The 42,240-nt window shown below is 43.9% G+C and carries 37 protein-coding genes and 2 pseudogenes; 13 read left to right on the plus strand and 26 right to left on the minus strand.

Annotated features, from left to right (window positions below):
- Nucleotides 1-30 precede the first annotated feature (30 nt).
- A complete protein-coding gene (locus AC5YBZ_RS17625; RefSeq protein WP_494520457.1) occupies nt 31-933 on the plus strand; it encodes a 1,4-dihydroxy-2-naphthoyl-CoA synthase in 903 nt (300 codons plus the stop codon).
- 172 nt (nt 934-1,105) lie between these two features.
- On the plus strand, nt 1,106-1,318 hold the full coding sequence (locus tag AC5YBZ_RS17630; protein ID WP_494520456.1) for a DUF2061 domain-containing protein: 213 nt from the start codon (nt 1,106-1,108) through the stop codon (nt 1,316-1,318).
- 121 nt (nt 1,319-1,439) lie between these two features.
- On the opposite strand, the gene glmS is transcribed toward AC5YBZ_RS17630, so the two are convergent.
- From glmS to AC5YBZ_RS17735, 21 genes and pseudogenes are all read right to left on the minus strand, one after another.
- Nucleotides 1,440-3,269: a glutamine--fructose-6-phosphate transaminase (isomerizing) gene (glmS, locus tag AC5YBZ_RS17635; RefSeq protein WP_475515374.1), complete on the minus strand. Its 1,830-nt coding sequence runs from the start codon at nt 3,267-3,269 to the stop codon at nt 1,440-1,442.
- 42 nt (nt 3,270-3,311) lie between these two features.
- The gene (locus AC5YBZ_RS17640) at nt 3,312-4,082 is read right to left on the minus strand and encodes a DeoR/GlpR family DNA-binding transcription regulator (RefSeq protein WP_494520455.1); all 771 of its coding nucleotides are present in this window, start codon (nt 4,080-4,082) and stop codon (nt 3,312-3,314) included.
- A gap of 154 nt (nt 4,083-4,236) precedes the next feature.
- Nucleotides 4,237-6,375: a TonB-dependent siderophore receptor gene (locus AC5YBZ_RS17645; RefSeq protein ID WP_494543279.1), complete on the minus strand. Its 2,139-nt coding sequence runs from the start codon at nt 6,373-6,375 to the stop codon at nt 4,237-4,239.
- Between the two features lie 225 nt (nt 6,376-6,600).
- Entirely contained in the window at nt 6,601-7,965 is a 1,365-nt protein-coding gene (gene glmU, locus AC5YBZ_RS17650; protein WP_494520453.1) for a bifunctional UDP-N-acetylglucosamine diphosphorylase/glucosamine-1-phosphate N-acetyltransferase GlmU, read from the minus strand.
- Between the two features lie 123 nt (nt 7,966-8,088).
- A complete protein-coding gene (locus AC5YBZ_RS17655; RefSeq protein ID WP_494520452.1) occupies nt 8,089-8,445 on the minus strand; it encodes a DsrE/DsrF/TusD sulfur relay family protein in 357 nt (118 codons plus the stop codon).
- Between the two features lie 152 nt (nt 8,446-8,597).
- The gene (locus AC5YBZ_RS17660; protein WP_494520451.1) at nt 8,598-9,026 is read right to left on the minus strand and encodes a F0F1 ATP synthase subunit epsilon; all 429 of its coding nucleotides are present in this window, start codon (nt 9,024-9,026) and stop codon (nt 8,598-8,600) included.
- 34 nt (nt 9,027-9,060) lie between these two features.
- Nucleotides 9,061-10,437 carry a F0F1 ATP synthase subunit beta gene (gene atpD, locus AC5YBZ_RS17665; protein WP_494520450.1) on the minus strand — a complete coding sequence of 459 codons (1,377 nt, stop codon included), beginning with the start codon at nt 10,435-10,437 and terminating at the stop codon, nt 9,061-9,063.
- A 35-nt stretch (nt 10,438-10,472) separates the two neighbouring features.
- Nucleotides 10,473-11,333, minus strand: a complete 861-nt coding sequence (gene atpG / locus AC5YBZ_RS17670; RefSeq protein WP_494520449.1) for a F0F1 ATP synthase subunit gamma — start codon at nt 11,331-11,333, stop codon at nt 10,473-10,475.
- A 49-nt stretch (nt 11,334-11,382) separates the two neighbouring features.
- Nucleotides 11,383-12,924, minus strand: a complete 1,542-nt coding sequence (gene atpA / locus AC5YBZ_RS17675) for a F0F1 ATP synthase subunit alpha (RefSeq protein WP_494520448.1) — start codon at nt 12,922-12,924, stop codon at nt 11,383-11,385.
- 14 nt (nt 12,925-12,938) lie between these two features.
- Nucleotides 12,939-13,472 carry a F0F1 ATP synthase subunit delta gene (atpH, locus tag AC5YBZ_RS17680; protein WP_494520447.1) on the minus strand — a complete coding sequence of 178 codons (534 nt, stop codon included), beginning with the start codon at nt 13,470-13,472 and terminating at the stop codon, nt 12,939-12,941.
- Nucleotides 13,473-13,487: 15 nt separating this feature from the next.
- Nucleotides 13,488-13,958: a F0F1 ATP synthase subunit B gene (gene atpF, locus AC5YBZ_RS17685; protein ID WP_494520446.1), complete on the minus strand. Its 471-nt coding sequence runs from the start codon at nt 13,956-13,958 to the stop codon at nt 13,488-13,490.
- 37 nt (nt 13,959-13,995) lie between these two features.
- Nucleotides 13,996-14,249 (minus strand): annotated as a pseudogene (gene atpE, locus AC5YBZ_RS17690) (F0F1 ATP synthase subunit C).
- A 70-nt stretch (nt 14,250-14,319) separates the two neighbouring features.
- Nucleotides 14,320-15,114 (minus strand): F0F1 ATP synthase subunit A, encoded by a 795-nt coding sequence (gene atpB, locus AC5YBZ_RS17695; RefSeq protein ID WP_494520445.1) that lies wholly within the window; start codon nt 15,112-15,114, stop codon nt 14,320-14,322.
- 12 nt (nt 15,115-15,126) lie between these two features.
- Nucleotides 15,127-15,510, minus strand: coding sequence for an ATP synthase subunit I (locus AC5YBZ_RS17700; RefSeq protein WP_494520444.1), 384 nt, complete (start codon nt 15,508-15,510; stop codon nt 15,127-15,129).
- Between the two features lie 223 nt (nt 15,511-15,733).
- On the minus strand, nt 15,734-16,612 hold the full coding sequence (locus tag AC5YBZ_RS17705; protein WP_494520443.1) for a ParB/RepB/Spo0J family partition protein: 879 nt from the start codon (nt 16,610-16,612) through the stop codon (nt 15,734-15,736).
- 10 nt (nt 16,613-16,622) lie between these two features.
- Nucleotides 16,623-17,411, minus strand: a complete 789-nt coding sequence (locus tag AC5YBZ_RS17710) for a ParA family protein (RefSeq protein ID WP_110458817.1) — start codon at nt 17,409-17,411, stop codon at nt 16,623-16,625.
- Nucleotides 17,412-17,512: 101 nt separating this feature from the next.
- Complete coding sequence (gene rsmG / locus AC5YBZ_RS17715; RefSeq protein ID WP_494524189.1) at nt 17,513-18,136, minus strand: 16S rRNA (guanine(527)-N(7))-methyltransferase RsmG; 624 nt, start codon at nt 18,134-18,136, stop codon at nt 17,513-17,515.
- A 102-nt stretch (nt 18,137-18,238) separates the two neighbouring features.
- Entirely contained in the window at nt 18,239-20,128 is a 1,890-nt protein-coding gene (gene mnmG, locus AC5YBZ_RS17720; protein WP_494520441.1) for a tRNA uridine-5-carboxymethylaminomethyl(34) synthesis enzyme MnmG, read from the minus strand.
- A 483-nt stretch (nt 20,129-20,611) separates the two neighbouring features.
- Nucleotides 20,612-21,052 carry an FMN-binding protein MioC gene (gene mioC / locus AC5YBZ_RS17725; protein ID WP_494543280.1) on the minus strand — a complete coding sequence of 147 codons (441 nt, stop codon included), beginning with the start codon at nt 21,050-21,052 and terminating at the stop codon, nt 20,612-20,614.
- 192 nt (nt 21,053-21,244) lie between these two features.
- Complete coding sequence (gene ubiG, locus AC5YBZ_RS17730) at nt 21,245-22,009, minus strand: bifunctional 2-polyprenyl-6-hydroxyphenol methylase/3-demethylubiquinol 3-O-methyltransferase UbiG (protein WP_494520439.1); 765 nt, start codon at nt 22,007-22,009, stop codon at nt 21,245-21,247.
- 491 nt (nt 22,010-22,500) lie between these two features.
- Nucleotides 22,501-23,142, minus strand: coding sequence for a LysE family translocator (locus tag AC5YBZ_RS17735; RefSeq protein WP_494543742.1), 642 nt, complete (start codon nt 23,140-23,142; stop codon nt 22,501-22,503).
- A 417-nt stretch (nt 23,143-23,559) separates the two neighbouring features.
- On the opposite strand from AC5YBZ_RS17735, the gene AC5YBZ_RS17740 reads away from it, so the two are divergent.
- The 11 genes from AC5YBZ_RS17740 (at nt 23,560) to AC5YBZ_RS17790 (ending at nt 37,842) form a co-directional block, all read left to right on the plus strand.
- Nucleotides 23,560-26,727 carry a DUF3427 domain-containing protein gene (locus AC5YBZ_RS17740; RefSeq protein WP_494543281.1) on the plus strand — a complete coding sequence of 1,056 codons (3,168 nt, stop codon included), beginning with the start codon at nt 23,560-23,562 and terminating at the stop codon, nt 26,725-26,727.
- 226 nt (nt 26,728-26,953) lie between these two features.
- Entirely contained in the window at nt 26,954-27,661 is a 708-nt protein-coding gene (locus tag AC5YBZ_RS17745; RefSeq protein WP_494520437.1) for a sulfotransferase, read from the plus strand.
- 1,340 nt (nt 27,662-29,001) lie between these two features.
- A complete protein-coding gene (locus AC5YBZ_RS17750; protein WP_475515391.1) occupies nt 29,002-29,706 on the plus strand; it encodes a hypothetical protein in 705 nt (234 codons plus the stop codon).
- Between the two features lie 54 nt (nt 29,707-29,760).
- Nucleotides 29,761-30,609, plus strand: a complete 849-nt coding sequence (locus AC5YBZ_RS17755) for an LPP20 family lipoprotein (protein ID WP_494543282.1) — start codon at nt 29,761-29,763, stop codon at nt 30,607-30,609.
- Between the two features lie 8 nt (nt 30,610-30,617).
- Nucleotides 30,618-31,592, plus strand: a complete 975-nt coding sequence (locus tag AC5YBZ_RS17760) for a hypothetical protein (RefSeq protein ID WP_494543283.1) — start codon at nt 30,618-30,620, stop codon at nt 31,590-31,592.
- 150 nt (nt 31,593-31,742) lie between these two features.
- Nucleotides 31,743-33,110, plus strand: coding sequence for a hypothetical protein (locus AC5YBZ_RS17765; protein ID WP_494543284.1), 1,368 nt, complete (start codon nt 31,743-31,745; stop codon nt 33,108-33,110).
- A 10-nt stretch (nt 33,111-33,120) separates the two neighbouring features.
- Nucleotides 33,121-34,413 (plus strand): hypothetical protein, encoded by a 1,293-nt coding sequence (locus AC5YBZ_RS17770; protein WP_494543285.1) that lies wholly within the window; start codon nt 33,121-33,123, stop codon nt 34,411-34,413.
- Complete coding sequence (locus tag AC5YBZ_RS17775) at nt 34,413-35,138, plus strand: hypothetical protein (RefSeq protein ID WP_475515396.1); 726 nt, start codon at nt 34,413-34,415, stop codon at nt 35,136-35,138. Before AC5YBZ_RS17770 ends, AC5YBZ_RS17775 begins: the two co-directional genes overlap by 1 nt.
- A 58-nt stretch (nt 35,139-35,196) precedes the next feature.
- Nucleotides 35,197-35,991 (plus strand): ETEC_3214 domain-containing protein, encoded by a 795-nt coding sequence (locus tag AC5YBZ_RS17780; protein WP_475515397.1) that lies wholly within the window; start codon nt 35,197-35,199, stop codon nt 35,989-35,991.
- Nucleotides 35,992-36,001: 10 nt separating this feature from the next.
- Nucleotides 36,002-37,270, plus strand: a complete 1,269-nt coding sequence (locus AC5YBZ_RS17785; RefSeq protein WP_475515398.1) for a transglycosylase SLT domain-containing protein — start codon at nt 36,002-36,004, stop codon at nt 37,268-37,270.
- Complete coding sequence (locus tag AC5YBZ_RS17790; RefSeq protein ID WP_475515399.1) at nt 37,267-37,842, plus strand: hypothetical protein; 576 nt, start codon at nt 37,267-37,269, stop codon at nt 37,840-37,842. Before AC5YBZ_RS17785 ends, AC5YBZ_RS17790 begins: the two co-directional genes overlap by 4 nt.
- 117 nt (nt 37,843-37,959) lie before the next feature.
- Here AC5YBZ_RS17790 and mnmE read toward each other — a convergent pair whose 3' ends face one another.
- The 5 genes and pseudogenes from mnmE to rpmH form a co-directional block, all read right to left on the minus strand.
- Nucleotides 37,960-39,321 (minus strand): tRNA uridine-5-carboxymethylaminomethyl(34) synthesis GTPase MnmE, encoded by a 1,362-nt coding sequence (gene mnmE, locus AC5YBZ_RS17795; RefSeq protein ID WP_494543286.1) that lies wholly within the window; start codon nt 39,319-39,321, stop codon nt 37,960-37,962.
- A gap of 109 nt (nt 39,322-39,430) precedes the next feature.
- Complete coding sequence (gene yidC / locus AC5YBZ_RS17800) at nt 39,431-41,062, minus strand: membrane protein insertase YidC (protein WP_494543287.1); 1,632 nt, start codon at nt 41,060-41,062, stop codon at nt 39,431-39,433.
- A 3-nt stretch (nt 41,063-41,065) separates the two neighbouring features.
- Nucleotides 41,066-41,321 (minus strand): annotated as a pseudogene (yidD, locus tag AC5YBZ_RS17805) (membrane protein insertion efficiency factor YidD).
- Nucleotides 41,288-41,644: a ribonuclease P protein component gene (rnpA, locus tag AC5YBZ_RS17810; RefSeq protein WP_494520433.1), complete on the minus strand. Its 357-nt coding sequence runs from the start codon at nt 41,642-41,644 to the stop codon at nt 41,288-41,290. Before rnpA ends, yidD begins: the two are co-directional and overlap by 34 nt.
- A gap of 15 nt (nt 41,645-41,659) precedes the next feature.
- On the minus strand, nt 41,660-41,797 hold the full coding sequence (gene rpmH, locus AC5YBZ_RS17815; RefSeq protein ID WP_011867659.1) for a 50S ribosomal protein L34: 138 nt from the start codon (nt 41,795-41,797) through the stop codon (nt 41,660-41,662).
- Nucleotides 41,798-42,240: the final 443 nt, after the last annotated feature.

Here is a 42,240-nt window from a genome sequence, read left to right on the forward strand (position 1 = left end):
AATTGACAATACAGACACAAGGTAATCCATATGACAGACCAAGTTTCCGATATTTTTGACTCAAGCCTTTGGGAGCAAGTCAGCGGATTTGCATTTGAAGATATCACGTATCACAGGGCTAAAGAGCAAGGCACGGTACGTATTGCTATCAATCGCCCTGATTGCCTTAACTCATTTCGCCCTAAAACCGTTGATGAACTCTATACCGCCTTAGATCATGCGCGCCAATGGTCTGATGTTGGCTGCGTACTATTAACCGGTAACGGCCCATCGGCTAAAGGGCAGTACTCTTTTTGTGCTGGCGGCGATCAACGCATTCGTGGCAAAGATGGCTACAAATACGAAGGTGCAGAAGAGGGTAAGCCCGATATCGCTCGCATGGGACGGTTGCATATATTAGAAGTGCAACGGCTTATCCGCTTTATGCCCAAAGTGGTGATTGCGGTCGTCCCAGGTTGGGCGGTGGGCGGTGGTCATAGCCTACACGTGGTATGTGACCTCACTCTCGCCTCGAAGGAACACGCCATATTCAAGCAAACGGATCCCGATGTGGGCAGTTTCGATTCAGGTTACGGTAGCGCCTATCTTGCTAAAATGATTGGTCAAAAACGTGCCCGTGAAATTTTCTTCTTAGGTTTTAATTACAGTGCCGATGAAGCGTTCGATATGGGCATGGTCAATCGCTCAGTGCCCCATGCAGAGCTGGAAATCGAAGCATTAAATTGGGGCAAAGAGATCAACTCGAAATCACCCACCGCCATGCGCATGCTTAAATACGGCTTTAACTTGCCCGATGATGGACTCGTCGGCCAACAACTGTTTGCCGGTGAAGCGACTCGCTTAGCCTACGGCACCGATGAAGCCATAGAAGGCAGAGATGCCTTTTTAGAGAAGCGTGAGCAAGATTTTTCTAAATTCCCTTGGCACTATTAACCACGAATAGGCTCACCTACTAAGCAAGCCGCATCACTGCGGCTTGCTTATATTGATAACTCGCATATACCTGCGGTCAATCTAAAAACTCTTTTAGCCCTATCGACATTAACCTCTTTAGAACTCAAATGATAACGAATATCATTTATCTTAATTAAAGAGGAGTTTCATCATGGCTAAGACATTCACTTTTGCAATACTGCACTTTAGCGTTGCCTTTACGATTACTTACCTATTAACGGGTAGCTTAGTTATTGGTGGCGCGGTAGCCCTTATTGAGCCAGCGGTTAACACTGTGGTGTTTTATTTTCATGATAAGGTATGGAGACGAATAGAAAATCGTCGTGCAATGCCATTAGGCCTAAGTAGTTACTGTCCTTCCTAGCATATACTGTACCAAATCACAGTCATGAACCAACCCGCCTCATTGTATGAATAAAAGCAAAAGCCTCCCAAAAGGAGGCTTTTGCTATCGGTTAACCAATCACTATCGTGAATCGATTTTATTACTCAACCGTGACCGACTTTGCCAGGTTACGTGGCTGATCCACATCGGTGCCTTTAATCAGTGCCACATGATATGACAGCAACTGCAACGGAATGGTGTAGATCAGTGGCGCCATAAACTCATCACAATGAGGAATAGGGATCACCTTCATGGTGTCGTCTGACTCAAATTCAGCATCTTTGTCGGCGAACACATACATTAAGCCACCACGAGCACGCACTTCTTCCACGTTTGACTTAAGCTTTTCCAGTAACTCGTTATTAGGTGCCACCACTATCACAGGCATATCGGCATCGATAAGCGCTAGCGGGCCATGCTTAAGCTCACCCGAGGCATAAGCTTCGGCATGAATATAAGAGATCTCTTTTAGCTTTAGCGCCCCTTCCATCGCGATGGGATACTGATCGCCACGACCTAAAAAGAGTGCGTGATGCTTGTCGGCAAAGTCTTCCGCCAGTTCGGCAATGGCATCATCTAAGCCCAGTGCTTGCTCCACTTTGGCAGGCATAGATTGTAGGCTCTGGGTGATTTTTGCCTGCATCTCGTCAGACATCCCATTATGACGACCAATCACGGCCGTTAACATCAGCAATCCGGCTAACTGCACGGTAAAGGCTTTGGTTGACGCAACGCCAATTTCGGCGCCCGCTTTCATCATGTAAGCCATATCTGATTCACGCACCAAAGATGAACCCGGCGCGTTACAGATGGTCATGGTGGCTTTATAACCCATCTCTTTAGCCAAGCGCAGTGCAGCAAGCGTATCGGCCGTTTCACCCGATTGAGAGATAGTCACTAACAAGCTATTGGGGAACAGGTGAGACTTACGGTAACGGAACTCAGAGGCGATTTCGACGTTGCATGACACCCCCGCCCAATCTTCAAGCCAATAACGCGCCGCCATGCCGGCGTGATAACTGGTACCACAGGCGATGATCTGCACGTGTTTAATGTCTTTTAAAAACTCTGCAGCATTGTCGCCAAACGCCGAGTCCAATACCTGACCACCAGCAATACGGCCTTCTAAGGTATGGGCAATCGCACGTGGCTGCTCATAGATCTCTTTGAGCATGTAGTGACGGTATTCGCCTTTATCACCCGCATCATGAGTCACTTCAGACTCTTTCACTTCGCGCTCAACAGGATTACCGTCAATATCGAAAATTGAGACTTGGCGTCGAGTCACTTCGGCCACATCGCCTTCTTCTAAGAAAGCAAAAGAGCGGGTCACAGGTAACAGTGCTAGCTGATCGGAGGCAACAAAGTTTTCGCCTAAGCCATAGCCTATCACCAACGGACTACCAGAACGCGCCACGATCATGCGCTCAGAATCACGACGGTCAATCACCACAGTGCCGTAAGCACCTTCTAGCTGTTTTACCGTTGCCTGTACCGCTGCCAATAAGGTGTCGTGCGACTTAAGCTCGTGATGCACCAAGTGACAAATCACTTCGGTATCGGTATCAGAGGTAAATACGTAGCCTAAGCCTTTTAGCATTTCACGCAGTTTATTGTGGTTTTCGATAATGCCGTTATGCACCACGGCAATGTCGCCAGATGATTGATGTGGATGGGCATTACGCTCACTTGGCTCACCATGGGTTGCCCAGCGAGTGTGGGCGATACCTGTGCCGCCCGCTAATGGCGTTTGCTCTAACGCACTAGAGAGCTCCTGTACTTTACCCACGCGGCGCGTACTCTTGAGCTCGCCATTGTGGATAACCGCCACACCGGCTGAGTCATAACCGCGGTATTCGAGACGACGTAATCCCTCGACCAAAATTTCTGCAACATCCCGTTGCGCTACTGCGCCAACAATTCCACACATAATGTTTTCCTACACGCTAATCTTAAGGTTTAAAAATAAAAGCTAGTTTGAGTAAGGGGCTAAGATCACTTCAACGCCTTGCTCGGTAATTTTTTTAACCACCGCGGTATCAATGCGGTCGTCTGTCACCAGCACGCTTATCTGTTGCCATGCCAGCTCTAAATTCGGTATTCGTTTGCCAATTTTATCTGAATCAACCATCACGATAACGTCGCGCGAGACTTCGGCCATCACTTTGCTCAGGCCCGTCAATTCATTAAAAGTGGTGGTACCACGCTCGAGATCGATGCCGTCAGCGCCGATAAACAGTTGGTCAAAGTTATATGAACGTAATACCTGTTCGGCAACTTGTCCTTGAAAGGATTCAGAGTGCGGGTCCCAGGTGCCACCGGTCATCAATAATGTCGGTTCGTTTTCCAACTCATGTATGGCATTGGCCAATTGCAGCGCATTGGTCATCACCACTAAGCCACGCTTATCATTAAGCTGCTGCACTAAACCAGAGGTCGTACTGCCACTGTCAATAATGATGCGGTTATGATCTTTAATTAATTTAGCCGCTGCCGCGGCAATGGCTAATTTATTGGGTGCAACCTTGGCACTAAAATGCAAAGTAACTTCATCGGGAATGGCAACCGCGCCACCGTAACGGCGCAGTAAAAGACCAGTTTTTTCTAAAGCGGCTAAATCTTTACGAATGGTAACTTCAGAGGTATCGAAACGTAACGATAACTCATCAACGCTCACTTCACCTTGCTCATTGAGGATGGCGATAATGCTATGTCGACGCTGTTGAGTGTTGCGTTTATTCATAAAAGTGGCTGCTAAGTTTCGTTTCGAAAGCCGATTATAATGAAACGAAACTTTTTTGCCAGACTTGAAGCTTAAAAAATGGCAAATGCCTTAAATAGCAAAAAGCCTCTATCCGATAAGACAGAGGCTTTTATATCATCACTATGAGCTTATGTTAAAATTTAGCTTCTAATGCTAGGCTGAAATGACGCCCTTCACCAACCGTGACATCGGTATTAGTACCGCCAGCTAGGTAGTCGGTATCGAATAGGTTTTTCACATTGAGTCGCACATTCATGTCGCTGCCAAAGATATCCATACTATAAGCCGCGCCCATATCAAAGCGTACGTAGCTATCTTTGCTGATGCTATTGCTGGTATTGGCAAAACGCTCACCCACATAGATAGCACCGAAGTTAAACGCTAGATCATCAGTCATTTCATAACGAGTCCAGACGTTTGCCGACCACTCAGGAGCATCAACAGGAGTCTTACCATTCAAGCTGTCAGCAGCTGGACGAACATACTCGGCATCCAGATACATCATTGAACTGGTTACAAACCACTGTTCACTGACTTGACCCTGCGCTCCCATCTCAAAGCCTCTATGGCGCTGCTCGCCGCTTTGGGTGGTAATGGTTTGCTTATCGACACTAGCGATAACATCAAGCTCTTCGGTTACCGTGACGTTAGAGACTGTGATATCAAATACGGCTCCCGTCAGTAGTAAGCTGCCATCAAATAGCTCCCACTTAGTACCGATTTCGTATTGCTCACCATACTCAGGATTAAGGTTCATCTTATCGTTAACATCTTCGGCATCGTTAACCTGGCCTTGCGGTGTGAAGCTCTTAGAGTAGTTAACATAGATACTGCCATTATCCATTGGCGAGTAGATCACGCCAAATTTTGGCAACACAGCATAACTATTATTACCCGCACCCTCTTTTTTCTGCTCGTCATAACGCACACCCGCCAATACTTGCCAGCTATCGTTAATGCTGATCAAGTCTTGGATATAGAAACCATAGTGTTTGTAATCACTTTCATATTTAGTGTCATCTCTATGGTAATCAAGATCGGGTCTGGCAAGCGGCTGACCCGGCATCACCACCTGGCCTTTAGGTCCAGAGTCTTTCAACTGACCGTAATAGTAATCCAGCATATTGGCGCCGATTAAGAACTGATGCTCAAAACTGCCCGTACTGAATTTACTCGTGATATCAACAAAGCCAGTTTTGTGCTGCCAATCGTCGTATCTATCAAATGGACTGACTGTGTAGCCGTCTTGGAATGGGTTTTCAGAGCCCTTTACTAAGCTAGGTGACGAGTCTAGGCGCTGACGATTAAACTGCTGGTCGTTATAACCGGCTTTAACTTTCCAATCATCATTGATGTGGTAAGTCAGTTCGGCGCCCAAGTTAGTAATAGTATTGTCGGTAAACGCCCACGGCATATCCCAGATAATGTCACGGCCACCAATCAACTCACCGTCACGGTTTAACCAACCACCACGGTCAATACCGGTTTTATCTTGGGTATGATCATATTTGAGTGACAACAGAAGGTCGTCGGTAATATCAAATTCTAGATTTAGATAACCTAACCAACGGTCACGCTCTTGATTAGTGTCATCCTGATAGTCACGCCAGTATTGTGTATCTTGCTTAACCAACACAGTGCGATAGCGCATAGTTTGAGCTTCGTTTAAGCTACCGCCAGCATCGAGTTGTACGCGGGTAGAGCCGTATTCATCAGTATCGAAACCGACCTCAAACATGGTGTCATAGGTTGGCTTTTTGGTCACCATGTTGATCAATCCACCAGGACCAGACTGACCATATAGCATACTAGATGGACCTTTGAGCACTTCAACCTGCTGCAATGTCTCGATAGGCTGCACATAGTGAGACCACTGTTGCTGGCCATTGATCAAATAACCTGAACCTGAAGACAACTCAAAACCACGAATATTAAACACTTGGCGGTTCCATTTCTCACTACCACCAGTGACACTTGAGTCATTCACCAATACTTCAGAAAGGTTAGTTGCTAACTGCTCATCAGTGACAAAATCAGGGATGACGGCAACAGACTGAGGAGTATCCATTAAATCAATATCGCCACGCATGGCGCCAGAAGCAACACCCACTTTATAATCGTTAAAGGTACGGCCGGTAACCGTAATACGTTCTATGTTAGCATCGGCAGTAGTATTATCCGCTTCATCAGCTGAAACTGACACACTGGCTAATGCAGCTATAACCGCTAAACCTACACTCGAGTATTTAAACGCAGCGCCCTTGATTGACATAACAACCCCATAACTAAAAACGACAACAGAAAAAGTTGCGCTAAATATAAATGAGAATCGTTTTTATTTAAGTTTCTTTACATCTATTTACATTGCAAGGTGAGCCAGTTCAATTTATTGCGCCTTAGCGGTTAAATTTCATGCACTTCAATGAGCTAGCAATAAAAAAGCGACCCAGTAAGGTCGCTTAATTGTGGTATTCAACTCCAAACTTAATACCGTGTTTTACTTCTTTAGCTTAACGGGACGAGTCCAGCCGCTTAAGTGGCGCTGCTTAACACGAGTAATAACGAGCTCATCGGCCGCTACATCACGGGTTATGGTCGAACCCGCGCCCAATGTTGCGCCCTTACCTATGGTAACAGGCGCTACAAGCTGAGTATCACTGCCGACAAACACATTATCTTCAATCACAGTAAGATGTTTATTGGCGCCATCATAGTTACAGGTGATGGTGCCGGCACCGATGTTCACTCCCGCGCCAATCTGCGCATCGCCAATATAAGCTAAATGACCCGCTTTAGAGCCTTCACCTAACACGGCTTTTTTCATCTCAACGAAATTACCAATATGAGCATCACGTTTAAGTTCGGCGCCGGGGCGCAAACGCGCAAAAGGTCCTGCACTGGCTTTTTCGCCAACAATGGCATTTTCAACAATCGAATAAGGTTTGATTTCCGCGTTATCGGCAATGTCGCAATCAATTAAAATCGCGCCTGCGCCAATGGTCACATTATTACCTATGGTCACTTTACCTTGGAATATCACATTCACATCGACCATCACATCCATACCCACGCTAACATCACCGCGAATATCGATACGAGCTGGATCTCTAAGATTTGCCCCTGCTAGCATCAGTTTTTCAGCGGCGCGCGCCTGATAAGCACGTTCAAGTTGGGCTAACTGTACGCGGTTATTAGCGCCTTCCACTTCAATAGCCGACTGCGGTTGGGCTGTGGTAATCGCAACCCCATCGCGATGAGCCATAGCCACGATATCGGTAAGGTAGTATTCACCTTGCGCGTTATTCGATGATAATTGACCCAGCCATTCTTTTAACTGTTTACCTGGCGCTGCCATAATACCGGTATTCACTTCATTAATGGCTAACTGCTCGGCATTAGCATCTTTTTGCTCGACAATGCCGACGACTTTACCCGCCTCACGCACGATACGACCATAGCCCGTTGGATTGGGCAGATTAACAGTCAAAATAGCCAAACCATTAGCTTCGCGGGCTGCAAGCAACGCCTGAAGAGTCGATGGCTGAATCAAGGGCACATCACCGTATAAAATCAGCACGGTATCGTCATCATTAATATTGTCGTTGGCTTGCGCCACAGCATGACCGGTACCCAGTTGCTCGGCTTGCAGCACCCAGTTAAGTTGCTGCTCACCTAAACTGGCTTGCAGCTTATCGGCACCATAGCCATACACCAGCTGAATGGTATCGCTACCCACATTATGCGCGGTATCTATCACATGTTGCACCATGCTTTTGTGGGCAATCGGGTGAAGAACTTTAGGAAGATCTGAGCGCATGCGGGTTCCCTTGCCTGCGGCCAAAATCACTACATTCAGTGCCATGGGTTATCCTTGAGCTAATGCTGGTTTAAATAATGAGATCAATTTTTTGTGGGGGTGATTTTAATGGATTGAGCATGTAAAAGCGAATGACGGGCTCATTAAAACGTCGCTCATTGTTAACAGTTAAAAAGTCACGCTTTTATCCGTGGTTAATATCCATTGGGCTAAATCATCCATAGTGGCAACCTGGCAACCTTCAATCACCGCTAATTCACCAAAGCCACGAGCCTGCATACAGGAGCCACAGAACTTCACCTCACTACCTTGGGCGATAATAATTTCTAGCATCTGCTGAATATTGTAACCCTCATTGGGGTTTTGTTTAGGCAGTACTGCGGTGATGGCATCTGACAATAAGAAGAGCTTTACCTTTGCTGGTGGTGATTCTTGCTCATTGAGCTGTATTGCCAAGCGTAAAGCATTAAATAAGCGTTCTGAACCATAGGGGGCGTCATTAACAATTATAAGCACGTGCAGCATTGGAGCTCTCTTCAACCAGAGATAAATAGCCAAATAGTAACAGTATCAGTGTAATGAAAGATCTGTATCTGTCACGTTATAGCGGTTCCCATCAACTGATTTTAGATACAAAAAAGGCGCCCAGAGGCGCCTTTTATAATCAAACAATAACCTTATCTGGCAATGTTCTTTTTGATGGTTTCTACAACGCGCAATTGAGCGATAGCCTGAGCTAATTCAATCGCTGCAGCGGCATAGTTTAAGTCTGCACCAGCATCAGCCATATGGGCTTCTGCACGACGCTTGGCTTCTACAGCTGCCTGCTCATCAATCTCTTCGGCACGCAATACCACGTCAGCCAATACGGATACCGAAAAAGGTTGTACTTCCAGGATACCACCTGAAAGATAGAACACTTCTTCTTTACCATCTTGCTTGACGATGCGCGCCATGCCAGGTTTGATAGGTGTAAGCAAAGGAGCGTGACCTGGCATAACACCTAAATCACCTTCACTACCAGTTACCTGTAGGTGTGCTACAAGACCTGAAAAGATGCTACTTTCTGCACTTACAATATCAAGTTGTACTGTCATGGCTGCCATCCGTTCTCCTTAAAATACCAAGCCTAGGGCCCGATTATTTTTTGTTAGCTCGCTCGATAACTTCGTCGATAGAACCAGCCATGTAGAACGCTTGCTCTGGAATGTGATCAAACTCACCTTCCAATAGTCCCTTAAAGCCACGGATAGTGTCTTTTAGAGAAACGTACTTACCTGGAGAACCGGTGAATACTTCTGCTACGAAGAATGGCTGAGAAAGATATTTTTCAATCTTACGCGCACGAGATACAGTGGTCTTATCTTCATCAGATAATTCGTCCATACCTAGGATCGCGATGATATCTTTAAGCTCTTTATAGCGTTGTAGTACAGTCTGTACACCACTAGCTACGTCGTAATGCTCTTGGCCAACAACCAATGGATCTAGCTGACGTGAAGTCGAGTCCAATGGGTCAACCGCTGGGTAAATACCTAGCGAAGCAATGTTACGTGACAATACAACAGTCGCATCTAAGTGAGCGAAGGTTGTTGCTGGTGACGGATCCGTCAAGTCATCCGCAGGTACGTATACCGCTTGAACTGAAGTAATAGAACCAGTTCGAGTTGAAGTAATACGCTCCTGAAGAACACCCATCTCTTCAGCCAATGTTGGCTGGTAGCCTACTGCTGATGGCATACGGCCTAGCAGTGCAGATACTTCAGTACCCGCCAAGGTGTAACGATAGATGTTATCGACGAACAATAGTACGTCTTTACCTTCATCACGGAACTTTTCAGCCATAGTCAGACCAGTCAGTGCCACACGTAGACGGTTTCCTGGAGGCTCGTTCATTTGACCATAAACCATGGCCACTTTATCGAGAACACCAGATTCTTCCATCTCGTAGTAGAAGTCGTTACCCTCACGAGTACGCTCACCTACACCAGCGAATACTGACAAACCAGAGTGTGCTTTAGCGATGTTGTTAATCAGTTCCATCATGTTAACTGTTTTACCAACACCCGCACCACCAAACAGACCGACTTTACCACCCTTAGCAAACGGACATACAAGGTCAATAACCTTGATACCTGTTTCTAACAGTTCAGTCGTGCTTGATTGATCTTCGTATGAAGGAGCTTCACGGTGAATTTCATAACGCTCTTCTTCACCAATAGGACCCGCTTCATCAATAGGTTGACCTAGTACGTTCATGATACGGCCAAGAGTTTTCACCCCAACCGGAACAGAAATAGGTGAACCTGTATTTACTACCTCAAGACCACGACGCAGACCATCTGAAGTACCCATAGCGATGGTACGAACTACACCACCACCAAGTTGCTGCTGAACTTCCAGCACCAAGCCTTCACTTTTGATCTCTAGAGCGTCATAAACCTGAGGTACGGCATCATGTGGAAACTCAACGTCCACAACCGCGCCAATTACTTGGACAACAGTACCTGTGCTCATGATTAATCCTCTAAAACTTGTATTCGTTACCCAGCCTAAACTGCAGCGGCACCAGAAACAATTTCCGACAGTTCTTGCGTAATCGCAGCCTGACGGGCTTTGTTATAGACCAACTGCAAGTCATCGATAAGCTCACCAGCATTGTCTGTCGCAGCTTTCATAGCAACCATACGGGCTGCTTGCTCAGATGCGATATTTTCGACAACACCTTGATAAACTTGAGATTCAACATAGCGAACCAATAGTTTTTCCAAAATTTCTTTTGGATCTGGCTCGTATAGATAATCCCAATGATGAGAAATCTCATCGCTATCCGACTTAGGCAAAGGTAGCAGCTGTTCGATCACAGGCGTCTGGCTCATGGTATTAACGAACTTGTTAAATACCACATACAGACGATCTAGCTTGCCTTCGTTGTAAGCTTGTAGCATTACGCGTACTGTTCCGATCAGGTCAGCGAGCTTTGGAGCATCGCCTAAACCCGAAGCAGAAGCAGACACTTTACCGCCAAAGCTATTGAAGAATTGTACGCTGCGTGCGCCAATAGGGCAGAATTCAACTTCTGCACCGGCTTCACGTTGCTTCTTCACGTCTGCGATAACCTTTTTGAAAAGGTTAACGTTCAGACCACCACAAAGACCACGGTCGGTTGACACTACAATGTAACCAACACGCTTAGCCTCTCTCACTTCCAAATAAGGATGCTTATATTCGAGAGAACCTTGCGCCACGTGACCGATCACCTTACGCATATTTTCTGCATATGGACGGCTCGCTGCCATGCGTTCCTGCGCTCTGCGCATTTTGCTGGCTGCAACCATTTCCATCGCAGATGTGATCTTCTGAGTGTTTTGAACACTCGCGATCTTGGTTTTAATCTCTTTAGCGCCGGCCATCTTTACTCTCCAATCTGGACCTGAGGTGCCTTAAGACACCTCTGGGTCTTTACCAGGTTTGGGTTTCTACGAACTTGTCGAGGCCAGCCTTCAGACCAGCTTCGATGTCGGCGTTATAATCGCCAGTCTCGTTGATAGTCTTCATTAGGTCAGCATGCTCGCTGTTCATGTAAGAGAGCAAAGAAGCTTCGAAATCACCGATCTTTTTAAGCTCAACAGCCTTTAGGTAACCTTTTTCAGCTGCGAAAATAGACACAGACTGAGCAGCTACGCTCATTGGCGCGTATTGCTTTTGCTTCATTAGTTCGGTAACACGCTCACCATGCTCAAGCTGAGCACGAGTTGCATCGTCAAGATCAGATGCAAACTGAGAGAACGCCGCAAGCTCTCGATACTGTGCAAGTGCAGTACGGATACCGCCAGACAGTTTCTTGATGATCTTAGTCTGCGCCGCACCACCAACACGAGAAACAGAGATACCTGGGTTAACTGCTGGACGTAAGCCCGAGTTAAATAGGTCAGTTTCAAGGAAGATCTGACCATCGGTAATCGAAATTACGTTGGTCGGTACGAATGCAGATACGTCACCCGCTTGAGTTTCAATAATCGGCAGTGCTGTTAAAGAGCCTGTTTTGCCCTTAACTTCGCCTTTAGTGAACTTCTCAACATACTCAACGTTTACACGTGAAGCACGTTCTAGTAGACGTGAGTGAAGATAGAAAACGTCGCCTGGGTATGCTTCACGTCCAGGAGGACGCTTAAGTAGCAATGAGATCTGACGGTAAGCAACTGCTTGCTTAGACAGGTCATCATAGACGATTAGTGAGTCTTCACCGCGATCACGGAAGTATTCACCCATTGAACAGCCAGAATATGGCGCCAAGTATTGTAGTGCAGCAGCTTCAGAAGCGGTTGCAACCACAACAATGGTGTTAGCCAATGCGCCGTGCTCTTCAAGTTTGCGAACTACGTTAGCAATGGTAGAAGCCTTTTGGCCTACTGCTACGTATACACACTTAATGCCAGAGTCTTTTTGATTGATAATGGCATCGATCGCTAGCGCTGTTTTACCAGTCTGACGGTCACCAATTACCAATTCACGTTGTCCACGACCGATAGGGATCATAGAGTCAACGGCTTTATAACCAGTTTGCACTGGCTGATCTACTGACTTACGTTCAATAACACCTGGTGCGATAACTTCAACAGGAGAGAAACCATCGTTGTCGATAGGTCCTTTACCGTCGATTGGTTGACCCAATGTGTTGACTACGCGGCCTAATAGACCACGGCCAACTGGAACTTCCAAGATACGACCAGTTGTTTTAACTTTTTGACCTTCAGCCAAATTGGCATAAGGACCCATAACTACGGCACCGACAGAATCACGTTCTAAGTTCAACGCGATTGCGAAACGGTTACCAGGCAGTTCGATCATTTCACCTTGCATCACATCGGCTAGGCCGTGGATGCGGATGATGCCGTCACTTACTGCAACGATAGTACCTTCGTTGCGAGCTTCACTAACGACTTCGAACTGCTCGATCCGCTGTTTAATCAGATCGCTGATTTCAGTGGAATTCAGTTGCATGCTCAAACTCCCAATTACGACTGCAGCGTATCAGACAGACGGTTTAGTTTACCGCTGACCGAGCCATCAATGACTAGGTCGCCTGCCGTGATAATTACACCAGCGACTAGGCTGGCATCTACGCTACAATTCAGCTTAACTTTGCGTGTGAGACGTTTCTCTAGAGAAGCACCGATTTGCTGTTGTTGCTCTGCGCTAAGCTCAGTGGCAGAAACAACATGTGCTTCAACCTCTTTCGCCCACTCATTGCGGAACCCTTGGAAGAGTTCACATACGGCAGGAAGTACTTCCAAACGACCGTTTTCAGCCATTACCTTTAACAGGTTTTGACCTTGCTCATTGACCTGCTCACCGCACACTTTAATAAAAAGTTCTGCAAGCTGGTTACTGGCTAATGCGCCAGACAGTAGCGGCTTCATCGTCTCGTTTTCACTGACTTGAGCTGCAAAACTAAGCATTTCTGCCCAGCTTTCTACTGCGTCTTTTTCAAGAGCAAAGTCAAACGCTGCCTTTGCGTAAGGACGAGCGATGGTGGTTATTTCAGCCATAACTCAACTCCCTTATCAAATTTCAGCAACTAGTTTATTAACTATGTCACTGTGGGCGGCTTCATCAATCGAACGCTCAAGGATTTTCTCTGCGCCAGCGATGGCTAGAGAGGCGACTTGCTTACGCAGGTCTTCTTTCACGCGATTACGTTCAGCTTCAATTTCTGCTTTACCCTGAGCGATAATTTTTTCACGCTCAGCGTCTGCTTCGGCTTTGGCCTCTTCGACAATCTGAGCTTTGCGCTTATTAGCTTGCTCAATGATTTCGTTAGCAGTTGCCTTAGCTTCTTTTAGTTGGTCGGTGGCTTTCGCCTGTGCCAACTCAAGGTCTTTTACAGCACGATCAGCATCAGCTAGACCGTCGGCTATCCTTTTTTGGCGCTCTTCGATGGCATTCATCAAAGGGGGCCAAACAAACTTCATGCAGAACCACACGAAGATAATAAAGGCAACCGTCTGACCGATTAGGGTAGCGTTGATATTCACAACAGCCTCCTAGTTAGATTAAAGACAGAAGCGTTGATTACAGCATTGCACCCAGTGGGTTAGTAAACAGCATAAATAGTGCAATACCTACACCGATCATGGTTACAGCATCCAATAGACCAGCAACAATGAACATCTTAACTTGTAGCATAGGAGCCATTTCTGGTTGACGCGCAGCGCCTTCCAAGAACTTGCCACCTAGTAGATGCCGAAACCGATAGCGGTACCTAGAGCACCCATACCAATCAGTAGAGCAACAGCGATAGCTGTCATGCCTAATACAGTTTCCATCTCTATCTCCAGTATTCTAAATCTTTAGTTAGTTAGTGATTTAGCTTAAAAAAAATTTCTTCAGCAACCCTTAATGATCTTCATGTGCCATGCTGAGATATACGATCGTCAGCATCATGAAGATAAACGCCTGCAGAGTGATAACTAAAATATGGAAGATTAACCAACCTAGTTGTAATGTCACACCTAGGGCAGATAACGCCATGTTAGCACCATACATCAGCGCAATAAGGATGAAGATCAACTCACCTGCGTACAAGTTACCAAATAGACGCAATGCCAATGAAATAGGCTTAGCGATCAGAGTAACTGACTCTAATAGGAGGTTGACGGGTATCATTGCCTTATGGTTAAAAGGCTGTAATGTCAATTCTTTAACAAAACCTGAAATGCCCTTGACCTTGATGCTGTAATAGATAATCAGCACAAACACACCAATAGCTAAGCTGAAGGTGATATTTAAGTCAGTAGTTGGCACAATTTTCATGTATGGGATACCAGCAGCAGCTGCCAGTGATGGAATCCAGTCAACTGGAATCATATCCATGAAGTTCATCATGAATACCCACATAAAAATAGTTAGCGCCAACGGAGCAATAACAGGATTGCGGCCGTGGAAGGTCTCCTTCACACTAGAGTCGACGAATTCAACGATCATCTCGATAAAGCATTGAAGCTTACCGGGAACACCTGTCGTTGCTTTCTTGCCAACACTGCGGAATAGCCACAAGAATAGAACACCAAGCCCAACCGAAAAGAACAACGAATCAATGTGCCATGTCCAGAAGCCTTCGCCAACCTGTAAGTTGGTAAGGTGGTGCTGGATATAGCCCTGCGGTGTTAACGCTTCACCAGTTGCAGCCATGATTCATCCCACTTAACTTTGCTTGAAGTATAAAGGAGCTGTCCAATGTACGAATAAGGTAGCAACATAACAAACGAAAAGCGGCATAAATACGACTTTAAGATTGATAAACACTAACGAAAACATAGCAATGGTTAACAGCAACTTTACCGCTTCCCCCCAGTAAAAAGTTTTCATAACTTTTCCTGCTGAACTTGCTCCCGTGTGGGAAAAAGCGAGGGTCGCGAATACAAAATTAGGGAGTACAGCAATTGCACCGCCTGCTAACGCAGATAGTCCAAACTGAGCTCCCCACACGGCGAAAAAGACAATCGAAACACCCCCAGCCATCGCCGCCTGCATCATCACCAACTTATAGGCAGACCACCGGCCACGACGTGCTAAAACCTTGCTCAATTCATCTTCTCCGCATTCATACTTTTTGTTTCTATGACCGGACTACAAATATCCGTTCACTGACGAGGTACAAAAAGCTTGCGAAAGTATACCTTTTCGCACATTCAAAGCAAGTTTAAGGTAGGGAAAATCGAGACTTTTCGCGTGATCTACGCCAAAAGTCTAAAAGAGGAAGATTAACAGATGTCACAAAATTACATAATATTGCGTTAACTTGTAATAATTAGCGGATTTTTTCAATAATCCCATCTAATTCAGCCAAGTTTTGATAGTTAATTACCATTTTACCTTTACCCTTTTTATTATGAGTAATAGAAACTTTGGCACCTAACTTTTCAATTAACTGGCTCTCTAAGCGGGCAACATCCTGATCTTTTGCTGGCTTATCGATGATTTCAGGTGGATTTAAGGTTTTATTAACTAAACGTTCAGTTTCTCGAACAGTTAGCTCTTTAGCACTCACTAATCTAGCCAGTGTCGTTTGCTCATCGCCAGAGACGGCAAGTAACGCTCTAGCATGGCCCATATCGATATCACCATACTCAAGCATGCGCTTTACTGGCTCGTTTAGGCCATTCAAGCGTAATAAATTTGATACAGTAGTACGCGACTTTCCTACAGCATCGGCAGTTTGCTGATGGGTGAGGTCAAATTCTTCAATTAAACGATTTAACGCAATCGCTTCTTCCATCGCGTTGAGATCTTCACGCTGAATATTTTCAATTAATGCAATAACAACAGCCGACTCATCAGGCACCTGTTTAATGATACAAGGCACTTTGTCTAAGTTAGCTAATTGAGACGCACGCCAGCGACGTTCACCGGCAATAATTTCATATCCTTGCTCAGAAACGCGGCGCACAACGATGGGCTGAATAATACCTTGATTACGAATCGATTCAGCAAGTTCGTCTAACGCTTCGGGTGACATATCTTTACGAGGCTGATACTTACCCGGTTGCAGCAAGTCTACGGCAATCATCTTTAGCTCTTCATGGCTGTCACTGCTGGTATCTTTAGAAGCCATATTGCTAGCCGCTGCATGGCTAGTGCTTAATAGCGCATCTAACCCTTTGCCTAAGCCACGTTTTTTCGGTGTCATCAATTTTTCCTTAAGCTTGCTCTAACTGAGAATGTTGCTCTGCACGTCTAATAATTTCACCAGCTAGCGCCAAATAAGCCTTAGCCCCCGCGCTAGACTTATCGTAATACATGGCAGGAGCACCAAAACTGGGGGCTTCAGCCAACCTCACATTACGAGGGATCACCGTTCGGTACACTTTATCGCCAAAATGCTGTTTAAGTTGATCGGATACATCGTTAGATAGTCGATTACGCGGATCGTACATGGTGCGTAAGATCCCTTCGATAGACAGCCCAGGATTAACCATAGCAGCTAACTTACTGATGGTATCCATGAGTGCGGTTAAGCCTTCGAGAGCGTAATACTCACACTGCATAGGCACAAGCACTGAATCGGCTGCCGACATGGCGTTGACCGTCAACATGTTGAGCGAAGGCGGGCAGTCGATAAAGATAAAGTCGTAATCATCTTTGATAGGCGCAAGTGCATTTCTAAGGCGAATTTCGCGGGCAAAAAACTCCATCAGCTTAATTTCAGCTGCGGTCACATCGCCATTACCGGCGATCAGATCGTATTTACCCGTTGTGTCGCGATACACTATGTCATCGAAACTTTTTTCTTCAACGAGCAGCTCATAGGCGGTATTTTCGACACTGTATTTGTCGACACCGCTACCCATAGTAGCGTTACCTTGAGGATCAAGATCGATAAGCAAAACTTTGCGCTTAGTGGCAGCCAAAGATGCAGCTAAATTCACACAAGTTGTTGTTTTCCCGACACCACCTTTCTGGTTGGCCACGGCTATCACTTTACCCACAATATTATCCTGTCTATCTTGTTAGCTGGTTTAGGGTCAGTTTATTCTGCTATCAAATTGCTTGAACTGATTTAATAATGCAACAGTCATCGACCTCGAGCCTAAGGGTTTTTAACCACTCTGAGCAAATGACGCTGCTCATCGAGACGAGGGACTTTTAATTCAAATACATGAGTAACGCTATAGCCTTCAGGTAGTTGTGCCATTTCGTCATCACTTAATTGGCCTTTTAGCGCGTAAAAACAGCCAGTCTCTTTCGGTAAATGGTGACACCAATGCAGCATATCCTGAATTGAGGCAAATGCGCGGCTTAATACGCCATCAAACTTTTCTTCAGGTTGATAGGCTTCGACACGACTTTCCACCGAGCTTATATTAGCGATAGAAAGCTCAAATTGAACCTGTTTCTGAAAGCGAATTCGCTTACCCAAACTATCAAGCAGTACAAAGGTTTTATCGGGATTCATAATCGCCAGCGGAATACCGGGCAATCCTGGGCCAGTGCCCACATCGATAAAACGCTCTCCAACAAGATGTTTGCTTGCCGCTAAGCTGTCCATGATGTGACGGATCAGCATCTGCTCGGGTTCTCTCACCGACGTTAGATTGTAGGCTTTATTCCATTTAGCCAACATGGCAACAAAGTCGAGCAGCTGTTGTTTTTGCTCTGGCGTTGCCGTCATCTCGATTTCGGCAAGGTAAGTATCTAATTGGGCTGATAACACAGACGTATCCTCGATAAACAATGGGATATTATGAAGCGGACGAGCCTAGATGGGAAGCACCAAGGCTTACCATCTAGACTTATATCAATCAACAGCTTGGTTTTATGCGCTCTTTCTGAGCAAACCACGTTTTTTAAGATGGACCAACAAAATAGAGATCGCGGCAGGTGTGATACCAGAAATACGCGACGCTTGGCCGACAGTTTCAGGTTTATGATCGTTTAATTTGGCGATCACTTCGTTAGATAAACCGGGCACTTCTTGATAATCAAGATCCAACGGCAGACGAGTCTTTTCATGGCGAATAGCTTTATCGATCTCATCTTGTTGGCGTTGAATATAGCCAGAGTATTTCACCTGAATTTGCACTTGTTCTGCAGCACGTTGATCTTCAATGGCTGGGCCAAAACCTTCAATACTCATCAACTTAGGATAATCTAGCTCTGGGCGGCGTAGTAAATCTTCAAAGGTCGCTTCACGCGTAATTGGCGTATTGAGGTGCGGATTTAACGCATCCACCAAAGGTGAATTAGGGTGGATCCACTGGCTGCGTAGACGTTGAAGCTCTAGTTCAATGGCTTCACGTTTAGTATTAAATTTAGCCCAGCGGTTATCGTCAACCAATCCCAGTTCACGACCTTTCTCGGTTAAGCGCAGATCCGCATTGTCTTCACGCAGCAATAAACGGTATTCCGCGCGGCTGGTAAACATGCGGTAGGGTTCTTTAGTACCAAGGGTTGATAGATCATCAACCAAAACACCAAGATAGGCTTCATCACGACGTGGACACCAAGACTCTTTGCCTTGTACCTGTAGTGATGCATTCATGCCAGCAAGTAACCCCTGTGCGCCAGCCTCTTCGTAACCTGTGGTGCCATTAATTTGGCCAGCAAAGAAGAGTCCACTTATCGCTTTAGTTTCGAGTGAGTTTTTGAGATCGCGCGGATCAAAATAATCATATTCGATGGCATAGCCAGGGCGAATAATTTGTGCATTTTCCATACCTTGGATCGAACGAACCAGGTTTAACTGTACATCAAAAGGTAAACTGGTTGAGATACCATTAGGGTAGATCTCGTTAGTATTAAGCCCTTCTGGCTCAATAAAAATCTGGTGTGATGTTTTGTCTGCAAAGCGATTGATCTTATCTTCAATCGATGGGCAATAACGCGGACCAATACCTTCAATGACGCCTGAATACATTGGGCTTCTGTCGAGTCCACCACGAATAATGTCGTGGGTACGCTCGTTAGTATGGGTCACATAGCAAGAGACCTGACGAGGATGATCTTTTACATCGCCGATAAACGACATTACAGGTAATGGATCATCACCTTTTTGCTCACTCATCAAGTCAAAATTAATGGTGTTGGCATCGATACGTGGTGGAGTACCGGTTTTTAAACGTCCTACACGGATAGGCAGTTCTTGTAATCGCTGCGCCAAAGAGATCGATGGCGGATCGCCAGCGCGTCCTCCGCTGTAGTTTTCTAAGCCAATATGAATTTTACCGCTTAGGAAGGTTCCTGCAGTTAACACTACCGCTGGAGCTTCGAATGCTAAGCCCATCTGAGTAACAACCCCTATAACGCGATCGTTTTCAACAATGAGATCATCTACCGCTTGTTGAAATAAGCGCAGGTTAGGTTGATTTTGTAAAATTTGTTGGATCTTAGCTCGGTAAAGAGCTCTGTCAGCTTGGGCTCTGGTGGCTCGAACTGCAGGGCCTTTGCTCGAGTTTAGGGTTCTAAATTGAATCCCCGCATGATCTGTTGCTATGGCCATAGCGCCACCTAAGGCGTCAATTTCTTTAACTAAATGGCCCTTACCAATCCCTCCAATTGCTGGATTACAGGACATTTGTCCCAAGGTATCAATGTTGTGAGTCAACAATAACGTTTTTGACCCCATCCTAGCAGATGCCAATGCAGCTTCGGTTCCGGCATGACCGCCACCAACAACAATTACATCAAACCGTTCATGAAAATGCATCACAGTACCTTAAATAAAACCTGTATCGAAATTGAAAGTAGATTGATATTTGCTACCGACAAACTAACCATCGAGTAGCCGAGCATTTTAGCACCTGGAAGGCATTTGGTGAAAGATCAATTTAGCCCTTTCGATCTCAAGTGGATCTGCTTAATAGATCTTAAGATCTTTATATAGATCCTTTATTATGTTTACTATTAGGATCGCACTTTTCGGTGGATAACTCTAATTCACCTTTAATATCAATAGATAGCATCATTCTGATCCTGTGATCTGATCGCGATCTAACTGGCGTAAGCTTGGGGATAGATCGCCTACTTATCCACAAGGGTGATCTTTGGTCATCGAGGTCAGTGAATAATACAGAGTTAGATCATGATCAAATAATAGGTTATCCACATATTTATCATTTAAGAGCGTAATATGTGGATAAAGATGATCTAATCTGTGGGCTATTACTAGAGTTATACGGGAATGGGATCGTTAAAGATAATCTTGCCAGGAGCTTAACCAAGCCTGAGCAGGCTCTTCAGGGATAGGATCGTATTGCACATCGATCTGGATCTTATCCACATAGACTTGTGCACCGCAATTTTCGATCGCTTCAATTAATTTTTCAGGCCCTTGGCAAAAAGTATCGTAGCTGGAGTCGCCAATGGCACACAAAGCATATTTGGCTCGACTAAGATCGGGGTTTTTGGCCACGATTTCTTCGTAAAAAGGCTGAATATTGTCAGGTAGATCGCCTGCACCATGGGTTGATGACACGATTAACCATAGGCATTTAGGGTCAAGATCGTTCAGTTCTGGGGTTAAATGTACCTGAGTTTGGTGATCTAAAGCCTCTAATTGTGCCGCTAATTCATCAGCAACATACTCGGCACTGCCCAGTGTTGTACCGACAATCAGTTCTATTTTTGCCATTATTTTTCCTATATTGAGTCACAAGATGATTAAGCTTTATGCCGCATTAACCTATTAAAACCGAGTTAATGTCAATCTAAGCCATTATGGCATCATAAGTGAAAAGCCCATTTAGGTCTTGTTGGTAAGCACGTTATAACGATAAATAACCGCCATACCGCATAATGTGATGGCGGTATCTGCAAGCCAGTTTTAAAGCGGTTTTTGGGCATAGAGCAAATAGTTTACGTCGGGTTGGCGGCTGGTTTTCCATTGGTTGAAAAATGGATTAAAGCGCATTCCTTCCACTTTTATTGTGGTTAATCCATGGCGCGATATCATGTTATCTATCTCTTGTGGCTTTACAAAATGACGCCAATCATGAGTGCCCTTGGGTAGGTACCCCATGACATACTCAGCCCCGATAATGGCGATAAGATAGGATTTGATGGTGCGATTAAGAGTCGCCATCACCAATAATCCTCCTGGTTTTAACAGCTGACAACACACATCGATTAACTGGCGTTGGTCGTCGACATGTTCAATCACTTCGGTGTTTAGAATCACATCATATTGGAGTGGTTTATTCAGTAAATCATCGGCTAAGCAATGTTGATAGTCGACTTTGATCGACCAACTTTTAGCATGTCGTTGTGCCAATAGCACATTATGGGCGCTAGCATCGATACCGGTTACATCAGCCCCCTGACTGGCTAATGGTTCGCATAGTAGGCCAACACCACAACCAATATCCAAGATCGACAAACCTTCGAAGCTGACGTCTTGAGTTAAATCTCGTTGATAATGACCTGCTATGGCATCTTCTATGGCAGTTAAGCGAGTCTGATTAAAGGCTAATACGTGCTTAAATTTACCTTTAGGATCGCGCCACTCTTGCGCTAGAGCATCAAATTTGGCTATTTCAGCTTGTTGGTCGAGCATCTTGGGTCTATTGCTCAGCTGGCTTTTATCTAACATAAAGATCCATTTCTATTTGCAGGTTATTTGATTATATACGTACAAAACGGTGACGTTAGTTCACCTAAATCAGTGCACACATTATTTGTTGGAGCCATCATTAATTTTAGGCTAAAGGAAGGTGAGTCATGGCATCAAGTGACGAATGGTATAGCGCGGCAGATTTATCAATCAGTAACAGTGCATTAAAAGAGGCCAGCGCCGGGCGCTCAGTGGTAGCGGTTTACAGGGGAAAGAGTGGGGTGGTTAAGTCGTTTATTTTAGGGCTATGACTTAATGGCTAAGTATTATTGAGTGTTAGTGATAACTAGTTATTGATCACCAAGAGTGGGCGGCTTTACTTTATTAGCCAGTGTCAAAGTGTGGTTTAAATAGCACTGGATAATTAACTGGTAAAAGGCGTACGTTTGTCGGCGGCTTACTGTTCATAAGCTTATATTTAGTAGGCTTATATTAGTTAGTACAGCAGCCAACAACGCGTTAAAGCTGGGTTAACTAATACTTTTAACCTGTGATACCAAAAGCCAAATGGCTAAAGCAAAAAAGATGATCCCCATAAACTTATTTTGATTTTGTCTAAATTTATCATTATTAAGTAATGACTTACCTAATGTACCCACCATAGCGACCAATAATAGATTAAATAGTAATCCCATCACATTGAGTAATAGACCTAAGACTAACATTTGCTGGCCAGAGCTCGTGGCTAGCTGAGTCGAGACAAATTGCGGTAAAAACAATACAAAAAAGATCAACGCTTTCGGATTGAGCAGATTGCTCATCACTGCACGTCGGTACAGTTGTTTAGCAATATTATCTTGTTGCTCAATTTGCGGGGCATCGGCCGCACAGCTGCGAATACAATCCCATCCCATCTTCAATAAGTAGGCGGCACCTAATATACGAAGTAGTTCTAAAGCTAATGGATTAACCGCTATGACTGCAGAAACGCCCAGTGCCGCCAGCAATGTCAAAATAAGCCCCGATGTGGCATTACCAAAGCTGGCATAAACCCCCACCTTTTTACCATAGCTTAGGCTAGAACTGGCGATTAATAGCATGTCAGGGCCAGGGATCAGCAGCAGCGCAATTACAGTGGTTAAATAGAGTGGTAGTAGGTTGAGATCGATCATCAAAAATGGACTGCTTAAGGTTAAAGACTAAAACAAGGCGCGGATTTTACAGCGATCGATTAAAAATGAAAGTGACAAGGAATTTAAATCCATAAATCATTGGCAGGGCAGCTTTACGATGGTGGAATTAACTGTGTTATTTTAGTTGAGCTTCACGGTTTAATGTTAGTGGCTATTTTGAAATGGAGCTCATTAGTGGCTAATGCCTGAAAGCTGATTAGCTGAGCAATACTATTTCTACTGTGCATTTTACTCAAGGCCAAACAGGTTTGCGCTGTGGAGATTATGAGTCAAAGTCTAAGTGGTATTTATCCCTAAGCTAAATATTCAGCTATTATGAAAATATCATCTTGAATCAATTTCTTATGTGATATATTCACTAGCACTTTGATTGTTAGTCTTGGGGCATATCTGGCTATGGAACAGGTCGGGATTTACGAAAAGCTTATTACTCAACTCATTGAGCAGCGCTTAGATAAGGACATATTTTTTGTTGGGGAAAGGAAGCTAGAAGTTGCTGAGGCAAGTGTTTGGCTCTCACGTTTTTTGACTAAAGTCATTGAATATGTGATTAATTCTGTTCCCGCAGATGAAAACCAAGTTATCAATCAAATCAGTTTGGCTAATCGGTTAGTGATGTGGCTCAAAGAGCACATTAACGATGATGATTTTATTGATGAAAATCTCATCGATAGCCAAGGTCGGATACTCACGGCTCTCTTTAACAAGCAAAATCCTATTGCAACTGATTTACCTAAATATACGGCCGCCATATTTCCATTAACAGGGCTCACTCAGAGTGAGCTTTTTTGTGGTAGTAATGCGGGATTATCGCTTGAAAGTGAGCTTAAACGTGAGATCCGCTCATCAGATAAAATCTATTGGCTGGTGTCATTTATCAAGTGGGCGGGTATTCGTATCTTCAAAAATGAACTTGAGGAATTTACGCGCAGTGGTAAAGAGTTACGTATCATCACGACATCTTATATGGGCGCTACTGATGCTAAGGCCGTCGAGTTTCTAGCCAGTTTACCCAATAGCCAAGTAAAATTAAGTTACAACACTAAACGCGAAAGGCTGCATGCAAAGTCCTATTTATTTCTACGAAATACGGGTTTTCATACTGGTTATATCGGTTCTTCAAATTTATCGCATTCTGCATTGACCAGCGGGCTTGAGTGGAACCTTAAGATCACCACCCAAGAAATTCCCCACATTATTGATAAATCACTCAGCACTTTTGAAACTTACTGGGAATCGAACGAATTTGAGCTTTTTAGCGGTGATGCGAACAGTAAAGAAAAGTTAAACAATGCGCTCAAAGAAGCGAAAGGCTGTGGCACTGAATCGAGCTCATTTCATTTTGACATTAAGCCGTTTGCGCATCAGCGAGAAATCCTCGAACAGCTTGCAGTAGAACGAAGCGTTCATGGCCGTTTTAAAAATCTTATTGTCGCGGCGACAGGCACGGGCAAGACTATTATATCTGCGTTCGATTTCGCGCGATTTTATAAACGGTATCCAGAAGCTAATTTTCTATTTGTTGCTCATAGGCAAGAAATTTTACAGCAAGCCCTCAGCGCTTATCGCGGCGTATTAAAGAATAATCAATTTGGCGAGCTATGGGTGGCAGAGCATAAACCAAATAGTTACAAACACTTATTTGCATCTATCCAAAGCTTGAATCTGCAACTTGATAACCTGCCATTAGCGGCTGATTTTTATGATTATATTGTTATTGATGAAGTCCATCATGTTGCTGCGAGCAGTTACCGTGGGCTCTTAGCTCATTTTGAACCTAAGGTTTTATTGGGGCTTACGGCTACACCAGAGCGTCATGATGGTGTCGATATTTTGGCTGACTTCTGCGGTGTCATTGCCGCTGAAATACGTTTACCCGAAGCTATTAATCAACGGCATTTATGTCCATTTCAATATTTTGCGATCGATGATGCGACCGATCTTCGCAAGTTAAATTGGCGCCATGGTCGTTATGACGTCGCTGAGCTGAGCAATTTATACACTCACAATGAACAACGCGTGACGCGCATTATTCGCAGCCTAGTTGAAACTGTAACAGATATAAATAATATCAAGGCGTTAGCCTTTTGTATAACCAAGGAACACGCCGAATACATGGCGAAGAAGTTCAATTTAGCGGGGATCAGCGCCGATGTGCTGACCAGTGATAATCGTTCTGAACGCCAACAAAAGCGGCAGAGCTTAGTTAGTGGCAAATTATCTATTTTGTGTGTGGTGGATATTTTCAACGAAGGTGTCGATATTCCAGAGGTCGATACCTTGTTATTTTTACGGCCAACGGAAAGCTTGACTATATTCCTGCAACAACTTGGCCGTGGTTTGCGTCTCACCGATGATAAACAGTGTTGCACCATATTAGATTTTGTCGGAAATTCACGCGATGAATATGATTTTTCACAGAAATTTAGAGCGTTAGTCGGTAAAACCAATCAGTCGATTAAAGATGAAATTCTGAATGACTTTCCGCATCTACCGCTAGGGTGCCGAATTGAACTTGAGGAGAAAGCGCAGTCGATGATTTTGCGTAATATTAGCCGCGCAACGCTCAATTCCAATCGATTAACCAGTCTAATGGCAAACTTTAAACATCAAACTGACTTGCCGCTCACGTTAGGCTACTTTTTACTCATGAACCCGCAAGTGAGTCTTGAAGACATTTATCGCATAAAGATTAATGGCCAAAGTGGATGGACCTTATTAGTCGAGGCCGTTCAGGGGAATAAGATTACAGAACCTGCAGTTCAGCCCGATTTAGCTAAAGCTTATTATCGCGCGATTAACTTCCACTTACTCAGTTGCACGTCATTATCCTATTTAAAGTTTATCAAACAGTTATGCGAAAATGATTTTCTCTTTGACGGGCTAGATCCTATTCAAAATCAGTTTGCTTTGATGTGTCATTACAACTTTTGGGATAAGTCAGGTACGGCTTTAAACGTTAACAGTTTAGCGGCTAGCTTGCTGATGCTACGCAATAAACCGTTACAGGAAGAATTGTTGGCAGTATTGGCGATACTGCTCAACCGGATACACCATCAAGAAATGGATTTGGAATTACTCCAACCCACAGCGTTGAAAGTGCACTCTCGTTATACTCGTGAGCAAATTTTAGCAGCAATTGGTGCAAGCACATTTGTAGCTAAATCGCCTTCAAGAGAAGGTGTGCTTGCTATTAATGACCAAAATCTTGAATGCTTATTTGTCACGTTAAACAAATCAGAGAAGCAGTTTTCACCGACAACCATGTATCACGACTATGCCATTAGCGAGCATCTTTTTCACTGGCAATCACAAAATAGCGCACGGCCAGAACGTGGTCGAGGTCTGAGTTATATTGAGCAACAAAAGCTAAGGAAAACCATACTGTTGTTTGTTCGAGAGCAGTCAAAAGACGAAAATGGCCGCACTATGGGATTCGTGAATTTTGGCAAAGTACATTATGTCAGCTATAGCGGTTCACAACCGATGAATATCACATGGCGATTAGAGCATCCAATACCTGATGTAATGTGGCATGACGCCGCTAAGTTATCTGTTGGCTAGCAAAGAGCTTCTGCTTATCAATTAATCAATCAAAGCATAAATCCAAATTCCATTTTATTGCAGATAGTTATAGGGAGTTGCAAAGGCTAAGTTGTTACCAAGGCGCTATATAAAGGCATGTTCAATTAACGCATTTTTATAATGCTATGTAAGCTCGAACAAACTTAGCCATTCCCTTATACTGCATCTCATTAAATCGAGACCACTTAAAACTAGGGTTAAGTTTATGCCGAATTGCTGCAATCCTAATAGAGCCAAAATCTTCATCATAGGTCTGCCGCGAACAGGAACCACGAGTGTTAGTGTGGCTTTGTTAGAACAGGGCTTTAAAGTGGCTCATCAGGCGTTTACTAAGCAGGCATTCGAGTTGGCGGATGTGGTGTCTGACGCACCGTGTTTTAGTGATTATCGCCAGTTACATGGTTTATATCCACAAGCTAAATTTGTTTACTTAGACCGGGCGCTAGATGCTTGGGTGCCATCGATGCAGATGTTACTTAGTCGAATGTTGGTGCACCTTGATGATAAAACGGGGCGGTTTCATCCCATTTTAAAGCGCAGTTTTAATCACAGTTTTGCGATTAATCGGGTGGATGATCCTATGTGTGCGATGCATTTGGTTGATTGTTATCATAATCATAAAAAACAAGTTTTTGATTACTTTAGCGAGCAAGCTAACTTTATTAGTATTGATATTAGTGATGCTGACAGTTTGGCAAAGCTTATGACATTTTTATCGGTTGAACCTTTGAACGGCGCGCTATCTTGCGATGTGAAACCATCTTCCCACTCAAATTTGCCTCATTTAAACTTTCCTCATTTAAATAAAGGGCGAAATGTCGCCAGTTGGGATGAATATAAACATCCTAATAAAATCAGTACTAATGCTGTAGGGCCCGATAAACGTAAGTTTTTCAGTTACAAATTGGGTTAACTTATCTTGAACATCACATAACTACAGTGGAATAAACGAGGAGGTGAAGTTTCACGTGGAACTTCAGCGCCCTAGTTGCTATTAACCAAAGGCTTTGAATTGCACAATTCATAGGCAGTAACAACTGAGTCTGTTTTTATACATGGCATCTTACCCACCATGCTCATCAAACCCGCGCTAGCGTAAGCTGTTCTCTAGACTTTGGTTATTTAGTCACGATTGGCCATGTTAACTCCCGCTATCGAGCTCACTTTCGACGTTTTTACCACCTTGATGCCGCCATGTTTATCTATAGTTGCTGCGTGTGTTATCGCTCGCAGTGGGTGTTGGTCATAGCCTACTCGGTTTATCTTCATGTTAATTGAGTCATTACTGCCTAAAGGGCTGATTGATTTCGATCTAAATTATTTAGGCTAATACTGGGTTAATTAGATTGGTGCTGATTGGCGTGCATTTGTTAGGTCTAAATATTGGATCGAGTGCTGGGGAAGCAGAGTTATTGCTTGTTGGTTGGTATGCTGAAAAAGCGTGAAAATCTAGTATAAAAAAGCGAGTAGAATGGTTGACATCGACTAATCAGTCGATCTGCGCTGCGATCTGGCTTATTTTTAGCGATATATTTTGAGTATAACTTTTTTACTGAGATCTGAAATTTACTAAGCTAATCAAAATCCATAAAAAACATCGCTGTATTTTTTCTTTAAAAAACAGATCCTTAATGTTTTCCACCTTATGTTGATTAACTTTAGATCCCCCGTGGATTACTTGTTGATATCTCTGTTGATTAAATTGATCTCGATCTGAGTGTTTATGCACCAAAGCGTGACAAGATCTTTAAATGATCGCGGCTTTTTTGTTTGATTTTTAATCTAGTGTAGCGCCAAGGTCACGGCTGAATTGAAGGTAAGCTTGAGCATCAATTTTGGTGTGTTTGAAAACCATTTTGGTGCCCCATGATTTAAATCGCTGCAGGTCTACCTATATAAAGACTTTTTTGTTTATTTTTTAGATAGAGATATTTTATGAATATTCTTTTACTTTTAATCGGTTTTTAGTATGGAAAGTTGTTGTGGTTGATATTGTTAGTTTTATATTTTGGGTTATCTTGATTTTTTAGATGTTATTTTGGTTATTTTGGTTTTATTGCTATTAGACAAGTTGTTTAACATTGTGATGTCTTTCAAAAAAAACGATATATATCAGTTGTTTCATACATTTTTGTTGTATTATGCCGCCTCAACTCAAGGGAAGAGTTAATTAAAATTTATAAAAGGTATTTTTTCCTCAAGTATTTTTTAAATGGCACTTCCTTGGTATTTCATCTTAAAAGGAATTGTCTTGTGAAAAACCCTCTCATTTTTGCATTATTCTGTGCTCCTCTATTTACTGGTTGCGTCTCTACATCTGATAAATCGGCTGCCACGCTTGACCGAGAACAAGCTGTATCTGAACTAACTGTCAAAATGGATAATTTAGGATATGAGCCTGTTACTATTCAACCTGGTGTTGATGAGTTTCTTAATATGGCAGCGGCTGTATTAGAACGTCAACGTAATGTGATTGGTGAGTATAGAAAGCAAACTGAAAACTATAAAGATGTACAAGCTTTTTTATATGCTTACAAAGATGCTACTCCTGAAGAGCTGCAGTTAGCGATTGATCAGTTTGATGCTGGAGCGGCTAGTGAGGATGAAAAAATTGGCCACAAAATTACTGCTTATACCAAGGCTAATGAAAATGTTTACGATCAAAACATTCAGTTAGCTGGAACGTTAACGGTAGAAATCGCTAAATCTGCATACATTTTATCCGAGAATAGTACTGCGGTTGCCAAAGCGACGGCAGCCCATCTTACTGGTTCTGTTTTTAAATCTTTGAGTTTCGACGAAAAGAAAGAAGAAGATCCAAACGACCTTGGTACAGCGTTATTAAAAGCAAAGGACCAGTTAGAATTAGCATTAGAAGCTAATGAAATCATTGATTTAGAGCTTGCAACCATCGATGCTGTTAAACAACTTCAGCAAGAGCAGGAAGCTAAAAGCTAATGATTAAAAGCCTATTTGCCTTTTGTTGGGCAATTGCTTTTAGTTCTTCTGTATATGCTTGGCCTGAATGGGTTACTCATTCAGAGCCAACATGATGATTTTATTGTTGGTGTCGGGGTAGGCAGCGATCGTATCTCTGCCAGAGATGCAGCCCTAAGTGAAATAGTGGCACAATTAAGTGTTGATTATAGTGTTGAGCAAACTCAAACATTAACCACTAATAACAGCCATACAGAAAGCAATTTTAAGCAATCTAGTCAAATGAATAGCCTGCCTTTTACTTTAGAAGGTGTTCAGGAGTTAGAGGCCGCGAAATCTCAAAATGAAACGGCTTTACTGCTTGGGATCAAAAAATCCACTCTAGTAGCAAACTTAGAAAATGAGTTGGCTATTTTGTCTCGTTTATCAAGTTCACCGTCACAACCTAGCCAAAAGTTTATTTGGGCGCTTCATTATGGTGAAACGTTCGACATGGCGAATAAACGTTTACGAGTACTTCAGTTACTTGACGGTGAACATACGGCTTTATCTCTTCAACTTGAGTCATTAATGGCTGAGAGGCGCAAAGCGCTCGATGCGGTTTCTTGTCAAGTGATTGCTAGCCATGAATTAGCTGAGATTAAATCTGCGTTGAGCAGTTCACTTCCCCAAAGTGGTAATACTCGGTTGTTAGTGAAAACTAATCTCAAGTGGAAGCAAGCCAATCGCGGTTCACAGCGTTTGGCACAAGCTAATCTGCTGCTCACTATTACCGAAGCTCAATCACCATTTAGAGTATTGCATCAGCGTCATCTTGTTGCTGAAGGTAAGGGGGCTGGCTCTGCAATCGCTAAATCAATGGCACTACAAGGGCTGGAGACACAAGTACAAGCCCCTATTAGTAAATGGATGTTCGATAATTAGGATTTGTTATGAAATTAATAAAACACGTTTCTCTCTCTTTACTCACGCTTGCTATGTTGGCTGGGTGTCAGAGTAAGCCAGCTCAACAGACTCAGATGTCACAAGTCAGTAATCGAGCTTCAAATGCAGAGGTCGCCAAAAGCGCTTACGATTTTAATGATAACGATATCCGTGTGCCGTCTTACTTTGACACTCAAGGTTTAGATCGTTGCAGTTTTGATGTGAATAATGAAAACGATGGTTGCCCTCTGAAAAAGCCTGTCGTACGTATGTATTTTGATGTAGCCAAAGTGAGTGGTGAAGGTGAAGGTGTTAACGCATTAAGAGCATTTGAAGATCAACAGCTGTTAATGATGCTTGAGAATCAGTTTGCGGGGATTAATCGTTTTCGCATTGTGACGCGTGATGATGATGTCGTATCGCAAGAGCAGCAAATATACTTAGATCAACAAGGTGCTAAAGCATTAGCGGAAAAGGTTAGCTCTCAGCAGGTACTTAAGCCTGATTATATTGTTAAATTAGACTCGCTGCGCACGGTAAAAAATGAAGGCAGTATTACCAGTTGGATGGATTACACCTTAGAGCTGACGAGTGCAGTGCTAAATCCTTATACTCGCGAAAAACTATCTCACCCTAATCTAGGTAAAATTCGAGTTAAGTCAGAAGATGTTCGTGAGCGGTCTGAGCTTAAATATGTCATGGCAAGTAACCGCTATGTCAGTGGTTTTAGGTATTTTGATAGTGCCCACGTAAATGCGGTAATTAATGATATGGCATCGCGTGGCATAGATATTCTTCTTACTCGAATGTTGACTGAAATGCCTGCAACGACACAAGTTATGGGGATTAAGGGTAATCAATTAAGTTTAGATCGTGGTCAAAATGCTGGCGTGTTACCTAATGAAACCATGATAGTGTTTAGCTATGGAGGCCGGTTTTGTCGAACCTATCGGTGTGGCAAATGTGACACCTTCTGCAAATAGTGCTATCGGTGAGATTATTCGTTGGAAAGACAATGATCTAGCTGACTCTATTAAGAAAACAGCTGAAAAAGGCATTTATCGTCCTAGCGCTGATATGAAAGTGTTTGCCGTGTCTGTAGGCACTCCTCAGGGATTTTTGGAGAAGCGTACATGAGAACAATAGGGTTAAGTTTATTAGCCTTATTATCCACACCATTGGCGGCTGAGGTGAAGGTCTTAGCCGATGCAACAATGCAAACCACGGCATGTGGCTATGGTCGTGGCAGTGTGGCTATATCAAGTGCAAAAAACCAAGCCGCCGCAGAGCTGGCAGCCTTTATTCAAGGCAATAAAAGTTTAACGGTTACTGACAGCTCACAGGTTATGGATGCTTCATTAAATGAGCAATCTGCCAGTCTATATGAGCAACAACGAAGCTATATGCTCGAAGGACTGAGCATGCAAGCCCTTCCTCTGACAATCACCTCTCCCACCCTTAGTGGCAATGATACGTGTGTGACCGTGAGTTTGTCTTTGCAGGATTTAGCACTACAAGAATCTCAAGATTGGGAAGAGGATTCTCACAATGTCAGTGTTACCGTTTCCGGTGAGGGGTGGCCTAAAAATGGCCAAACAGCACGTTATCATGCCGAAATGGATGCCTTACAAAGAGCGGTTTCACAGGTGGTTGGTGTCTGGTTAACTCAGCAACATAGTCAGTCATCACAATTAAACTTGCAGGTGCTCAATGATGATGAAACCACTCAAATGCAAGAGCTTATTGGGCAACAGTTATCTAGCCATAGTGAAGGGCTAGTAAAAGAGTGGCAAACCTTAGATAGTCATCCTATTGCCAATAATGGCCTACAGGTCACTCTGCATGCGGTTGTCGAGAAGTCACCTTTGGTACAACAAGCATCACAACTCTTAGCGGTTATTGGCTCGCCACGGGTTAAAGTGATTGCGCCTGAACCTCTAAAAACTGAGCTAACCATGTGGCTTGGTGAGCAAGGTATTGAAGTTTCGCCAGTGGCTAGCTTAGTGGTATTAGCCACTTCGGAGTTTGCTGAAATAGGCGCTACCAACCGTTTACACCTCAATGTCAATGTTCAAGATTTAAGCGGCAATATCTATGGCCATTGGCAGAATAATCCTGCGCTATTGGCTTTACCTAGCGGCCAACGAGTAGAGCAAGATTTAATGGCGGTTCATCTGGCTCATGAGCAGCAAACTCAAGCGTTGGCGCAAGCGTTACAAAAAGCCTTTACCCAGGTTGTTGCTCGCGGCGGTTTGGTGAGACAGGTTTGGCTACCCCAATCGAAAATAAAACAACCAGAAAAGCTTCAGGCCCTATTGAGTACCTTAGGTGGTGTATCGGATGTATCCATTGATAAGAAAGGTAGCAATATTGTCGCCAGTCTTCGCTTCAAGGGGCCAACAGGCGAGCTTGCTGACGCAGTACATCAAGCGTTAACCACAACAGGCAGCGGATTATCTGCCATTAGTATCGAAAATGATTTTACTCTTAGATATAGGTAAGGAAACTATTTTGAAATTAAACCTATTTACACTGGCCCTCGCGCTATCTATGCCTGTTATGGCAAGTGATGACTTTGATTTGACCGACATGATGCCTGCCAGACCTGGGGCTGACCTAGCGAACACTGAGCAAGTGGTAATAAAAGGCGATGCTGTTGTTGGTGATAACGCCAATTTAGCTGTAGCTGTAGCGCATCAAGCACTGATTGAAAATGATGAAGATGGCGTGAAAATGATCCAAGTTGGCAGTGGTACCGGGATCTTATCTATCGGCAGCATTAGCTATACCACTTACGATAATATCAATGCGACGTTACTGTCTAAACGTGGGGCTTATAACCAAGCTTATCTCATAGCGAAAAAGCAGTTGGTCGAAAATATGAAAGGGGTAGAGCACCAGTGCAGCAATTTGGTCTCTACCAGTATGGATGTCATAGATACCGGTGCCGATAGTGCAGCTAACACGCAAACGGCGATGATGGAAAATTGTAAGGAGTCGGTTTCTGGCTCACTTGCTGGATTTGTCACTTTTGATGTGTATGACAATGTAGCGGCGAAAAATGTTCGCGTAAGTTTAATATCTACCCCTAAAACCCGCGATCAGGTGCGTACTAAACATGGGGCTGTGGCAGTAACAACGGATCCTAATAGCATTTTTAAGCAAGTGATCACCGATATCCGTGAAGGCGTTTTACCGCCAGTTGGTGCCAAAATACTTACCCACGCCGATACAGGTGAAGTTATTGTTATGGGCTATGGGTCTGCGATTATTCGACAAAATAAAAATAAGACCATAGCCGATAAATTACGCAGCACGGCAAAGTCACAGTCACAAACTCGGGCGCGCTCAGCCTTGCTAGCAACGATGCAAGGGGAGCAGGTTTATTGGCAGGGCAGCTTTGATGAAAAGCAGATGGAAGGCGCTAAACAGTTCCAATATGACGACCCGTCGATGCAAGATCCCCAGCAGGTGAAAGTGCTCGACAATGATCGTGAGACTTTTATTAATCAACTTAAGAGTTCAGATGATTATTCGACGCTAGCCAAAGGTAAGTTACCCGCAGGAGTTAGTGTTAAAAGTTTTAGCAGTACAGATGGATACTGGCAATACAGTGTTGCTGTATATGCTCCGAGCCTTGAAGCAACTGCTAGACAAGCCAACAAAGAGATGCAGTCTGGTGGCACAAGCTTAAATGCGAGTAGCAGTGCTGGGCATAAAATACATGTTGTGGGTGGGGTTAATAACAAGGCCGCTAACCCACAAGCTGCATCAGGTAAGGTGTCGAGTAGCGAGGAACTCTGATGCTGTCTATATTTCTGGCAGCCTCTGTTTTCTCTGGCGCTATTGTCACCGAGTCATCGGGAATCGTCAGAGAAAAGAGTCCCTTTTTTATCAGTGAGGCGAGCGATGGCGGTGCACAGGTTATCGCGCTAAAAGCGCTTTCCAGTGGTGCCGAGCAAGCGGCTTGTCGACGTGCACTGACTTTGCCTAAGCGAGCTGAAATTCGGGCCGAATTAATGACCTTAACCTCGCAAACGATTCCTCCGCCATTAAGTTTTATCGATGCCAGTATTACTAACTATCGACAGACAAAACAAAAAGATGGTTTGTATTGTGTTGGTGATATCAGCGTGGTTGATCCGCAATATAACCAAGCGGGATTAGCGTTAATCACCGCATGGTGGGCGTTAGATAATAGTGATATCGAGCTATTACGCGCAATGTTAAAGGTCGCTTTACAGCATGAACGAACTCAAGCTGACGCAGTCGCATTAATTGCCAGCCAAACAGATTTTGAATCTGGCTTAGCTTATCTCGATAAACATTTAGATGCTGAAAACTTATCATTCAGCGAGGCCAAAATAGCGGTTGCCAAAATCTGGTTAGAAGCTGAAAAGTTTGCTGCGGTTAGCGAGTTAATGGCGACCTGCGAAGCGCCGCTTTGTCAGCAGTTGTTGATTAAGGCTCAAGAGGCGGTGCGGCAAATCAACATTGAGCAAGCTAATGATTTAGAAGACTATTTTTAGTTGGTTCATCTTTTAAAAATAAATTAGATAGAAGCTAAGGGATAACAAGGATACCCGTATGAGTGTTCAAAATATTTTAAAAAGCAACAATGGGGTTATTGACGGTAAGCCGCAAAAGAAGGGCTTCTTTGCTAGGTTAACGTCTGGCTTTGTATTACTCATGGTTGTATTAATGGGCCTTGGTAACTGGGCCGATACTAAACAATTACTTACGGAAGCTTATCAAGCGTTTATCACTCATTTTACCCATCAGGTAGAGAATAATAGAGTCGCTTCATTAGATATTGGTAACTACCTGCAGTTTGCTCAAAAAAGTGTGGGCATGCCGCAGGTAATTAAAGCTTCTAGTTTAGATCCTAGTATTGAGTATCGTTATTATAAAGATCCTAAGTATCTACTGACATTGATGAATAAAGATCAGCGCATCGTCGCGATCGTATTACATAGCCTACAGCATGATAATCCCTTGCTTGGGGATTTTACCCCTCAGGTACCTTTTACTGAAAGCTTACTCAAAACGAATACCATTACAGATATTACGTCTGATTCAAATATATTTTTCTATGATAATCAAAATGTTACTTATTTTTTACAATCTAGAGAGCTAGGCCCACAAGGAATGTTTTTAAACTTGTTGGCTGGCTTTACTGAATATGAACAGGTTCAACCCAATGCATTCTCTATGTTAACCGAACTGGATCAAGCGACATTAGAGGGGAATACCGCAGAGGTTGGTGCTCTGACTCAAAAGTTAGCCGCTTATACCGCTAACTTTTATGCGATTTCTGAATTATCGCCTGAATACATTGCTGATTCACTACTGACTAAGTATGAATTTAATGCTTACTTCTAAGGATATCGTCATGCGTAAACTCATACTGCCAATAATATTGTTTCCCTCTTTGGTGCTGGCTACTGACGCTTCTTTTGAAGAGTTTAAAAAAGGTTGGCAGCAACAAAAGCAAGATTATGTTCAGCAACAACAGCAGGAATATACTGCATTTAGAGAGAAATACTTAGCCGATTATGACCATTTTCGTGGTCAATTACTGCAAAACTGGGCCGTTCCGGTGCAGAGTTCAATAGAGCAAGAGGTTGTTTATAGTGATGATTTACAAAGCCGAATAATTGTTGATGAGCAAGCACAAACACTGACAATCGAACAGTTAAATGAAGAGACCTCTTCTAAGCCAGGACTTGCAGTTACCGACTTGCTTGATGATATCAACACGGCGCCAGTGCTCAAGGTGTTGATCGATAATGATGATGCATTGCAAGAGTTACAGCAAACTCCTGCCGTCATTACACCTCAGCCAAAAGTAGTGGCGAGTCAGCCAGTGTTAAAACAACAAATTGTGCTGCAGCATGAGCAACTGCTAAATAGTGTGGATACCGATGAAGCCATCTCGGAATCTGATGCTAAAGTAAAAAAACAACAGCTCGAACAGCAACAGCAACTCAGAGTTGAAAATCTTGAAAAGCAGGTTGAGCAAGTTAATAAACAAGATGTTAAGTATAAAAAAATAAAGTCATATACGATTGCTCTGCCTGAAGATTATCTGTTGAGAAAGGCATCTCCTTATCTAGAATCATTCAATAAACAGGCTGACAAACAGCGGCAAGAGGTCGCACTATTGCTGGCTATTTCTCATGCTGAATCATCGTTTAATCCTGAGGCTAAGTCCCATATTCCCGCTTTTGGGCTTATGCAGATTGTTCCTGGGTCGGCTGGTATGGATGTGGCGAATAAGTTACTGCAAAAGTCGACTGCACCGACAGCAAGTGAGCTTTATCATGCCGATACCAATATCCTTTATGGAGCAGGGTACCTTTCAATATTATCTGAGCGTTATTTAAAAGGTGTTACCGATCCTACAAGCCGTAAATACTGCACCATTGCCGCATATAATACAGGTGCTGGTAACGTGGCAAAGGCCTTTAATGGTGGTAATAATCGTAATATTAATCAGGCATTAGGAAAAATTAATGCAATGTCTAGTGAGCAGGTTTATCAAACCTTGATGCAACGCTTACCTTATGCTGAAACCAAGAAGTACCTTAAGAAAGTTCGTAAGTTAGAAGAGCAGTATCACGCCAAATTACCCACATGGAATGGAAATAGCAAAATATGATGAAAAAATACTTAACCGTAGCCAGCGCTTTGATCTTAGGTGCATGTAGTAGTACTCAAGCACCACAGTCTACGCCGCTAGCAGAGAATGATAGTGTGCCGAGTTGGGTTTTGATGCCGACTCATGCTACTGGATTAGCCTCTGCTAGTTGTGTGCTGTGGAGCGGTAATATGGCAGCTAGTCGCGCGCAAGCCATTGCTAATGCGAGAGCCGATTTGGCAACACAAATTAATACTAAAGCTATGGTGATGGATAAACTGGTTAACCAGCAAACCCAAGAAAATGAAGCCAGTATGACCAGCTCGAGCTTTGCTCAAGTAAGTAAGCAGATTGCTGAGCAAAGCTTAGTGGGGGCATTACCAAAAGAGGTCGCATTTGCCCGCATCGATGATAAAAAACAATTGTGTGTCTTGGTGGTGATGGAAAATACCAAGCCATTATTCGACAAGTTGATCCAAGAGTCGGGTAAGACGTTAAACCCTAATGATGAAGCTGTGCTTTACTCTGAGTTTAAAACCCAAAGAGCGAAGCAAGAATTAGAGGCTGAGTTGTCTACATCTAAAAAGCTATAAATCAATATTAATAAAAAGATGAGCCAATGCTCATCTTTTTATTTAATAACAGCAATTAAATGTTGTTTTGACATTTTAGTCAGTCATTAATCTAGCCCAGCGTAATCCAGCTAGGCATCACTTCCCGATACAGAAAGAGCCGAATATTTTACCCAGTAGGTCATCTGAGGTGAATTTACCCGTGATTTCAGATAGGGCCATTTGGCACATTCGCAGCTCTTCAGCTAGCAGTTCACCCGCTTGATAAACCTCTAACTGCTCTTTGCCCAGTAATAAGTGACTACTGGCAAGCTCTAAGGCTTCTAAATGGCGCCTACGGGCGATAAAGCCACCTTCAAGGTTGCTTTGGTAGCCCATAAGAGATTTAAGGTGTGCTTTAAGCTCCTCGACGCCTAAGCCGGTTTTTGCCGATAGACGAAAGACTTTATAACCCTGTTCTTGGGTGGTCTCTAATGGTTCGCCAGTCAGGTCGGCTTTATTACGTATGACGGTGACGCCAAGGTTTTTGGGGAGGCGATCAATAAAGTCTGGCCAAATATCGTGGGGATCGACTGCATTGGTGGTGGTGCCATCGACCATAAATAGCACTTGGTCGGCACTTTCTATTTCGGCCCAGGCTCTCTCGATACCTATTTGCTCTACCGTATCTGTGGTGTCACGTAGACCTGCGGTGTCGATAATGTGCAGCGGCATACCATCAAGGTGAATGTGCTCGCGCAATACGTCACGGGTGGTGCCGGCTATTTCGGTAACGATAGCCGATTCTTTACCTGCTAATGCGTTCAGTAGACTCGATTTGCCTGCGTTCGGGCGACCCGCAATAACGACTTTCATCCCTTCGCGAATAATCGCGCCTTGTTTGGCACTCGATTGCACCGAATCGAGTTTGTCGATAATACGGTTGAGCGAGGCGGCAATTTTGCCGTCAGAGAGAAAGTCGACCTCTTCGTCGGGGAAGTCGATAGCGGCTTCTACGTATAAACGTAAGTTAGTCACCTGATCGACCAGATCATGTACCTGGGTGGAAAATTCACCCTGCATCGAATTGAGGGCGCTTTTGGCGGCTTGTTCGCTGGTGGCGTCAATCAGATCGGCAATGGCTTCGGCTTGAGTCAGATCCAGCTTGTCGTTCATAAACGCTTGCTCGCTGAATTCCCCTGGTTTAGCAATACGTACGCCGCCCACTTCCATGACGCGCTTGATCAGCATATCCAGTACGATTTGGCCGCCATGGCCTTGTAGCTCGAGTACATCTTCGCCGGTAAATGAGTTGGGCCCCTTAAAGAAGAGGGCAATGCCTTGGTCTATCACATCCCCATTAGCATCTTTAAAGTCACAGTAATCGGCATAGCGGACTTTAGGGATATGCCCTAACACGGCCATTGCCACTTTGCTGGCGTTGTCGCCCGAGATACGTATGATCCCCACGCCGCCGCGTCCGGGAGCGGTTGCCTGTGCCACGATAGTATCTGTTGTCATTACTGTGTTTCCTAAATTGATGGTGAATGGCAAAAATATGCGTTTATATAAAACAAAAAAGCGGTCAATACTTAGTATCCGACCGCTTTTGTTTGTTGGAACTAAAAGGTTATTTTAACCCTTTTTTCTCCAAACCAGCATAGATGATCTTCTGCTGAGTAATCGCAACAATGTTACCGACTAACCAGTAAAGTACAAGACCGGCTGGGAACCATAAGAAGAATACGGTAAATACCACTGGCATCCATTGCATCATCTTCTGTTGCATTGGGTCCATGGTTGGCGCCATTGGCTGCATCTTCTGCATTAAGAACATTGAGATACCCATTAGGATTGGCATCACATAGTAAGGATCTTGTACCGAAAGGTCGGTGATCCATAGCATAAAGGGTGCATGACGCAACTCAACGCTTTCTAACAGTACCCAGTAAAGGGCAATGAAAATCGGCATCTGTAGCAAGATAGGCAGACAGCCACCCATAGGGTTTACTTTCTCTTTCTTGTACAGTTCCATCATCGCCTGACCCATCTTTTGACGGTCATCACCGAAGCGCTCTTTCATCTCAGCTAGCTTAGGCTGCAGGTTACGCATCTTCGCCATTGAGGTGTATTGTGCTTTGGTTAGTGGGTACAGCAGGCCACGAACGGTTAAGGTGATAAGGATAATCGCTAAGCCCCAGTTACCTACAAATGATTGGAAGATCATCAGTAGTTTGTAAATAGGTACTGCCAACCACCATAGGAAACCATAATCGACCACTAGGTTAAGTGATTCAGATATTTCCGATAATGCCGCTTGGTCTTTAGGACCAACATAGAATTGCGCACCAATGGTTTGGCTGCTACCTGGGGCAATATCATACACTGCACCACGGAAACCAATATTGGCTAATCCGCCTGCGCTAATGCTAGAAAAAATCGTGTTTTGGTCGTTTGCTGGTGGAACCCATGCAGAAACGAAGTAGTGCTGCAGCATTGCAGCCCAGCCACCTAGGGTTTTCTTGTCTAGGTTTTTGTCAGCCATATCTTCGAAGCTGTATTTCTCGTAACGGGTATCTTGAGTCGAGAATGCAGCACCGCGATAAGTTGGCATCATCATGCTACTTTCGCTTTCTTTGATACTGTGCTTGATTTGGCCATACATCTGCACCTGTAGCTGTTCGCTGGAGGTGTTGTTGATACGGTAATCTACATCGATGTTGAATTTACCACGATGCAACACAAACACTTTGGTGTAAGTCACACCATTGTCAGCCACATAAGTCAGTGGTACTTCAAGTGTTTCTTGGCCATCGGCCATAGTGTATTGCTGTGCTTGGCTTGAATAGTGGGCACGGCCTTTAACGCTGCTATCGATACCGTCACGACCAATTAGGCCGCTTTGCGCGATATAGTAGATGTCGTTAGTTTGCTCGAGCAAAACGAAAGGTTCGTCTTTATCGAGTTCAAGTTTATGCGCCACTAATGCCGAATAAACGATATCACCACCGACTGGGTTGATTTTTAATATCAACTGGTCTGTGGTGACAGTAATGAGTTCTTTAGATGCAACGACTGCTTCTGGGAGTGCAGCATCGGCATCAGGAACATCACTACCATGTGTATTTGCGACAGTAGTTGACGCGGCCACTGATGATTCAGTAGCAACGGGTTGCGGTTTTTTGTCTGTTTGCCATTGCTGCCACAGCAAAAAGCTGACAAAAAGCAGACCGATAAGCAATATATTGCGTTGAGATTCCATAGCCTATTTATTACACCTATTTATTTTTTGGAGGGACGGGATCTTCACCGCCCGGATGTAAAGGGTGACATTTTAATACGCGTTTCCCTGCAAACCAACTCCCTTTCACAAATCCATGCAAATGAATGGCTTCAATGGCGTAAGTTGAACATGTGGGGTGAAAACGGCACTTTGGCCCTAGTATAGGGCTGATAAAGATTTGATAGCCACGAATTAACGTAGTGGCTAGCCATTGTAACGGCGACTGAGTTTGCGCCATAACTTCTCTACCAGTTTGTGGAGTGCTGCATTATCCATATCCAGTACGCCATTTCTTACCAAAACGACGATATCAAGCGGGGGTAGATCGTGCTGATGCAAACGAAAATTATCGCGGATGATACGTTTAATTCTGTTGCGTTGATTAGCTCTCTTTACATAACGTTTTGCAACGGTTAATCCAATACGTGGATGTTGCTCTGAGTTAGGTATAGCAAGTAAGGTAATTTCAGCCGAAGAAGCTTTGATAGGATTTGAGAATACAGATTTGAATTGCGCGGGAGTTAACAAACGTAACTCCCGCGTAAAGGTATAGCTGGTCACTTGCATTTCTACTGATTAAGCAGAAAGACGAGCGCGACCTTTTGCACGGCGACGTGCGATAACCTTACGGCCACCTACAGTAGCCATACGAGCGCGGAAGCCGTGAGAACGCTTGCGCTTCAGGTTGCTAGGTTGAAAAGTACGTTTACTCATTATGGCAATCCGTCTTTGTTAGGTGAATAAACCTGACTCCTACAAATTAGAAGTAAGGGCAAAAAAGAGGCCGAATTGTAATCACTTTAGTGATGCCCGTCAACAAGCAAAATCAACAAGTGTACAAAATCTTCCTTTAATACTTCTGCTCGGCTAGGTTATATACACACTCTAGTGTGGATAACTCTGTGAATGAACACTACATCTTGTGGATCTGGTATTCATTTGCCTGAACGAAGGTTGCTAATTATAGATCGATCTGGATCGCTTAATAAAGCTGAGTTTACTGGTTTATATAAATAAATTGATCGGCTGCGATCGATCTGGATCAGTGTCAAAAAGTCAAGTTGATCTTACTGGGGATAAATCCATTTAAAGGATAGCGATCCTTGTGATCTCACTATAGAATACACCCCTTTGTATGATCTTTTGGGGATAAGTAC

Source organism: Shewanella sp. 553 (assembly GCF_059338375.1).

Excerpts from the sequence above, each read along its gene's own strand:
- AC5YBZ_RS17625 (WP_494520457.1), top strand. The coding sequence starts at position 31 with ATGACAGACCAAGTTTCCGATATTTTTGACTCAAGCCTTTGGGAGCAA.
- AC5YBZ_RS17630 (WP_494520456.1), top strand. The coding sequence starts at position 1,106 with ATGGCTAAGACATTCACTTTTGCAATACTGCACTTTAGCGTTGCCTTT.
- glmS (WP_475515374.1), bottom strand. The coding sequence starts at position 3,269 with ATGTGTGGAATTGTTGGCGCAGTAGCGCAACGGGATGTTGCAGAAATT.
- AC5YBZ_RS17640 (WP_494520455.1), bottom strand. The coding sequence starts at position 4,082 with ATGAATAAACGCAACACTCAACAGCGTCGACATAGCATTATCGCCATC.
- AC5YBZ_RS17645 (WP_494543279.1), bottom strand. The coding sequence starts at position 6,375 with ATGTCAATCAAGGGCGCTGCGTTTAAATACTCGAGTGTAGGTTTAGCG.
- glmU (WP_494520453.1), bottom strand. The coding sequence starts at position 7,965 with ATGGCACTGAATGTAGTGATTTTGGCCGCAGGCAAGGGAACCCGCATG.
- AC5YBZ_RS17655 (WP_494520452.1), bottom strand. The coding sequence starts at position 8,445 with ATGCTGCACGTGCTTATAATTGTTAATGACGCCCCCTATGGTTCAGAA.
- AC5YBZ_RS17660 (WP_494520451.1), bottom strand. The coding sequence starts at position 9,026 with ATGGCAGCCATGACAGTACAACTTGATATTGTAAGTGCAGAAAGTAGC.
- atpD (WP_494520450.1), bottom strand. The coding sequence starts at position 10,437 with ATGAGCACAGGTACTGTTGTCCAAGTAATTGGCGCGGTTGTGGACGTT.
- atpG (WP_494520449.1), bottom strand. The coding sequence starts at position 11,333 with ATGGCCGGCGCTAAAGAGATTAAAACCAAGATCGCGAGTGTTCAAAAC.
- atpA (WP_494520448.1), bottom strand. The coding sequence starts at position 12,924 with ATGCAACTGAATTCCACTGAAATCAGCGATCTGATTAAACAGCGGATC.
- atpH (WP_494520447.1), bottom strand. The coding sequence starts at position 13,472 with ATGGCTGAAATAACCACCATCGCTCGTCCTTACGCAAAGGCAGCGTTT.
- atpB (WP_494520445.1), bottom strand. The coding sequence starts at position 15,114 with ATGGCTGCAACTGGTGAAGCGTTAACACCGCAGGGCTATATCCAGCAC.
- AC5YBZ_RS17705 (WP_494520443.1), bottom strand. The coding sequence starts at position 16,612 with ATGACACCGAAAAAACGTGGCTTAGGCAAAGGGTTAGATGCGCTATTA.
- mnmG (WP_494520441.1), bottom strand. The coding sequence starts at position 20,128 with ATGCATTTTCATGAACGGTTTGATGTAATTGTTGTTGGTGGCGGTCAT.
- mioC (WP_494543280.1), bottom strand. The coding sequence starts at position 21,052 with ATGGCAAAAATAGAACTGATTGTCGGTACAACACTGGGCAGTGCCGAG.
- ubiG (WP_494520439.1), bottom strand. The coding sequence starts at position 22,009 with ATGTTAGATAAAAGCCAGCTGAGCAATAGACCCAAGATGCTCGACCAA.
- AC5YBZ_RS17735 (WP_494543742.1), bottom strand. The coding sequence starts at position 23,142 with ATGATCGATCTCAACCTACTACCACTCTATTTAACCACTGTAATTGCG.
- AC5YBZ_RS17740 (WP_494543281.1), top strand. The coding sequence starts at position 23,560 with ATGGAACAGGTCGGGATTTACGAAAAGCTTATTACTCAACTCATTGAG.
- AC5YBZ_RS17745 (WP_494520437.1), top strand. The coding sequence starts at position 26,954 with ATGCCGAATTGCTGCAATCCTAATAGAGCCAAAATCTTCATCATAGGT.
- AC5YBZ_RS17755 (WP_494543282.1), top strand. The coding sequence starts at position 29,761 with ATGCTTGGCCTGAATGGGTTACTCATTCAGAGCCAACATGATGATTTT.
- AC5YBZ_RS17760 (WP_494543283.1), top strand. The coding sequence starts at position 30,618 with ATGAAATTAATAAAACACGTTTCTCTCTCTTTACTCACGCTTGCTATG.
- AC5YBZ_RS17765 (WP_494543284.1), top strand. The coding sequence starts at position 31,743 with ATGAGAACAATAGGGTTAAGTTTATTAGCCTTATTATCCACACCATTG.
- AC5YBZ_RS17775 (WP_475515396.1), top strand. The coding sequence starts at position 34,413 with ATGCTGTCTATATTTCTGGCAGCCTCTGTTTTCTCTGGCGCTATTGTC.
- AC5YBZ_RS17780 (WP_475515397.1), top strand. The coding sequence starts at position 35,197 with ATGAGTGTTCAAAATATTTTAAAAAGCAACAATGGGGTTATTGACGGT.
- AC5YBZ_RS17785 (WP_475515398.1), top strand. The coding sequence starts at position 36,002 with ATGCGTAAACTCATACTGCCAATAATATTGTTTCCCTCTTTGGTGCTG.
- AC5YBZ_RS17790 (WP_475515399.1), top strand. The coding sequence starts at position 37,267 with ATGATGAAAAAATACTTAACCGTAGCCAGCGCTTTGATCTTAGGTGCA.
- mnmE (WP_494543286.1), bottom strand. The coding sequence starts at position 39,321 with ATGACAACAGATACTATCGTGGCACAGGCAACCGCTCCCGGACGCGGC.
- yidC (WP_494543287.1), bottom strand. The coding sequence starts at position 41,062 with ATGGAATCTCAACGCAATATATTGCTTATCGGTCTGCTTTTTGTCAGC.
- rpmH (WP_011867659.1), bottom strand. The coding sequence starts at position 41,797 with ATGAGTAAACGTACTTTTCAACCTAGCAACCTGAAGCGCAAGCGTTCT.